The following is a 46,926-nucleotide window of genomic DNA, read 5'->3' on the forward strand; positions in this document are numbered from 1 at the left end:
CTACCTTTGCAGTCCCAATTAACAAATTGGGAAAAGGAGATAAATTATTTAATGGCAAAAAAACAAGAAGCAGAAAAAGAATTAAAAGCTAAGGAAGCTGAACTGGACACAGTTACAGTAACCGGCGAAAAAGAAACTATTGAGTCAGAGGCTGATTCAATATCAATCGAAGAGATCAAATCTCAAATTGCAGTTGCACCCCGCGAAGATTTTGACTGGGATGCTGACGACAAAAAATTTGGTAACTACAGCGACAGCGAGCGTGAAAAAATGGAGAAATTGTATGATGGAACTTTCAGTTCAATCACCAAGGGCGAAATTATCACAGGTACTGTTGTAAATGTTAACAACAAGGATGTAGTATTAAACGTTGGATTTAAATCTGATGGTTTGGTATCTGTTTCTGAATTCCGTGATACACCTGATCTGAAGATCGGTGACACAGTTGATGTATTTGTTGAATCACAAGAAGATGCTAACGGACAGTTGGTACTTTCACGTAAACGCGCAAAAACACAAAAATCATGGGAAAAAATTAATTCTGCACTGGATAATGATGAGATCATCACCGGCTTTGTTAAGAGCAGAACTAAAGGTGGTCTTATTGTAGACATAATGGGCGTTGAAGCCTTTTTACCAGGTTCACAGATCGACATTAAACCTATTAGGGATTATGACGTTTATGTGGGCAAAACAATGGAATTTAAAGTTGTTAAAATAAACCACGAATTTAAAAACGTTGTGGTATCGCACAAAGTGCTTATTGAAGACGATTTGGAAAACCAAAAAACCGAAATTGTTGCCAAACTTGAAAAAGGCCAGATATTGGAAGGCACAGTTAAAAACATTACCGACTTTGGTGTATTTATTGACCTTGGTGGTGTTGACGGCTTATTACACATTACAGATATTTCATGGGGCCGTATTGAGCATCCAAGAGAAGTTTTGGCATTGGATCAAAAAATCAACGTTGTTGTTTTGGATTTTGATGACGAGAAAAAACGTATCGCTCTTGGCTTGAAACAATTAACTCCTCATCCTTGGCAAAGCCTTGACGAAGGACTACAAATTGGTTCTAAAGTTAAAGGCCGCATAGTTACCGTTGCTGATTATGGTGCTTTCTTAGAAATCATCCCGGGTGTTGAAGGTTTGATTCACGTGTCAGAAATGTCATGGTCTCAAAACCTGCGTAACCCTCAGGAATTCCTGAAAGTTGGCGACGAAATTGAAGCACAAGTATTGACATTAGATCGTGATGAGCGTAAAATGTCATTAGGCATCAAACAATTAACCCCTGATCCTTGGCAAAATGCTGCCGAACGTTATGCTGTTAGTACACAACACGTAGCTACAGTTAAAAACATGACCAACTTTGGTGTATTTGTTGAACTTGAAGACGGCATTGACGGATTAATTCACATCTCTGACCTTTCATGGTCTAAAAAAATCAATCATCCTAATGAATTCACTAAAGTTGGTGAAAAATTAAACGTGATTGTTTTAGAGCTTGATGTTGATAACCGCAAATTAAGCCTTGGCCACAAACAACTGGAAGAAAACCCTTGGGATACTTTTGAAACCATCTTCACTATTGATTCAATACATGAAGGTACCGTGTTAAAAGTAACTGATAAAGGTGCTATAGTTGCTTTACCTTACGGTGTTGAAGGCTTTGTGCCAACCAAACACCTGGTTAAAGAAGATGGCAAGAGCCTGAAAGGCGAAGAAGTTGCTGAGTTCAAGATCATTGAATTTAACAAGGAAAACAAACGTATAGTTATTTCACACTCACGTATATGGGAAGAAGCTCGTGCCGATGCTCGTGTACAGGAATTTGAAAACCGTAAAAAAGAAGCAAAATCTGCTAACAACGCGGTTAAGAAAGTGAAAGAATCGGTTGAAAAATCAACTTTAGGTGATTTAAGTGTACTGGCCCAATTGAAAGAACAAATGGAAGGTGCAGAAAGCAAAGCCGCTGTTAAAAAAGCAGCCGCAGCCGCTAAAAAATCTGAAGAAGAAGCTAAATAAGCTTTAACCAAATATTTTGTAAGGCCCTATCGAGTAATCGGTAGGGCTTTTTTGTTAGACTAATACATTATCCTCGGCAATGATTTCCGCTATCGCTCGAAAACAACACGGGTATTTTTTTATTTAGACTAACAACGTTCCTTTTGTATTCATCCTTCAAATATTACCTGATTTAACGCACGAAATAACAGTAAGAAGAATTAACGTTATTGCTTTGCCCCCGGGAAAGAAAAATAAAAGGTAGTACCTTTTCCGGGCGTGCTTTCCAGCCATATACGGCCATTATTTGCCTCAAGAAACTCTTTGATAAGGCTCAAGCCAAGGCCACTTCCTTTTTCGCCTTTGGTACCGTAAGAGACCTGGAGGTTTGATTTTAAAAAAAGTTTTTGTTGATCTGGTACTATACCTGTACCTGTATCTTTAACAGAAAAAATTACTTCACCATTAGCCTTTTGTGCATCCAGATCTATATGTCCGCTTTCGTAAGTGAATTTAATAGCGTTGGATATCAGGTTGCGAATAATAAAATCAAAATGATTCAGGTCGCCGATAATTTCGGTTTTTTCGGGCACATGATCACTTACAATAATATTTTTTAACCCTGCTTGTCTTGAAAGCAAATAAATATTCTTAGAGATTATAGATTTTGCATCCAACATTTCAGGCTGTACTTTAATTCCCTGCAACTGGGCCCTTCCCCACTCAAACAAAGTTTGCAGCAACTCAAATGATGCTTCGGTTTGTTTGCGCAGATCAGAGATCATGCTCTTTAATTCCGCTTCAGTAAAATCCTCTGTTTCCATTAATGCAAAGAGTTGTGCCGCACTTCCCGCCGGGCCCTTTAAATCATGCCCTATTACAGAAAACAGGACATCCTTAACATGATTCGCTGCTTTAAGCTCTTTATTTAACCGCTGTATCTTTATCAAATACAAATAGGCAAGTACTAATAACGCTAAGATAGCTATCAATATCACCAGGCCCATATCCAGCTCTTTCTTTTCTGCTTTTGTAACCTTTTGCAAATGGCCAATCTTTTCCCTTGAACTTTCTAAAGCATAGCTGCTATCTATAGCTGCAATTTCTTTGGTGGTATCAGCACCCAGCAAACTATCCAGTAAGCGATGATTCTCTTCCAGGGCCACCATAGCTTCTTTGTAATCCTTTTCCTGTTGATATACACCGGCCAGAGCCGCATAAATGGTAGCTTCCAAACGGGGTTGCCTAAGGCTATCGGCTATCTTAAGAGCCCGTTTCAGGTCATTTAAACTTTGGGTTGAATTTTCCTTTTTTAATACCCCTGCAATATTTATCAATGCCTGTGCCTGTTCTTCCGGCCGGTTAAATTTTTTCGCTTCTGATAGTGCTTGTTTGTAGTAAGTTAATGCATGAGTTTTTTGTCCATCCTGCTCGTATATCTTCCCTTCTTCATTTAGCATGGTGATCTGTGTATCACGTTCAGAAGATGTGTTGCTATTTCGAATGCCTTCTTCTAAATATTTGAGCGCAGTATGGCTGTCGCCTTTTTTCAAATACAAATGGCCAATACGATCTAACAATATAAAATAAGCTTCCGGTTTTAGTTTCCGCTGTTCATATTGTACCAATATCCGCAGGTAATAAGTAAGTGCCTTTTCTATATCTCCTTTTTCCTCATATACTTTTCCCAGCCCGTTATAAGTTTCCAATATGCCCAAACTATCGTGGCTATCTCTATAAAACTCCATCGATCTGCCAAAGTCTTCTGTAGCAGCGCTTATATTTTTTTGTTGCCCGTCAAGCAATCCTAATTGGTCATAAGCAAGGGTTATACCTTCAGGCTGATGCAGGTTACGGAATATGGATAGTGCTTCATTAATAAACCTCCTGGCCAATTCTTCGTGATGGTGCAAAATATTAATGCGGCCCAATTCAATAAGTAACAGGCCCTGGCTATTGCGGTCGCCCAGGTTCTCGGCCAGTTTCATAGCCTGGTTACAATAATGCACTGCAGAATCCGGCTGATCTGCTGCATAAATTTTACTTATCTCCAGATAGGTATTGATCTTTGCCGGCTCTGATTCTGTACGAAGACGAGAGCGTAGAACCGATATTGATTGCTGCGAAGAGGCCGTAAAGCTTAACAATAAAAACAATAATAGTATATATATAGATTTAGGCATAGCAGGGGTTATGTAAATAGGTATAAGCTCATAGTATAATCTTCTTAACTGCTATATTTTTAAAAAATACAGATAATTAAAAGACCGATAAGTTTAATAATTACATTGCCAATAAATAATACAAGTATTGATCCAAACAAAAATTGCAATAAATTTTCGTAAAAACGGTTACGTACGGGCACAATGCTATTGGTTAATAAGGTAAGAAGAATTATAAATTTATGAAATATTCTCAGAAGAAGTATTACTTTATATTCTTTATAAACTAATATCGAATGACTACTCAACTAATCACTAAAATTATTACCTTTGCCCAAATCCACCCAAACGATGCAAAATCTTACGCTGCTCGACGGTCAAAAATTTCAAATCACCATACAACGTTTATGTCGTCAGTTGATTGAAAATCATAATGATTTTTCGGGATCTGTATTGATAGGCATCCAACCCCGGGGTATATACTTAGCAAAGCGTGTAGCCGAAGAACTTCGCAAAATATTACCGGATAATACCATTGAACAAGGCGACCTTGATATTACCTTTTACAGGGATGATTTCCGCAGGCGCGAATCGCCGCTGGTACCCAATCAAACTAAGATAGATTTTATTATTGAAGGCAAAAAAGTAATTATGATGGACGATGTGTTGTGGACAGGCCGCACCATACGCGCAGCAATGGACGCCATGCTTGCTTTTGGAAGGCCCGAAAAGGTAGAACTATTAACACTGGTTGACAGACGTTACTCGCGCCACATACCGGTAGCTGCCGACTATGTAGGCATAGAGGTTGATTCCATTGCATCGCAAAAGGTGGTAGTTAGCTGGAAAGAAACAGATGGAGAAGATAAAATAGTTTTATTATCGGAAGTTAAATAATGGCAGGACTAAGCACACGACATTTATTAGGAATAAAGGATTTGAACGCGGCTGATCTTCAATTGATCTTTGAAACTGCCGATAACTTTAAAACGGTATTAAACCGGCCAATAAAAAAAGTCCCTTCCCTGCGTGATGTAACCATTGCCAATATATTTTTTGAAAATTCTACCCGCACCCGCTTATCATTTGAGCTTGCCGAAAAACGCTTATCAGCCGATGTGGTAAATTTTGCCGCGTCTTCATCATCAGTAAGTAAAGGCGAGACACTAATAGATACCGTAAACAATATACTGGCCATGAAGGTAGACATGGTGGTAATGCGCCATCCGTATGCAGGCGCGGCAACTTTTTTATCTAAACATGTAAAGGCCCAGATAGTAAATGCCGGCGACGGCGCTCACGAACACCCAACACAAGCTTTGCTCGACGCTTTTTCTATACGCGAAAAACATGGAGATGTTGCCGGAAAAAAAGTTGTTATTGTAGGCGATATTTTGCACTCGCGCGTTGCCCTCTCAAATATTTTATGCCTTAAACAATTAGGTGCCGAAGTTATGGTTTGCGGGCCAACTACGCTTATCCCCAAATATATCAGCGCATTAGGTGTTAAGGTTGAAAATAACCTTATAAAAGCCCTTAACTGGTGCGATGTAGCCAATATGCTGCGTATACAGTTAGAAAGGCAGGACATTAAGTATTTTCCATCCCTGCGTGAATATACCATGCTGTACGGCTTAAATAAACAAATACTCGACTCGTTAGATAAAGAGATAACCGTAATGCACCCCGGCCCCATTAACCGTGGTGTGGAAATTACCAGCGATGTTGCCGACAGCAAGCAATCTATCATATTAGACCAGGTAGAAAATGGCGTTGCAATACGTATGGCAGTGTTATATTTACTGGCCGGACAAACGACATAATTTGAACGGTATGAAACCTATACGCAGTTTAGTATTTATTGTGTTTGGGCTATTTGCATCTTTAAATATGTCTGCCCAAAACCTGCGGCTGCAAAAAACAGATTCGGTATTAACACTGGTTAAAGAACACTTCAAATTAAAAGATGCCGATGGGATATACGCTTTAACGGGCGCAAATTTCAGGAAAGCATTAAGCATGGCTGCATTTAGGGATGTTTGTTCGGAGCAGTTGTTCCCATTGGGCGAAATAAAAAAAGATTCGCTGCTAAGCTTTGTAAATAACAAAACGGCCACTTACAAACTACAATTTGATGCAGTAACTATGCAGCTACTCATGAACCTTGACCAGGACGATAAAATAGAATTGTTCTTGTTTCAACCCTACAAAGATGAATCGGCCACCAAGCTCGAACAGGTTGCTACCTCCAACTCTTTAAAGTCAGCCATAGATAAAAAAATTAATGCAGAGGCCAGAAAGTATATTCAAAAAGTAAATACCGTTGGCTTAAGTATCGGCATTATTAAAGATGGAAAAGTTAGCACCTATAATTATGGGGAAACGACAAGGGGCAATAAACGCCTGCCTACTACAAATACTATATTCGAGATAGGCTCCATTACCAAAACATTCACTTCTACCCTATTAGCTTATTATGTAAATGAGGGAAAGATAAGTTTAACCGACCCCATAACCAAATTTTTGCCAGATTCTGTAGCCCGCAACCCCGAGCTTAAAAACATCACTTTGCTAAATTTAAGCAATCATACATCAGGCCTACCAAGCTTGCCCGATAACTTTTCGGCACAACGGCCCTACAATAAGTTAAATCCCTATAAAAACTATAATAAGCAGTTGCTGTTTGCCTACCTGAAAAAGTGCACGTTAAACAGCAGGCCCGGCGAACAATATGCTTACTCTAATTTAGCGGCAGGATTGCTGGGCACTATTTTAGAACAGGTAGGCGGTAAAAGCTTTGAACAATTGGTTTGGGAAATTATTTGCTCCCCTTTACAAATGAAAAGCACGGTACAGCATTTGACCCCCATGATATCCACACGCTTTACTACGGTTTATGACGATAACGGGCAACAAACCCCTGCCTGGGATTTTGACGCACTGGCTCCTGCCGGGTCATTAAGATCAACGGTTAATGACCTTTTATTATACGCAAAGGCCAATATGACAAAAAGCGACAGTAAACTATCCAAAGCTTTTGAGCTAACACACCAGATCACCTTTAATACGGATACAAAACTGGGCCTGGCCTGGCATATAATTGAAGTGAATGGGGTTAGCTACTATTTTCATAATGGCGGCACATATGGCAGCAGCAGTTTCCTTGCCTATAACATAGAGAAAAATATTGCCGTTATTATCTTATCAAATGCCAGCCCAAGTACCGACGTATTGGGGGTTAGTATTTTAAAACAATTGCAATAAAGACATGGCCCGTTTCCTGCAAAATGTAGAGCAAGGCAATGGCGAGACAATAAAAGAATATATCGCTATTAGTATGCTGGGGCGGGAACCCGTAGCCTCTTTCAACAATTGCGAGTACCCACCCCTGGGTGCGCCCTGGTGAATACTCGCAAAATGATATGGTTATTAATTATCCTTCAACTGCTGGCCGTCTCTTATCTCGTCAGTAGCATTTTTAACTACTTTATCGCCGGCTTTCAAATTACCGTAAACTTCCATTTTATCGCCTGATTGAAAGCCTTTTTTCACATCAACCCACTCGGCATGATGATTGGTAACCCTTACCACAAACACTTTTTCGGTTGATGATACTACCGCGCTTTTCGGTACAATAAGGGTACTATCATGAGATGGCAGCGGTACGTTAACATCGGCATACATGTGTGGCAATAGTTTATTTCCTTTATTATAAACATCCATTTCCACACGTTCAGAACGCAGCTTGTCGTCAAGCGCGCCGGCTAAGCGGGCAATCTTAGCAGTAAATTTTTCGCCGGGCAATTCGCGTACGGTAAATTTAACTTCGCTTTTATTGGTTAAACCACCTACATAAGCTTCGGGTACTGATACTACCAAACGCAGGCGGTTTTGATCTTGCAAAACAAACAATGGATCAGAACTTTTACCACCCGGACCAACATAAGCACCTAAATTTATATTACGTGTTGTTATTACCCCATTAAATGGCGCGCGTATTTGTAAATACGCTAAATTGGATGATACTTCTTTGTATGCTGATTTTACAGCTTCTAAGTTTGAAAAATCCGATTTTCTTTTAGCATCAGCCTGTTCCAAATCGTTTTGTGAAACTGTACCTGGAATTTGGCTGGTACTTAATAAACGATCATAAGTTGCCTTACTGGCAATGTATACCGCTTCCTGTTGCTTTATTCTTGATTGCGCCGCTGTTAACTGCGAATTGATCTCGGGAGCCTCTAAAGTCACCAACAATTGCCCTGTATGCACTTGCGAGCCAATATCAACCATTAGCGTTTTAACATAGCTATTTAATTTGGCATACAAATCAACCTGTTGATAAGGCAATAACTCGCCCGGTACAGCAATGCTCGGGCTTAGTTTTCCTTTTTCAACTGATCCTACATTAACGGAAGGAAAATCAACCGCGTCTTGCTGTTCTTTTTGTTGTTTTGCCTCTTCTGTGCCTTTTTCTTCCGAATGGCAGGCGCCCAGTAATAAGCTTACGCTTACAGCCAATACGGCTATAGCTGTTGTTGGTTTATGTTTCAATATGTTCATGATGGTGCTGGGGTACATAAAATTTACTTTCTTTATCTTCGGGATCCAAGGAAACAGAATCGGTGGTAGTATTACCTTGTACCCATGCAAAAACCAGTGGTAATATTAATAAGGCTGCAAAAGTAGAGGCTAATAATCCACCAATAACGGCACGACCTAATGGTGATGTCTGATCGCCGCCCTCGCCTAAACCTGATGCCATTGGTATCATACCTACAACCATGGCTAAGCTGGTCATTAATACGGGCCTTAAACGTAAAGCAACAGCCTCACGTGCAGATTTTAGGGCATTGCCATTATGCTTGCGCAATTCTTCGGCGTTGGTTATCAATAGTACCGCGTTGGATATGGATACACCTACAGACATGATCATACCCATGTATGATTGCAGGTTTAACGTGGCTCCGGTTATTTTTACCAGGAACAACGAGCCAAACAGTACCGCGGGCACGGTTGATAATACCACGAACGACATTTTAAATGATTGAAAATTAGCTGCAAGCATTAAAAATATCACAATAATCGCAACTAATAATCCATTTTGCAAACTATCAAGTGTATCTGTTAACGTTGTGCTTAAACCGCGTGGCTCTACCGTTAAACCACGAGGTAGTTTACCTAATGATTTGATGGCTTTTTGCACATCGTCCGTCGCGGTGCCTAAATCCTTATTATTTAAATTAGCGGTTACTGATAGCATAGGTATAGCACCAATATTATCATCTTCGCCGAAGGTTGTGCCGGGGGTAATATCGGCTACATCACTTAATACCGGCCTTGCCTGGTTAGCTAATACCGGTATTTCACGGATATTATTTAAGCTGGCCATTTGATATTCGGGCACTTCTACCTGTACGCTATAGCTAAGCCCTACTTTTTCATCCAGCCATACGTTTTTCTCGGTATAACGGGATGACGAGGTTGCAGCAATCAATGAGCGCGAGATATCACTTAAACCTACTCCAAGCTGAGCGGCGCGCTGCCTGTCAATATTAATATTTATGGTAGGATATTTAATAGATTGTCCTATCTGCACATCGCGCAGGTAAGGTATTTGCTTTAACTTATTTAATACTTTAAAAGCGAATGTAATATTCTGTTTTTTATTTTTGCCAGATATAGCTACCTCAATCGGTGTTGGCGATCCCTGGCTCAGAATTTTATCGGTAAGCTCAATAGGCTCAAAAGAAAGCATTACACCCGGCAGCTCTTTTTTCATAGCGGCCCTGAATCTCTCTTTAAGTTCATCAAGGTTTACTTTATAATCTTCTTTTAAATTTACCTGCATAACCGCTTCCTGCGGACCAGCCATAAACAAATAAATAGGGCTGGTTGAAAATTGCCCCGGGTGCTGGCCAACCATGGCAGACGTTACTTCGATGTTATTACGACCAACAAGGTCGCCCAAAATACGCAGTGCTTTAAGGGTTATTGCTTCGGTGCGCTCTAAGCGGGTACCGTCTGCTGCGCGCAAACGAACCTGGAACGTGCCCGAATTTACTTTTGGCAATACATCACGCCCTATAATATTTAATAACAAGAATGCCAATCCACAGGCTGCAACCGCATAAACTATTACAATAATCTTGCGGTTAGGCATCATCCTATCCATCAAACGCAAAAAGCGTATGCGGAATTTATCAAACCGAGTTAGCTTTTTATCTGTTTGCGTGGCATTTTTTATAGCGAGTTCTTTTTGCTCCCATGCACCACCTTCATCATCCAAAGCAAAACCATCTGCATGGCTTTTATCTTCATGCTCATTTTTCATTAGCCAGTTGGCCATAACCGGTACAAAGGTCTGGGCAAGCAGGTAGGAGGTGATCATGGAAAAACCAATTGCCAATGCCAAGGGCAGGAACAATGCACCCGGAATACCCTTCATGGTAAAGGCAGGTGCAAATACCGCAAGAATACAAAACAGTATAAGCAACTTAGGGAACGCAATTTCCTTACAGGCATCCCAAATGGCCAATGCCTTGGGTTTACCCATATCAAAGTGCTGGTGAATATTCTCAATCGTCACCGTCGACTCATCTACCAGGATACCAATTGCCAGCGAAAGCCCGCTTAGCGTCATGATATTTATTGTTTGATGGAAAAGCGACAAGAAGAATATGCCGGCAATAATAGCTATTGGTATAGTTAATATTACAATAAGCGCGCCACGCCTATCGCCCAAAAACATCAAAACCATTAAGCCGGTAAGTACCGCGCCTATAGCCCCCTCTTCGACTAAACTTTTTACGGCATTTATAACATAAACAGATTGATCAAATACGTATGATACTTTAACATCCTCTGGCAATAAGGCCTGGAAACGTGGTATTGCTTTCTTTAGATTTTGTACCACATCCCATGTAGAAGCATCAGCAGATTTGGTAATAGGCAGGTAAACCGATCGCTTACCATTAATTAACGCGTAGCTTGATGTAATATCCGCACCATCTTCAATAGTCGCTACATCGCGCAAAAACACGGTTTGTACACCACTCTTATAGATAGGGATATCACCAAAATCTTTTATATTTTTAATAGTAGTGTTAGCCGGCGACAGGTAATTATAATCGCCTATACGTATGTTACCTGCCGGTGAATTTTGGTTATTATCACGCATGGCGACTACTATTTGATCGGGCGTTAAATTATGTGCTCGTAATAGTTCTGGGTCAACCTTTATTAAAACTGTACGCTGGTTACCTCCAAACGGCGCAGGCGCAACTAAACCTGGTATAGATGTAAATGATGATCGAACATAAATATTGGCCAGATCAAGTAATTCATTATTTGTTCGGGTAGGGCTGGTTAATACCAGTTGCCCTACCGGAAGTGTAGAAGCATCAAACCTTAATATAAAAGGTGGCTGCGAACCAGGCGGGAACGAGGCCTGCGCCCTATTGGTATAAGCCGTCACCTCCGCGGCGGCCTGTGCCATATTGGTACCTTCGTAAAACGTTAGCTTAATAAGTGTTAATCCCGTTATGTTACGGGTTTCGATACTTTTTACGCCCGATACATATAACAGCAAGTTAACATACTGTTTACCAAAGTAAGCTTCCATTTGGTCGGGTGTATAACCGCCATATGGGTGCGAAATATAAATTACAGGCAAATTAAGATCGGGGAAAATATCTATCTTAATACTTCTTATCGCGCTGATACCAAAGAAAAACAATCCCGCTACTATAACAAGTATAGTAATTGGCCTCCTAAGCGCACTTTTTATCATTCCCATTTTTATACCTATATCTTAATTAAAAATTATTCATAAATACACCAAAATCTCCGGTTGCAGCAGCTTTTGATAATACCGCCTGCCAAACAGTGTTTGACACGATGTCTCTGTCAACTTCGGCCCGGTTAAGTACATATAACGCCTGCGTAAAATCAACAATGTTGGCTAAACCGTTTTTATATAAAGCAAACTTTTGATTGTATGCATCTGTAGCGGCTTTTACTTCAACCGGTGCTTCAATGTAGTTTTTCAGGGCATTGTTTATCCGGACTTCGGCAAGCAGTTGCTGGTCGCGCAATTGCTGGCCAACCAGCTCATATTCATTCCGGTATTGATCTGATGTATATTTTTGTGATTGCACCTGGTAATGCACCCTAAACGGATTAGTAATGTTCCAGATTACAGCAGCACCTAACAAATAATTATATCGTGTTGGCTGTACACCGGCGCCGTAACTTGAGCTGTAATCGTTCACGTTGTTAATGCCATAGTCTGATTTAAAACCCGACCCCCTGCCCTGGTAAACGCCAAACAAACTAAAAGTAGGGTAGCTAAATGTGCTTAAATACTTTGCCTGCTCATCGCTTACACCAATACGGTTACGAAAGTAGCGCAACTCGGGATGATCATCTATACTTACCGTTGAGATTGCGTTAGGTTTTGGTGGGGCGTTGCTTACAAATGTACTGTCTAACACAAAATCTTGTGGTGCAATACCTAAATACTGCGCTAACTGGTTGCTTTGATCTTGTGCAATTTGCTGCGCGTTAGTTAATGCAATTTTGGCGTTTGATACTTCGGCATTTGCTAGCGAGGAATCAACACCCGGATTTAAACCATTACGTACACGGGCAATCACAACCTTTTGTAGTTGAATGGATCGATTCAGATTATCTTCTTGCGCCTTACTTAATTGCTGGGCCACCAATAAATTTAAATAGGTACTGGCTACCCGTATTTGGTGCTGAAATTGTTCCTGTACCAAATCGGTTTCATTAAGGGATACTACAGCTCCCTGTACTTTAACCCTTTCTCTGGCTTTACCAAATGCAAAAACGTCCCAGTTGATGTTGCTTACATAAAGCGAACCAAAGGCAGCATTATAATTTTGATTAGGCAAAGTTGGACCAGACGAAGATACGGCCAAACCATGATACCCAAACAATGGCCCTGTTGTACCATTAACAGTACCATAATCTTGTTGCAGAGAAACGTTCAGATCGGGCAGAGCTTCGGTGCGTGTTTCTTTTAAATAAGCTTTTGAGGCGTTTAACTGACTTGCTTTAGCTTTTATAGTGCCATAATTAGCAAGCGCAATTTGTTCGGCCTCTTTAAGGCTCAGTACCTTTTGCTGGCTTTGTGCCTGGTTGACGAAGAAGATACAAAAAATACCTGATAAGGTATATTTAGAAATTGTGTTGAGCATACCGGGGTGTTATCTGCAGCAAATTTAAAAAATAGTTGATTGTGTCAACTATGTTTACGGCTATGTAACAAGATTGTCGCTATAAACTGACGGATTAGTGAGAATCTCACCTCATTTTATGGGAATTTAACATGAAAGGCGATTAAATGAACCAAATTCCATATTGGTATTTGGTATTTTACTACAAAAGTTAATTAATGCTAATGTTTATACTGTCGCCGGGCTTATATATCTCATTAAATTTTATGTTTTGTTTATCAAAATGCTTTTTATAGGCTTCATACCGTTGTTTAATAAAGAACTCTTTTGCGTAGCCGTCATGAACGGGCAATATTTGTTTGGGTTGCAATTTATCGGCAAAACCGGTTATGCGCAGTTCGTTGGCAAAAGGCGCCATGGTTACCATTATTAATAGTTCGATGCCTTTATATTTCAATAGCGCGTCTTCCATTGAATCTACCGGATGCAGCACTTTATCATTTATAACAAAGCCAGTCATTTGTGGTAACGGGTTATCTAATATAGGTTCATGAATAACTGCTATTGCTTCTAATTTAAAAGGCCCTGCGTAATGTATACCGTCATGCCAAACGGTGTGATCAATACCGGCTTTTTGCAAGGCCTCACCAACTTGCGCATTGGTATAGATGGGCGCGCCGCTGAGATCGGTAATTTTTTTAAGATTTTCGGTATCTAAATGGTCGGGATGTATATGGGTAATAATTATGCTGTTTACATCAGCAAACCTATCAGGCGTTACTATACCTTCGGCAAAAGTAAACTTACCCGGATCGAACAATAGTTTGTGCCCGTCTAGTTCAAACACCAAACAGGAGTGCAGATATTTTGAAATTTTCATAACCGTATATGGTTTATAAAATAACTGTAGGTATCAGGAAATGTTTGTGGCCTCACCTAAATCCTCTCCAAAGGAGAGGACTTTGATGAGCAGATCATCAAACAACTTTTCTCCTACAGCAATGCCGTAAGCTCACTCAACTTAGAAATGGTTGCTACCTGATTTTTCTCAACTACCCCAAACCCGTAATCAGCAAAAATAAATGGCACACCGGCTTGGGTTGCAGCATTATAATCGCCCATGGTATCGCCTATATAAACCGGGGCGCTAAGGTTATGGTCGGTTATAATATCTCTTATATTATCGGCCTTAGGCATATTTTTAGTGCCGTAACATTGGTGGCCCATAAAGTAATGCTCCAAACCGCTAATTTTAAAAAACACCTCAATGTACCCGCTTTGGCAATTACTAACTATAAATAGCTTGTATTTTTTTGAAAGATATTGCAGGGCTTCCTCTAACCCGTGATAAAGCTCGCCGCCTTTTTCATATAAAATTTCCAGTTCCTTTTTCGAAGCTATAGCTTTAAAATCCTCGCGCTGTTCGTCGGTAAGATACGGAAGCAGGGTTTCAAAAATAGCCTTGTAAGTCATTCCCGTAATGGAATGTATCATGGGCTGGGTAAAATCTTCTTTAACATAATCTACCTGATCTTTGGCTCCCTGCCAGGCCAGCACAACATTTGCCGAGCTATCCCAAAGTGTACCATCCAGGTCGAAAATAATGCTGTCGTATTTGTTTTTTAGTGTAATATCCATAGAGCGGCAAAAATAGAATTTATTTATTAACGGGCAGTTTTTCTATCATCATGTTTACTTCAAATTTTCCTCAAATTCAATTGCTATATTTATAAAAAAATATATTTTTTGAAGCTGCTGATAATAGAAGACGAGCAAGGTCTTAGGGAAAGTATAGAACGATATTTTACCGTTGAGGGAATTATATGTGAAAGCTGCAGCAGTCTGGCGGCTGCTATCAGTAAAGTTACACTTTATCAATATGACTGTATATTGCTGGATATTGGTTTACCCGATGGCGAAGGTTTTACTTTATTGGAGCATTTAAAAGCAAATGGTAAAAATGAAGGTGTGTTAATAATTTCGGCACGAAACTCGTTAGACAATAAAATAAAAGGGTTAAACCTTGGGGCCGATGATTACCTGACCAAACCGTTCCACCTGGCCGAGTTAAAAGCAAGAATAGATGCCATTTTCAGGCGAAAGGCTTTTAATACTACAAACACATTAAACTACGACCTAATTAGTATAAACTTACTTGCACGTGAGGTTGAAGTGAATTCAATAAACATTATACTTACCCGTAAAGAGTATGATATGCTATTATATTTTATAGCCAATAAAGGAAAAGTTATATCCAAAAACGCCATTGCCGAACATTTATGGGGCGATGAAATTGATTTGGTTGATAGTTTTGATTTTATTTATACCCATATTAAAAACATTCGCAAAAAATTAATGGAAGCCGCGCATAAAGATTACATAAAATCTGTTTACGGAGTAGGTTACAAATTTTTATAACATGAAGTTAGCTTCACAATATAATAAGGCTACGTTGATCATTACTTTTTTAGTATTGTTTATTGCGGGTTTTATTTATTACACTACAATAAATTATATTGTTAACAAACAGCTTGACCGCGACCTGACAGAAGAACTGGATGAGATAACAGATTATATAAATCTTAATCAGCACCTGCCTAAACAGCTTGATTTTAACGGAGATCAAACTACCCTCACTAAAACAGATCAAAAATTAATTGAAAAGAGCTTTTATGATATTCCGTATCATGTGGCCCAAAGAGACGCTGACAGCGAAAACGGGGGCATAAAATATAAGATTAAACCCGGCAGAGCAGTAAAGGCTCTAATTTCAGTAAAGGGCGAAAATTACATATTAACTGTAGCCCAATCTAAAGAAGGCTCAAAGCACTTAACCCAGTTAATTATTATTATTACACTAGGGCTTACTGTATTTTTATTGGGCATACTGGCTATAACCAACAAGTATGTGCTTAATGGTTTATGGAAGCCATTTTATCATATTTTACAGCAATTAAAATCATTTAATATTGCTGATACCAACGGCCTTAATTTAAGTAAAACTAACATAGATGAATTTAAGGAATTAAATGATGCGGTGATAATTATGTCATCAAGGGTTAAAAATGATTATCAAAATCTTAAAACTTTTACCGAAAACGCATCGCACGAAATGCTTACCCCTATAGCGGTGATTACTTCGAAACTGGATACTTTAATACAGGATGAAAAATTAAAGGCCGAGCAGTTTGCCCAGATCACCGATATATATGCAGCAACCAATAAGCTTTCGCGCTTAAACCAATCACTTTTATTGCTGGTTAAAATTGATAATGACCTGATACAGGATAACGCTACATTTAACTTAAAAGATGTAATACTTGAAAAAGAACGCCAGTTCCAGGAGCTTACCCAAAATAAGGGTATTGAATTAATACATCTGCTTGAAGACAAGGAAATTACTGCAAGCAGGTATTTAATTGAGATATTAATTAACAACTTGTTTAACAACTCCATAAAGCACAATCAAACAAATGGTAAAATATATATAAGGCTTACCCACAATAAACTCATATTTCAAAATACCGGCGAAAACGACGCGCTAAATAATACTGAGATATTTGAAAGGTTTAAAAAAGGCAAAAGTTCTGATGGTACCGGTTTGGGATTAACAATAGCTAAAAATATTTGCAGCCAGTATAACTATAACCTCAAGTATACTTTTGAAGCGCCTTTTCACACTTTTAAAATAGCTTTCTAAAATTTATTGTATTGGTGTTACTATAACTACTTCCATTTCTGTCAATTCTTTCTCTCTTGTAGCCTTATTTAAAAATGAAGGTTTTAACCGGCTTATCCAGTATCGCTTAAAGGTTTTAAGTGGCTGTATCTTCCATCTTTTAGCCAACAGGTCTTTTATGCCATCAGCAGTAGCATATAATATAAATGGCTGTGGAGGAATATGTCCATTTCCATCCGCATTAATTGTTGTTATTGGCCCCTCAATATAAAAGTTCATCGCCGATATATAATCATCATTTACCTGTACCACCGGCATTTTTTGAGGATTATGCTGATTAATCCAAACGGCGGCTTCGCTGCCCGACTGGTAATGCAATAACGAAGTATAAAACACCTGATTCAGATATATATTAATCAGGAATGACGCTAACAGCGTTTGTAAAATTATCCTGCTAATAACATTTGTAGTTATAACCTGTGGTAAAAAAAGCAATGCAATAAACAGAATCAGTAAACAAATGCCAATGGCAACTGTAAATGTTTCGGGTTGATAAAAATAGTGCAGCGCCCCTATCACCAACAACAGCAAAATTATAATGATGGTTTGTGTAATACGGATAGCCTTTACACTTTTTGGAAGCCGCACATTATATAAATACTGCGCTGTTAAAATAGCGAAGAACGGATATACAATATTTAAATAATGCGGCAACTGAAACTTTGAGGCAGAGAATAATAAAAACGTTAACAATGATCCGCATAAGCAATACCACTCGGTAGTCTGTACTTGTTTACTACCCCTTTTTATGAACTGAAATACAGCCGCAAATAACAACAACGACCATGGCAAAAACGCCCATAGCGTGGTATGCACAAAAAATGTCGGATCGCCATTACCTTTGATTGGGCCGGTATTAAAAAAACGGCCAAACTGGCTATCCCAAAAAAAGAACCTTATACCTGATACATTATGTTTATCAAATATTAACTTTTCGGGGTGCAGGTCAAATTGCTGGTTAAGGCAATAAAGTTCGGGCAGGATAAAGATCAGTATCAATATAGCGGCAACGAGCCATCTTAAATTAAAAAGCTGTTTCCATTGTTTGGTTAGTATAAATTGCCCGGCAATGGCCCCGCCTATTGGTATTAGGGCAAACATGCCTTTGGTCATGATGGCACAGGCAGTAAACAGGCAGCCAAATAATAAATGCCGGTAATTATTGCCGGTATGCGCTTTATAAAAATGATAAACGGCAGCTATAATAAGCCCGGTTAAATAAGGCTCTGCACGTACATCATTGTCAGACAGCACAATATGCTGCGCGGTAAGCAATATCAGTACGGCCCATAAGCCAATTTGTTTATTATATAATGCCTTACCAAACAAATAGGTATAAACCGCGCCCATCAACAAAAAAAGTATGGCTGGCAGCTTATAGGCCCAGGTTTTAAACCCGAAACATTTAAAGAAAAACGCGATTATCCAAAACGGAAAATGCGGCTTATCCAGCCAATCTTTACCATAAGCAAACAGCTCCACATAATTATTGCGTTGCACCATGGTTTTGGCTATTGAGGCATATAATGTACCATCCGGGCCGGTTATGGGGACAAATAACGCGCTAAAATTTACAGCAACCGCAATGCCTATAAAAAGGTACAGCCATCGGGTATAGAGTGCATCGGTTTGTTTAGCCATTTATAGGAGTAAAGGTAATGAGATTTTGAATATCCACTAATGTCATTTCTAATGATAGAGACAGATGGCATAGTTAAATTTAGTTTTTTATATTAAATTTATCGGGTCAATGTCCTCAACTATTGGCCTAACCAATTAAACACAATGAAGAAATTACTTGTATTAATAGCATTGCTATTTCCTTTTGTAACTTTTGCGCAAACCGGTAAAGTTTTTGACAACCTGAGCTTACCCAGCAAAATATTAAAAAGCGACCGCAAATTTGCCATTTACTTACCGCCCGATTATGAGACATCTAACCGCACTTATCCCGTGTTATATTTATTGCATGGATCGGGCGATGACCAAACCGGATGGGTAACTTTTGGCGAAGTGTTAAATATTACTGATAAAGCCATTGCTGATGGCACAGCCACACCTATGATAATTGTAATGCCTGATGGCAATACCGGTCGTCGTGGTTATTTTAATGATATTAAGGGCGATTGGAACTATGAAGATTTTTTCTTCCAGGAACTGATACCTTTTATAGAAAAGAAATATCGTGCTAAAACAGACAAACGCTCGCGTGCGGTAGCTGGTTTGTCTATGGGTGGTGGCGGCACATTTATGTATGCTTTGCATCATCCTGAATTATTCTCATCTGCATGCCCGTTAAGCGCGGCCGTTGGGCCATTTACTTTGGACGAAGCGCGCATAACGTATAGAAGAAATAATCCTAACCTTGCCGATTCAACCATTGCTAATTATTATAACCGCCATAGTGTATTAGCGCTGGTAAACAACATGCCCGATAGCCAAAAGAAAGCTGTGCGCTGGTATATTGATGATGGCGATGATGATTTTTTATATGAAGGGAATGCGCTGGTACATATCGCTATGCGCAAAAAAGAAATACCGCATGAATTCAGGATACGCGACGGCGGCCACACCTGGACCTACTGGCGCGCGTCATTACCCAAAGTATTGGAGTTTGTGTCTGACGCTTTTCACCAATTTTAAGCCTTATCTTATGCTTATTAGAAAATCAAAGTTTCTAATAAGCATAAGTTGCTCACAAATTTAAATATGTATTGGCCTGTTATCCGTAGCGGCCAAACAAGCCTCACGCATGGCTTCTGTATAGGTTGGGTGCGCGTGGCTAATGCGTGATATATCTTCGGCGCTGGCACGGTACTCCATGGCTACAACAGCTTCAGCTATCATATCCGCGGCCCGCGGGCCAATCATGTGTACGCCTAAAATTTCGTCAGTAGCGGCATCAGCCAATACTTTTACAAAACCATCCATATCACCACTGGCTACCGCCCTGCCACTTGCACGGAACGGAAACGAACCTGTTTTATATTTTACTCCCTTTTCTTTTAACTGCTCCTCGGTTTGGCCCACTGCCGCAACTTCCGGCCAGGTATAAACTACGCCCGGTATCAGGTTGTAATTGATATGTGGTTTTTGTCCTACAATAGATTCGGCTACATAAGTGCCTTCATCTTCGGCTTTGTGAGCAAGCATAGCGCCACGTATCACATCGCCTATGGCATAAACACCTTTAACGCTGGTTTGCATATGCTCATCAACAGTAATTTTACGGCCGCGCTCTTCAACGGTAATACCAATTTTATCTAATCCTAAACTATCGGTATAAGCAACACGCCCAACAGCTACCAGGCAATAATCGCCTTTCAGCTCTTTCTTTTCGCCCTGCGGCGAATCGAACGTAACGGTTACTTCTTTACCTTTTACCGTAGCGCCGGTAACTTTATGGCCCAGGTAAAACTCCATGCCTTGTTTTTGTAATACCTTTTGTAATTCTTTACCCAGGCTTTTATCCATAGTTGGGATAATGCCATCCATAAATTCAATTACAGACACCTTTGCACCTAACCGTGCATAAACAGAGCCCAGCTCTAAACCAATAACACCGCCGCCAATTAATATGAGGTGCTTAGGTATTTCCGGAAGAGACAATGCCTCTGTAGAGGTTATAATACGTTTCTTATCTATCTTAATAAATGGCAGGCTTGATGGTTTTGAACCGGTAGCGATAATAATGTTTGCGCCGGTTATTTCCTGGGTAGTACCATCTTGTTTGGTGATAATGATGGTGTTTTTATCTTTAAAAGAACCCATGCCCTGGTAACCGTCTATTTTATTCTTTTTAAATAAAAAGCTGATACCCGCGGTATTTTTAGTTACTACATCTGCCTTGCGTTTCATCATCTGGGCTATATCAACCTTTAAATTACTTAGGTTGATGCCATGTGTTGCAAAAGCATGGCCGGCGTTGTAAAAATGTTCGGACGAATCCAATAATGCTTTTGAAGGAATACAGCCCACATTTAGGCAGGTGCCTCCATAAGTAGCGTATTTTTCAATACAAGCTGTTTTTAAACCAAGCTGGGCACAACGTATAGCGGCTACATAACCACCCGGACCAGAACCTATAACGATAACATCATATTGCATAGTAGTACTTTTTTGTGGCGCAAAGTTAAGTAAAATAGCAATTAGAGATTAGTTAATTAGTGATTAGTTGACTTAGTTTTTATAAAAAAAACCGCTTATCGCACAGAAATAATAAAAAACATTACATCTTATTATTTAAATGCATCAGTTTAATTAAATTAGCCTTTCAAACTGATCTCTTAAAACAATGAAAAGACTACTCCTCGCAATTTGCCTGGTAACGTGCTTTACCGGTATTTATGCCCAGCGCAGCGCTCAAATGTCTCCCGCTGCTACAGCTGAAGCTGCCTACGTTAAAGACCATTACGTTAAAACAGAACAAATGATACCCATGCGCGATGGCGCAAAACTGTTTTGCACCATTTATTCACCCAAAGACAAAAGTCAGAAATTTCCTATCCTCATGACCCGCACGCCTTATAGCGCGGGCCCTTATGGTGCTACTTATAAAAACTCGTTAGGGCAAGATACTGCCTTAACCCACGAGGGTTTTATTTTTGTTTATGAGGATGTGCGCGGCCGATATATGAGCGAAGGCGATTTTATAAATGTGCGCCCGCAAATAGATGCTGTTGCTAAAAAAGCAGGCGTAAAAACCGACGAAAGTACCGATACTTACGACACTATTGACTGGCTGATAAAAAATCTGCCAAATAATAATGGCCGTGTAGGTATAGAAGGTATTTCCTACCCGGGCTTTTACTCGACCGCTTCTTTACCAAATGCCCACCCGGCTTTAAAAGCAGTATCGCCACAGGCACCGGTTACCGAATGGTTCAAGGGTGACGACTTTCACCATAACGGTGTATTTTTTGAGATGGATGCTTTTGCGTTCCTGACCGCCTTTGGTGTACCGAGGCCAAAACCAGTGCCCCGTTATTTGAACGGGATACCCAATACTTATAAGGACAATTATAAATTTTACCTTGAAATGGGTGCCCTGCCTAATTTTAAAAAGAAATACCTGGGCGACTCGGTTAAGTTTTGGGATGATATGATGAACCACCCTAACTACGATTCGTTTTGGCAACGGATGAGCATATTGCCCCATTTAACCAACATTAAGCCAGCCGTATTAACAGTTGGCGGATTTTTTGATGCAGAGGATGCTTATGGCGCACAAAAGGTTTATAAAGCGATAGAAAAACAAAACCCCGGAGCTAAAAACATGCTGGTATTGGGGCCATGGTACCACGGTGGCTGGGAACGCAGCGAGGGCCGTTACTTTGGCGACCAGGATTTTGAATCGAATGCCAGTTTGTGGTTCCAGGAAAATGTGCAGTTGCCATTTTTTAATTATTACCTAAAAGATAAAGGCAAAATGGATCTGCCTGAAGCTACTATATTTATCAGCGGCGAAAACAAATGGCATAAGTTTGCTACATGGCCGCCAAAAAATACGGTCGAAAAAACTATTTACCTGCAGGCTAACGGCAAACTGTCGTTCACCGCACCAAAAGCTGCAACAAGCTTTGACGAGTATGTAAGCGACCCGGCCACACCGGTACCTTACCAGGATGGCGTGCAGCAGGCTCGTACCCGCGAGTATATGCTGGACGATCAACGCTTTGCATCGCGGAGGCCTGATGTTAAAACTTATCAAACAGATGCTTTGACAGAAGATATCACTTTAACCGGCCCGGTTATGGCAAACCTATTCTCGTCAACCACAGGTACTGATGCGGATTATGTAGTGAAACTGATTGACGTTTTCCCGGATGATTTCCCTAATACCGATCCAACCCCATACACCAAAAACGCGGTTATGGGTGGTTACCAGATGCTTATACGCGGTGAAATATTCAGGGGCCGTTTCCGTAATTCGTTTGAGCACCCGGAAGCATTTGTACCGGGTAAGGTTACTAATATAAAGTATGATTTGCCCGATGTTGGCCATACCTTTAAAAAGGGCCACCGCATTATGATACAGATACAAAACACGTGGTTCCCGCTTGGCGACCGCAACCCGCAAAAATTTGTCGATATTTATAAAGCTAAGGACTCGGACTTTCAAAAAGCTACCATCAGGATCTATCATGATGCAGCTGCGCCGTCAAGCGTAAAGGTTACCGTACTTGAGCCATAATAATTTATATTAAATTGCATTCATCTAAATAAATTAAAATGAAACTAAACAGGCTCTTTATTTTAGCCACCTTATTATTACCACTTGCAACACGGGCCCAACTTATGGTTCCTAAGGAGAAATTTACCCGCGCTGATTCTTTGCGCGGTTATCTTACGCCCTTGCGTACCTGCTATGATATTAATTATTATCACCTGGATGTGAAATTTGACATCGATAAAAAATTCATCAGCGGCAGCAACCAGTTTAAGTTTACTGCTACGCAGGATTTTACCAAATTGCAGTTTGACCTGTTTGCCAACCTTACGGTTGAAAAAGTTGTTTATAAGGGAAAAGAACTGCCCTATACCCGCGAGTTTAATGCGGTTTTTGTAACCTTCCCTCAAACCATAACAAAGGGTAGCAAAGATGAGTTTACGGTTTACTACTCGGGCAACCCAACCATTGCTAAAAATGCGCCCTGGGATGGTGGCGTAGTTTACAAAACGGATTCGCTGGGCAAGTCATGGGTGGCTACAGCCTGCCAGGGTGTAGGTGCAAGTATCTGGTGGCCCAATAAAGACCAGCAGGCTGATGAGGTTGACAGTATCCTGATAAGCATTAGCGTACCTAAGGGATTGAAAGACGTATCAAACGGCCGTTTACGTAAAGTAACCGACCTGAAAGATGGCTATACCCGGTTTGATTGGTTTGTGGCTAACCCTATAAATAACTATGATGTAGCCGCCAACATTGCAGATTATGCGCATTTCTCTGAAGTTTATAATGGCGAAAAAGGCAAGCTGACTACTGATTTTTGGGTACTGCAATATAACCTTGAAAAAGCTAAAAAACAATTTGCGGCAAACGTACCGCGCATGTTAAAAGCATTTGAGTATTGGTTTGGCCCGTATCCGTGGTATGAAGATGGTTATAAACTGGTTGAAACACCACACCTGGGCATGGAGCATCAAAGCGCTGTGGCTTATGGCAACCATTACGTTAATGGCTATTATGCCGCTAACCGGGGTAATCCAAGTGGCATTGATCTTTCGGGTACAGGATTAGGATTAACCTGGGATTACATCATCGTACACGAAAGCGGGCACGAATGGTTCGGTAATAATATAACATCCAAAGATATTGGCGACATGTGGATACATGAAAGCTTTACCGATTATTCTGAATCGTTGTTTATTGAAAACACAGCTGATAAACAGAAGGGCCAGGAATATGTTAATGGCTTACGCAAATCTATACAAAATACAACACCTGTAGTTGGGCCATATAACGTGAACAAGGAAGGCTCCGGCGATATGTATAATAAAGGCTCTGTGATTTTAAATATGATAAGAACTATTATTAATGATGATGAAAAATGGCGCGGTATATTACGTGGCTTAAACAAAACCTTTTATCACCAAACGGTTACTTATGACGATATTACCAGGTACATAAGCGATAAGGCCGGCATAAATTTACTGCCTGTTTTTGATCAGTACCTGCATTATCCTCATCTGCCGATAGTGGAGTTTGCCACTATTAACGGCAAACTAAACGCTAAATATATTGCAGATGCATTTGGATTTAATATGCCGTTAAAAGTTAAGATCAAAGGCGGCGAGTATAAATTTATTAAACCCGGAAAAGGGGTTTTTACCCCGGTAGGTATTGACGGTATTACTAAAGATAATTTAGAGGTTGATACCTTTAATTATTATGTTGGTGTAATTGTTGACTAATTTTGATTTGGGTGTAACGTTTTTCATAAATCTAACGTCCTATACAAAAACTAAACATAACTACCATGAAATTGATCAAAATTTTTATTGCGCTGGTACTGGTTACAGGCGCAGGGCAAACTTTTGCAAACGCTAATGTAAACAGCAACGAAATCCAGGATCGCCACCTTACAGGCTTTCACGCGGTTGACGTTTCCGGCTCATTTAATGTATATATTACCCAGGGGGCAACAGAATCTGTTAAGGTAGAAGCACCCGCTAATATAATACGCCATATTGCTACCGAAGTTAGGGGCGGCACATTAAACATTTTCAGCAAGGACCACTTTAGCTGGGGCAACCTGTTTGGCGGTGGTAACAGAAAGATAGTTATTTATGTTACCATTAAAGACGTTAACAGCATAGCCCTTACCGGTTCTGGCGATGTGTTTTTTAAAGAAGGAGTAAATGCTAACACTTTGCGCCTGGCGTTAACCGGGTCTGGTGATATTAATGGCAAAATTAACGTAAAGACCCTAGTTAGCGATATTACCGGATCTGGTGATATTAAAGTTTGGGGCCGTGCAGACAATTCAAAAATAAGTGTAACAGGCTCTGGCGATTATTCGGGCCGCGATCTTGTTACTGTAAATGCAGTGGCACATGTTGGCGGATCAGGCGATGCTTCTGTAAATGTAAACGGCAACCTTGAGGCCAGCGTTACCGGCTCGGGCGATGTGCATTATAGCGGCAACCCAAAGAGTGTTTCTAAATCAAAAACCGGCAGCGGGAGTATTGAGAAGAATTAGAGCGCGTCGGGATTATATATTAGGAGTATTCGAAAGATTTTAAAAATACCTTTTGTCATCCTGAATGTAGTGAAGGATCTTATTTAATCAATAAGTATAAACATTATGTTCAGAATGACAAATCAATCTTTCGGATACCCGCTATTACTTAATCCGCACTAAACCTCTTCAATACTTTCCTACCCAAATCATAGCTTATTCTAAAAGCTTCCTGATTATCATTCAAGTATCCCGGCGAGAAATGGAAACTGGCTATAAACTGCCCTTTTATGTTTTTGAATTTAAAGGGGGTGTAAATAACATCTATACGGTTATAGGTTGGTTTGGAGTAGTATGAGTCGCCATAATTAATATGGCTGCCTTGTCCGTGGTAAAACTCTTCGTATAACGCAAAACGATGATAGCCAAGGTATGCAGTAAACACAAACCCTGCCGGTGTTTTAAAGCCATCTACGCCACGCTCCCGCTCTAAAGAGAATAACCCCCCGGCTTCAAACGACAGGGAATCAAAAACCGTTTTATGACTAAAATCTAATCCCAGTTTTACCATACCACCGCCGTTATCGCTAATGTGGTCGTTAGGTAATAATACCTCTGCACCAGCATCATGCATCAGCAAAAAATAATGCGATACATAAAATGGCCCATAGGTATTTGGCTTATATTTACCCGAAAATCCAAATAAAAACTGCTCGCGCTGGGTAACCGTTTGTCTGCTTACCCAATCTATCCAGCCGGTTTCTGTAAAGTTTTCGTTTTGGTAGCGGGCCAGTAAGCCTTCTACATTTGGGCGGTAATAAAGCAGGGTATCATTTAATAAAGCACGGGGATAATCAGTTAATAAGCCTTCGCGCGGAAATTCGCCTGCATAAAAATTCCAGTTTTTACCGGTGTATTTATAGTATGCTACCGGGTCTACCTTACCAAAAAACGGAATGGCACCAAACTCATGCAGCGCGTTGGCGCCTACAATAAAGTGATTTAAGCTATCCAAGTTCAATCCAAAATCAATAGACGTACGTGTACCCGAATAGGTACGCGAACGCGGTATAAAGGCTTTATACTCCCGGTTATCTAAAAACCCAAGTCCGTTAAAATTAATGTCCAGATTTTGCTGTGCAATAGCCGCTGTACTTGTTATTGCCGAAATTATAAGGAGTATGTAAACCTTTTTAAACATAGATATCTTTTTTATTCAACTTCCAGATCAATAACCCGGCTATTCTTGCTCCCTTCAAACGGCGTGGTACGTATAGAAAACATCATTTCGTACTTGCCTTTTTGCGGTGCGATTAAATGGAAGGTGAAATGCGTGCTTTCACCGGGTTTTAAACTGATGTTATTAAAACTATCATCGCCCCGCTGCAATGATATTATACCATCATTCCTAAAAAAACAGGCGCCAAACACTACTTCATGCTTAGCACCAATATTGCTAAAATTTATGCCGTAAGGATATGGATTTGTAATGGTTAAATCAATATGCCTTTTTTCGCCTGAATGTAATTTTAATTGATGGTCGGCTGTCTCGATCTTTACCTTTTGATAGGTACGTAAATCATCTACCCACTCAACATACCAGCTCCAGTTTTGTGTTTTTATAGAATCGGTGGTAACAGTATTTGCCGAATCAATTAAATGCAATACACGCTGGTGCTGCATTTTCTCTTCGATGGGCCAAATATCAAACTGGGTTAAGCGATAGTATCTCGAATCGTATGAAAAACCTTTTAGTGTATTGGTGTAGTAATCATACTTAGATGGGTCCTGGAAACCGTTATCCATAATAACATAGGCATTACCTGCTTTTTGGTGTACCACATGCGCCCATTGTTTAAAACCGAAATAACTTTTTATCTGCCCTATCTGTAAAACAAATGGAAGCGAAAATATGATACTTATCCTAAACAATACAATTATGGCCATGTTGATTAACGCGACCCTGTAAAACCATGTCAACTTTATATTTGCCTGTTTGAATTTTATTAATGCCAGCATAACCAGCGGCGCAAAGGCTATTAGTGTCCAGTGCGGTTGGGCCTCGCCCCTAAAGGTGGACAGGAAAAAGAATATAAATGTGCCAATGCCGTTTACCAGTAAACACCTGGTAAAGGCATCCTTAATTTTAATGCTGAAAGCACTGTAAAATACAAACCAGCTAATGATTGGGCCGGCCATTAACAACTGCCCGGGGATATATAACCAGCTGTTGGAGGGATTGTACCTGGCTGCAGATCGCTCGTACAAATGATAATTAATAGATGGATAGCCATGATTTATTTGCCATAAAATATGTGGTATGTATAATACAACAGCCAATACCACAATTAAATAAAACGATGGTCGCTTTAATAACCTAATGTTACTTATAACGGTAAATGTAACCAGCAATACCGCATGGTATTTACTATATAGCATACAGGCCACAATTACTCCTAATATTAGCGCCAGCGACCACTTATCCTCATCAATATATTTTTGGTAGAAGTAGTAAAACAGCACTGCGAAAAAGAACAGCGGCGCATCCGGCGTAGTAGTAAAGCCATAAATATGAAATATGAGCGTGCCCGATACAATCAGTATAAACGCCCATACATCAACTGCGTATTTTTTAAGAATGAGCCATAATATGTAAACAGAAGCGCTGCTGGCTATGATGGTGATGAGGCGCAAACCCAACTCGTTATGCATTATACTATCGCCTGCCCGTATAAACAGGGCCACCATAGGCGGATGATCAAAATAACCCCAGTCTAAAAAGCGCGAATATATCCAGTAGTAAGCTTCGTCGGCATGAAGCTCAAGAGTGTAAGCTTGTATAAGATTTAAAACTGTCCAGCATATTAAAAAATACCATATTGGTTTATCAGACTGAACGGAATTATTTACAGCATTATCGGGCATTATATAACAACAGATTTTTTGTCGTAAAGGTATAAAACCTGTTGCTTAAAAGTTATTTTAAAAATCTAACCGCCATAAAGTATCTCCCAGGTTTTTCATACAGTACCCTTATGGCATTTATAACTATACTTACAAAATTTATCAGGTATAAGATGCCTGCAAAAAATAAAAAATAAAAAATTTCCTTTGCGCCTGCCCCACCCCAATGTGCATTTGCAATTAGGCACAAGTAACCAACTATTAGCAAAATACACCAGGTGATCTGGAAATTAAGTAAGTTTCTGCCCATATCGCCAACATTTTTAACCTTGTTCTTTTTCATCGCCCATAATATTAACGGAACGAATACCCCAAGAAAGGGGAACATCAAAAAGCTTAATGCCGATAAATTGAAGATAACAAGGAATAGTTTATCGCTTTTCTCTTCCCAAACGGTTAATTCTGCAGGGGTAATATTTAATGCTCCGGCCAGGCTTTGCAGCGTAAAGCCTCTTGGTTTTGCTTCGCCATTTTCTATTCGTTGTACGGTGCGTAGGCTTAACCTGGCATTATCGGCTAATTCGTTCTGAGAATAGCCTAACTGGGTACGCAATTCTTTTATTCTTTCAGATAGGTTAAGGTTTCTCATTTGTGATTTATTTGGTCATCAAAAGTAACTTAACTTGTGGTGTTTCTATGCGTCTTGTCCGCGTCATTCTTACGCCTTTTGCGTAATATTGAAAAAATAATATTACACCCATGACCAAATCAATCGAAATAATAAAAATGCCGAGGCTTAGCCTGGTTAAGCTTACCGAAGAGCTTACTATTGAGCAACTAAATAAAATTCCCGCGGGTTTTAATAATAACATAGCCTGGAACCTGGCGCATATGATTGCCGCGCAGCAAGGTTTATGCTATAGGCGCGCCGGAATAGATACCATAATAGATGAAGCTTTTTTCATGACCTACAAGCCCGATACCAAACCCGAAAAGTTTATTGATGCTGCCGAACTGGAAACTATAAAAGAGCTATTGATATCAACTATCGACCAATTAGAGATAGATATTAAAAATAACCTGTTCGTCAACTATACACCCTGGACAACCCGCTATGGTGTGGAGATAAATAACATTAACGAAGCCGTTAATTTTTTGCCGTTTCATGATGGGTTGCATGTGGGGTATATTATGGCGTTGAAGAGGGCTTTGTAAAATATTTAATAACAAAAAAGCCCGGAAAAACCGGGCTTTTTTGTTATTAAAAATAGAATTAATTACACGCCTAACAACAACCTTGCAGGATCTTCCAGCAACTGTTTAACCCTTACCAGGAAGCTTACCGATTCACGGCCATCAACAATGCGGTGATCGTAAGATAAGGCTACGTACATCATAGGGCGGATAACTACCTGGCCGTTTACGGCTACAGGGCGCTCAATAATGTTATGCATACCTAAAATAGCCGATTGCGGCGAGTTAATGATAGGTGTTGACAGCATAGAACCAAACACACCACCGTTGGTGATGGTAAATGTTCCGCCGGTCATTTCTTCTAATGATAATTTATTGTCGCGGGCCTTTCCTGCTAAAGCTACTACCGCTTTTTCAATTTCGGCAAGGCTCATGCCATCCGCGTTGCGGATAACCGGCACCACCAATCCTTTAGGGGCAGACACTGCTATAGAAATATCGGTAAAGTTGCTATATATTACTTCTTCGCCCTCTATACGTGCGCCAACCGAAGGCCATTCTTTTAACGCCTCGGTAACCGCTTTGGTGAAGAACGACATAAAGCCTAAGCCAACACCATGTTTTTCTTTAAATTTATCTTTGTATTTACTGCGTATCTCCATTATTGGCGACATATCCACTTCGTTAAAAGTAGTTAACATTGCTGTTTCGTTTTTAACGGCAACCAGGCGTCTGGCAACTGTTTTACGCAATGGCGACATTTTTTCGCGGCGCTCACTTCTTTCGCCAACCTTTACAGGGGTGGCGGGCGCAGGAGCCGGTGCAGCAGCTACAGCTGGTCTGTTTTGTGGATTTTCTGAAGCCTTATCTATTGATAATGCATCCTCTTTAGTGATACGGCCGTTAACGCCTGTACCTGTTAGAGCAGCCGGATCAACGCCTTTTTCGGCTAATATTTTTGCAGCAGCAGGCGATGGTGTGCCCGACGCGTATGTAGTTCCTTTTTCGGCAACGGCAGCAACCGGCGCGGCCTCTGCTTTTGCGGCAGGTGCAGCTTCAGCCTTAGGTGCAGGTGCCGCGGCGGCTCCTCCTCCATCCTCAATACTGCAAACAATAGCGCCGATGGCTAAAACATCACCCTCTTTTGCTATTGTTTTTAATACGCCCGCTTTTTCGGCAGTAAGCTCAAAAGTAGCTTTATCAGATTCCAGTTCGGCAATGGCTTCATCCATCGCTACGGTATCGCCGTCTTTTTTTAGCCAGCTTGATAAGGTTACCTCTGTAATTGATTCGCCTACCGGCGGAACTTTAATTTCTAAACTCATTTTGGTTAGTTGTAAGTTTTATAGATGAAAGATATGACAACTTTTTAAAAGTTGTCATATCTCTATAAGTTGTAAAGCTATTAATCAGCTCCGGCAACAGCCATTTTTTCGGCTGTTTTCTTAACTGTATCTTTTAATTTTTTGCCTGCAGGCGATTCAAAAGCTTTTGATATTATATATAATTGCTGCGCCGCATGCTGTTTGGCGAAGCCGGTAGCTGTACTGCTGCTTTCGTTACGTGATATAATATCAAATTTCAAAGCTTCTTCTGTACGTGATTTACGATACAGGTACGGCCATGCGCCCATGTTCTCAGGCTCTTCCTGTACCCATATAAAATCGGTCGCCTTGTTGTATTTAGCCCTGATTTTGGCTAACTGTTGTACTGGTGTTGGATACAATTGCTCCAAACGAACTATGGCTATATCTTTACGCTCATCAACCTGTTGTTTCTCTAACAAATCATAATATATCTTGCCAGAGCAGAACAGTACGCGTTTAACTTTTTTAGCATCCGCGTAAGTATCATCTATAACCTCTTTAAAAGTGTCATCAGTGAAATCTGCCAGAGGCGATACACATTTAGGATTACGCAATAAGCTCTTTGGTGTAAATATAATTAATGGCTTGCGGAAATCGCGGGCCAGCTGGCGACGCAATATGTGGAAGAAGTTAGCCGGAGTGGTACAATTTGCTACCTGGATATTATTATCGGCACAAAGCTCCATAAAACGCTCAATACGTGCTGATGAATGCTCAGGACCCTGGCCCTCATAACCATGAGGCAATAACATTACCAGGCCATTCCCCCGTTGCCATTTGGTTTCGGCACTTACTATGTATTGATCAACAATGGTTTGCGCGCCGTTAAAGAAATCGCCAAACTGTGCTTCCCATATAGTTAACGCGTTAGGATTTGCCAGGGCATAGCCATATTCAAAACCTAAAACACCATATTCTGATAATAATGAATTATATATGCTGAATTTTCCGCCGCCTATAGTATCCAGCGGCGTGTATTCGTTTTCCGAATCGGCCAGTGTTAATACCGCGTGGCGGTGCGAGAAAGTACCCCTCTTCACATCCTCGCCGCTTAAACGCACCGGGTGGCCATCTTTTAATAAACTACCATAAGCCATTAACTCGCCCATGGCCCAATCAAAAGTTTGGGTAGTGTTAACCATTTTGCTGCGTTCTTCAAACAGCTTTTCAATTTTCTTGAAAAACTCTTTGCCTTTAGGCAGGTCTGTTATTTTTTTACCAATAGTTAATAGTTCATCTTTAGATATAGCTGTATTTACAGGCACGTTAAAATCCGCATCGGTAGCTAGGTGTAATCCGTTCCAGGCACCTGCAAACATGGGTATAGATTCTGTAAACTTGTCTTCCGCTTTTGACTCGTTCAGCTCTTGCTGCAATAAGCCGCGGAAATCCTTCTCCATTTCCTTTACCTCGGCATCATTAATAACGCCTTCGGCCATTAGCTTGCTCAAATAAACCTCGCGCGGATTTGGATGCGCCTCAATAGCTTTGTACAATACAGGCTGGGTAAACTTAGGCTCATCCGCCTCATTGTGGCCATACCGGCGGTAACATAATATATCTATAAACACGTCGTCATGAAAAACCTGACGATACTCCATAGCCATGTTAATTACATAGGCCAAAGCCTCGACATCATCACCATTAACATGGAAAACCGGCGATAAAACCGTTTTTGCCACATCGGTACAATAAGTACTTGAGCGGGCATCAATAAAGTTGGTGGTAAAACCAATCTGGTTATTAATAACCAGGTGAATGGTGCCGCCTGTGCGGTAGCCATCCAGTTTTTCCATTTGTAAAACTTCATATACAATACCCTGGCCCGCTACAGAAGCATCGCCATGTATCAATATCGGCGCTATTTTGGTATGATCGCCGTTGTACTTAAAATCAATTTTTGAGCGGGTTAAACCTTCAACAACCGGATCGACCGCTTCTAAATGCGATGGATTAGGGCAAAGGCTTAAGTGTACTTTTTTACCATTTTCGGCCTCAACATCTGTAGAGAAACCTAAGTGATATTTAACGTCGCCACCCGCGGTCGAATCTTCATCATAATTTTTACCTTCAAACTCGGAGAATATCTCTTTGTAGGTTTTCTTCATGATATTTGCCAGCACGTTTAAGCGCCCGCGGTGAGCCATACCTATGGTAAATTCTTCAATACCTAAAGTGGCTCCCTTTTGGATAACAGAATCCATTGCAGGTATTAAAGCTTCGGCACCCTCTAACGAGAAGCGCTTTTGCCCAAGGAATTTTGTACCCAGAAAATTTTCGAAAATAACGGCTTCGCTCACTTTGCGCAACATCAGCTTTTTCTCATCCGCAGAAAACGAAGGCTTGTTACGCTGGCTTTCCATCCTGTCCTGAAACCATTTAACCTTTATAGGGTTACGTATGTAATGGTATTCTGTGCCTATTGTACCACAATAGGTTTCTTCAAGCATTTGAAGAATATCGCGCAATTTAGATGGCCCCATTCCAACTTCAACACCTGCATTAAATACAGTGTCAAGATCTGATTTAGCCAGGCCAAAGGTTTCCAGTTCTTTCCCCGGAAAATATTGACGACGATCACGTACCGGATTGGTTTTAGCAAACAGGTGCCCCCTGCCGCGGTAACCATCTATCATGTTGAGTACGTTGATCTCTTTTAAAAAGTGATCAGGTGTTTCGGCACTTACTGTAGGGGCCTGTGCCCCTCTACCAAAATCAAATCCTTCAAAGAATTTTTGCCAACCAAAATCAACCGATTGGGGGTCTTGTTTATAAGCTTCGTATAGAGAATCTATAAAAGCTGCATTGCCATTATTTATATAATTGAGGCTATCCATTGTAAAGCAGTCTTAAAACAATGCAAAAGTAAGCATAACGTATTAGAAACTTTTAATTTAATTGTAAATGATTTACTACGTTTCGCACAAAAAAGTGCCTAAACTGCCATTAATCGACAGTTATCCTTGTTTTAAAAAAGAAAAAGGTTTGACTGGCATAACTAAATACCGTAACAATAAGGGTGGTAATTATTTTTGAAGGAGTAGGATACCAACCAAGATACTCTACAAATAGTTTAAGCAATATGTAGTTGAACCCAATACAAATAAATGTTACAGTAGCATATCTTAGAAGTTGACTCCTTCGCCTTAAACCCGACTGTTGAAAAACAACGTAACGATTTAAATAAAATCCGGTTGGCAGGCTAATACATAAAGCCATAAATAGCGACGCGGTATGCGGGCTTAATGTTATGGTGCCAAGCACAAGATCATGCTTTTTCAAAATCAAGTTATAACTGATACTGAACAGTATAATATCAAGCAATGTGTTTGCACCACCGCAAGCGGCATACCTGAAAGTTTGCAGGGTAAAAATTCCTTTAAAAATGGGATAGAAAAAATCAACAATATTTAAAATGCCTTTTCTTACACGTCCGTGTATTTTCCTCATTTATTAGTGTTGATGGTAAGGATTAATGCAAAATTTTTTTGAGGAAAGTACCCAGGTAACCCAAGCCTTCAAAAAGCACCGCCAGCAGGCCTATGATTATTGTAAATTGTTCGAACGGGTTCATATATCAAATATACAACGGTTTTAACAGTTACCGTATTATTACCGTATGGTATTTTTTAGACGATGGATTGCGGCAATTGTTACAGGACGGCGGTGACTCACCCCGCCGACGCTACGCTGGGCGACCCTCTCCGCCTTTGGTGGAAAGAGGTTAGGAATATACCCATAAAAACAAAACCCTCTTTACCGCTTGCGGAAGAGAGAGGATGATCGAGCGAAGCGATGATCGGGTGAGTGACCGGCGCGCTACTCCACCGCCACTGTCTCGGGCAGCCATATACTTATAAAACCACTCTTGGTTTCCAGTTCGCTGGCCTGTTTGGTTATATTAAAATACCGATTATCGCGCGGGTCATGCCCCAGACCGGCTACAAAGGCCCAGTTGCCCCAATTACTTGCCGGCGAATAGTCTATTAGTTTCTCTTCAAAATAAGCTACGCCTTTTTTCCAGTCTATACCCAAATCGCGCACTAAATAGCCTGCCACCATTTGCCTGCTAAAATTGTTTATAAAACCCGTAGCATTTAACTCATGCATGCTGGCATCAATAAAGGGGATTCCTGTTTCACCTTTTTTCCAGGTTTCAAAAAGCGCATCCTGGCTAGCAGATGGTTGGGTTTCTGTATCATCATTTGCAAAAAACTCTTTTCCATGCTTTTTGAACATAAACCTAAAGTAATCGCGCCATAATAACTCTAACAATAATGCACCTGTGTGGATATGTGTTTCCTGTTCGTGTTTTATAACCGCCCAATATACCTGTCGCATAGATATACAGCCTAATGATATCCAGGGCGAAAGTTTAGAAGAATGATCGGCAGATACATTACGCCCCTTGCCTGTAGTAACTGCGTTACTGCAGGCAAAATATTCCTGCAAACGGGTTAAAGCACCTGTTTCTCCGCCTGTAAACTTTATAGTGGCACGCGGGTCATCAACCGGTTCATCCAAACCTAATTGCTGTAAGGTTGGCAATTCACCGGCATCAGCAATTTCGGGCGTATTAATATTTTCGGGAGTGTCAATACAATGGCGTACATTACTGTCGCGCTCTACCTTCTTTTTAAAGGTGGCAAAGCTATTGGGTATGTCTTTTATCGGGAAAGGCAGATCTTCTTTATGGTATAAAGTATGCCCTATAAAATGTTTAAGATTTAATCTTATTTTCCAGAGGGCGGCTTCTACCTGTTCAGATATATCGGTTTCTTCATAAGCTACCTCGCGATGGTGATATACCTCGTTCACCTGGTATGTTTCTGCCAGCTGGGGTAATATTTCGGCAGGGTTACCAGTGCGGATAATCAATTCGCTGCCAAGGGCCCGTAAGTTTTTGCGCAGATCGGCTACCGATTCTAAAAGGAAACGCGCTCTAAAATTGCCGGTCTTAGTGACCCCATCAGCCGTTTTTTGGAAATAATAAGGATCAAAACAATAAACAGGCAATACTTTATCTGCTTTACGTATAGCCTCTAATAATATTTCGTTATCATGGATACGCAAATCATTCCTAAACCAAACCAGTATTACTTTTTCACTCATATTTGCTACTACAAATTTGCAATTTATTTACTTTAATGTACGTTATATATCCAATATTTGACATGAAGCCAACATTTTTACTGTTGGATGAACAAAGCCCTGCCTGAATTATTCTAATTTAGCCAACTACAAAAACAGATTAATTTGAAAAAATTCGCGGCGATTTTTGACATGGACGGCACTATGGTTGATAATACCCCTTATCACCTAAAATCATGGCAAACGCTATTTAAAAAATACGACATGGGCGACCTTAGCCCTGAAACTTATTATACCCAAATAAGTGGTGTGCCCATTATGGATACCTTAAAAAGGCTTTTTCCAGATGCTGAGGAATCCCGGTTAAGAGGGCTGCTTCAGGAAAAGGAAGGACTTTATAAGCAACTATATGGCCCGTATGCTACGCCCATCAATGGACTGGAAAACTTTCTGATCGAATTAAAAAACGCCGGCATAAAATTGGCCATGGCATCATCGGCAACGATTGATGATATAGATTTTATATTGAGCCACGTACCTGTAAGAAATTATTTTGACGCTATTATTGATGGCAACCGGGTAAGCAAATCAAAACCTAATCCGCAGATATTTTTAAAGGCCGCCGATGATCTGGGCGTTAAACCCGAAGATTGCGTGGTGTTTGAAGATTCATTGGCCGGCATTAAAGCTGCCAACGCCGCCGGTATGAAAGTAATAGGTATAACAACCAGCCATCCGCCGGATAAACTGCAACCGGCCGACCTTATTATTGCTGATTACACGGCACTTGATTTTAAAAAATTGGCTGATCTGTTCAATTAGCTTTTATATATTTAACCGGTATTAAAAATAAAACCATGCAACTAAAAAACACCTTTGTTCATCACGTACATTTTTGGCTTAAAGATAAAGCCGACCTGCAAAAGCTAATTGAAGGTTTAAATATATTGGCGTCCATTAGCCATGTGCGCAACATACATATCGGCATACCTGCCGACACCCACCGTAGCGTTGTAGAGCGATCTTATGATGCTTCGTTATTGATATTGTTTGATAACCAGGCCGAACATGACGCTTATCAAATACATCCCATACATGATGAGTTTGTAGCTAATTATGCGGGTCCGCTTTGTGAAAAAGTGGTGGTTACTGATGCGGTGAATATTTAGTTAAATACTCATTAGCGTGGCTAAAGCCTAAACAGTTTAAGCCGTACAGCGCGGGCAACAGGCAACGCAATAATTAAACAAAAAAGCAATCTCTATTGTGTAGAGATTGCTTTTTTTGTTGGTAAGGATGTGTGTTGGAATATCAGCGGTAAAATCTAATCGCTAATTAACTAATCACCAATTACTCATTTATAGCTTTAACGCCCGGCAATTCTTTGCCTTCCATATACTCCAGCAATGCGCCACCGCCGGTTGATACGTAGCTTACCTCCTTGGTTAAGTTAAATTTTGATACCGCTGCTGCCGAGTCGCCGCCGCCGATAAGGGAGAATGCACCTTTATCTGTTGCTTTTACTACGGCATTGGCAATGGCTTTGGTACCTATCAAAAACTTCTCCATCTCGAAAACTCCCATCGGGCCGTTCCATAAAATAGTTTTTGATTCTTCTACCACCTTGCTAAACAGCTTAACGGTTTCGGGGCCAATATCTAAACCCATCCAACCATCGGGTATTTCGCCGGTTTTTGCGGTACCGGTGTTGGCATTATTGCTAAATGCGTCGGCAGTAACGTTATCTACAGGTAATAACAGGTTAACGCCTTTATCTTTTGCTTTTTGGATAAGGCTAAGCGCCAGGTCCTGCTTATCCAACTCTACCAGTGAGGTACCGATACTGCCACCTTGCGCTTTAGCAAAGGTATAAGCCATACCACCACCTATAATAAGGTTATCTACCTTATCCAGTAGTTTTTCTATTAGCTCAATTTTATCAGATACTTTAGAGCCGCCCATAATAGCGGTAAAAGGTTTTTCGGCACCGTTTAGTATTTTCTCTGCGTTGGCAAGCTCTGCTCCCATAAGGTAACCAAAGTACTTGGCATCCGGGAAAAACTGTGCTATAACAGCAGTTGAGGCGTGTGCGCGGTGCGCGGTGCCAAAGGCATCGTTTACATAAACATCGCCAAGGGCAGCCAATTTTTTGGCAAATTCTGCATCGCCTTTTTCTTCTTCTTTATAAAAGCGCAGGTTCTCTAATAACAGTACCTCGCCTTTTGATAATGCTTTGGCTTTAGCCACTGCATCGGTACCAATACAATCATCGGCAAACTCTACCTGCTGGCCCAACAAGTCAGACAGGTGCGGTATCAAGTGCTTTAATGAATCGTTTTCGTTAGGGCCATTCTTTGGCCTGCCCAGGTGCGACATCAGGATAACTGCGCCGCCATCAGTGAGTATTTTTTTAATGGTTGGCAGGGCGGCAGTCATGCGGTTATCATCAGTAATATTATGATTTTCATCAAGGGGTACATTAAAATCTACCCGTATAAGCGCTTTTTTTCCTGTAAATTTAATCAGATCTATAGTTTTCATAGTATATCCTCGGTTGTAAAGGCCGCCAAATTCAGCATTTTATTCTAAACTATGAAACTCAAAAACGAAAAAGGTGTTTTAATTTAAGGTAAAGGGTGAAAGGATAAAGCTAAAGATGTTATTTAATTAACATCTTTTTTACATTGATAAGGCCAGTCGATCATTTAATTTTAACATACAATACGTGATGCGGGCCGGTGCCGGGTATTTCAAACTCGGGCGATACGATTTCAAATCCTACTCCCTGATAAAATTTTACGGCCTTTTTGCGCCCGTTGCACCATATGTAATTGCCTTTTTGCCCCTGCAGATAAACAATGGCAAAATTTAGTAGCTGGCTGCCTATGCCTTGCCCCTGGTATTTGGCTATTGTAGCCACACCACGCACCTGGTAGCCGTTGCCGGCAAATTGGCCATAGCTTTGCGGATGGAAGGATGCTATACTTGCCAGTTGGCCTTTTATATAATAACCTAAATGAAAATTGTCCGCGGCGTTATCTGTTGGGAAACGGCATTCATCATCTTTTAAATTTTTTCCTTCACGTAATACAGCGTTGCGCACGGGCAATACCTCTTCGGCAGTAATAAATCTGATCATTTAGATAAGCGTATTTTTTCTACCAAATCAGCCAATCGGCTAGAGTAGCCCATTTCATTATCATACCAACCCACTACCTTTATCAATCCTCCAACTATTGATGTAAGCTGCGCATCAAACACACAGCTATGGGTATTGCCTATAATATCTGATGATACAATGGGGTCTTCGGTATATTCAAGTATATTTTTCATATCGCCTTCGGCAGCATTTTTAAAAGCCAGGTTTATTTCTTTTACAGTTGGTTGTATTTTTAAGGTACAGGTAAAATCAGTTAACGAGCCATTAAGCACAGGCACCCGTATGCCTGCACCACCTAATTTACCATCCAGATGCGGAAATATAGAAGTGATGGCTTTTGCAGCACCCGTAGTAGTTGGAATGATGGATGCCGAAGCGGCCCTGGCCCTGCGCAGGTCTTTATGTGAAGTATCATGCAGGCTTTGGTCGCCGGTCATGGAGTGTATGGTGGTTATATAGCCATCAATAATACCCCAGTTATCATCCAATATCTTCACCATAGCGGCAACGTTATTGGTTGTGCATGATGCGTTAGAGAGTATGGGCGAATGCAGATCAACAGCATCTTCATTAACACCTAATACAACGGTGGGCACACTTTTATCAGTTGATGGGGCAGAAATAATTACCTGCTTTGCCCCCGCTGCAAGATGCTTTTCTGCACCTTGCTTAGCAGTAAATTTACCTGTTGATTCTATTACCAGGTCAACATCGAGCTGATACCACGGTAAATACTCGGGATCACGCTCGGCTATAATTTTTATTTTATGATGGTTAACGTACAGGTTTTCATCATCAAAAGTAACCGTACCGATAAAACCATGATGAACAGAATCATACTTAAACAAATGCGCAAGGGTACGCGTATCTGACAGATCATTTATAGCCACAACCTCAATACCTGGTTTGGTTAAAATGCTTCGCAAAAATATGCGGCCTATTCTTCCAAATCCATTTATAGCTATCCTCATTTATATTTTAATTAACAGAGGTACAAAGTTAAACTAAAATTGATAAGATGCCTGTCTGCTATAAATTAGACATTAAGATTAACAAAGCGGGAAATTTATTAAGCGAACAGGTTACGTAAAGCAACGTCTTCCCGATCTTTTGACCGGATTAAGAATGTAATTGCCCAGTTAAACAGCATCGATATCGTAAAGATTATTGCTATTAATGCAAAATTACCTAAATTACTAAATGCCAGCACCAATCCAATTGATATAAGATTAAGTACCGCTAAAATAAGCGTAGTTTGCAAATGAGTATAACCAAGTCTTAATATGCGATGATGTACATGGTTACGATCAGCAGTAAATGGGGATATGCCACTTATAATGCGTATAAAAAACACCCTTAGGGTATCAAAAATTGGCACTATTAATATGGCTACTGTTAAAGCAGGTGCAGCGTAAATTTGCGGGTTGTGATCAACAGCAAACTTATTTAATTCAATTAATTTTATTGCCATTACTACGGATATTAAACCGATAAACAAAGACCCTGTATCGCCCATAAATATTTTGGCAGGTGGGATATTAAATTTCAAAAATCCGGCTATAGATCCTACCAGGATTAATGAAATTACGGCTGATTCATATTGATGAATATATATAAATAATATTGCGAAGACGCTATTTACAATTATACCTGTAATAGCTGCTAAACCATCAATGCCATCAATCAAATTAAAAGCATTAATAATCATTATTATTACTAGCACCGATAATGCACAACTTATAGTAAACGATATTTGGTATATACCAAATACCCCATACATACTGGTTAAGCGTATGTCACCAAATACTACTAATATTAAGGCCACAATAAATTGAACCATGAATTTTGTGCTTGAATTTACACCCGAAAGATCATCTTTTAAACCCATTGCAAACAAAATTATGCTGGCTATAAGTAAATAACTTATCGGAAAAAATTTATTAATTATGCTAAATACCAGGGCAGTAATTGCAAAGCTTACAAATATGGCTACCCCACCTAAACGCGGTATGCCGTGGTCATGCTGTTTTCTAAAATGCCCTATATCATCATATAAATGCCTTACCCGTGCAACATGTAAAATTGAAGGTATAGCTATAATGGATAAAAGGGCGGGAAATCCAATTACAAATAAATAATAAGCAAGGTGATAGTGTAAAAACTCGGGCATATAAATTTTATTATATTAGAAGTATCAGCATAAATATGACCAAATTTATAAAAAAATAATTGCAAATATTTCTTAATAGTTATTATTAAATTTCACAATAGCTATTAATATTTTTTTATATACTTAAATATCTTAAATTTATACGCTATATATTGCTTAATAGTTTCAACAAATAATTTCTTAATAATTAATAATAATTATTTAACCCATTTATAAACTGGGTTATCTTCCTCAATGGTTTTAAAATCAAACATAACAGTGGAAATTTTACCTCATTATTTCTCATCGCTCTAAAATCATTTCGCCACGCTTTTATCCTATTTTGATAGGTCTTATTACTAACCCCACCTATATTCATTTTAACCATCGCTTTATTCAAGTAGCATACATTTAATTTATTTAAATGCATAAACCTTAACATTAATTCATAATCAGCAGCAGTTCCATATTGTGGATCATATAACCCTAAACGTTTAAATAACAAACTTTTACAGTAAAAAGTAGGGTGTGGTGGCATCCATCCTAAGTTAAATGCACCTGGTGTGTAAGTTCCTGAACGCCAGTTACGAATAATTGCGCCATTTTGGTTTATATATTCCAGGTTTCCATATAATACATCGGCATTTTGCCGGTTAAAGGCTTCTGCCACACAGCTTAGTATATCATTACTTGCAAAAAAATCGTCGGCATTTAACATTCCTATTATATCTCCAGTTGCAATTTGTATACCTTTATTCATGGCAGCATAAATGCCCTTATCAGGCTCTGATATGTAAAAATTAATATGGGAGTTATTGGAATTTATTATTTGAGCGGTGTTATCTGTTGAGCCACCATCAATTATTATGTATTCTGTATTACTATAGTTTTGCGTTATTATAGATTCTATGCAACGGCCAAGAGTTTTTCCGGCATTTTTGGTAACTGTAATTAAAGAAATTTTTAAATTCTGCACTTCTAAAAAAATAGGTTAACTTAATATAGACAAAATATGTAGTTTTGGGATCAATGCTAAAAGATATAAGTACTGAGCTGAATTTTGTTATATATACATATATATGCGCCCATTAATACTAATATGCCTTATTTTCGGACTGATTTTTATTTTTTCCTCCTGCTCATACAAACAAGATCATGTACTTCTTGAGCAAAAAATCTCACCTGCAGATACTTTCCGACAAAGTAACGCTGCAAACATAAGTAATTATCGCATCAGGCCGCAGGACATACTGCAAATATCCAACATACAAAACAGTAAAAATATTGTTGATTTAAATGCTGGAATTGTTAGTTCATCGGTAATTACGGCCGGAATACTATCAGGAGAAACCTATACTGTTGAAGATGACGGAACAATTGCATTAACGGGTTTAGGAAGAATACAGGTTGCCGGATTAACTCGTGTAGAGGCACGTAAATACATTGAAGATCTATACCGTAAAGGGCCATTAAAAGATCCATTACTTGAATTAAAAATAATGAATCTTAAGGTAACTATACTTGGTGAAATAAAAACGCAAGGAAATATACTTTTAACAAAAGATAAAACAACACTTATTGAAATTATAGGCCAGGCGGGTGGTCTCACTGAAAAAGCTGATGAAAAAAACATTAAAATAATACACGGCGATCAAAAATACCCAAAGACTGATATAATAGATTTGAGTAATATAAAATCTATAAACGATCCCAGAACCATACTTCAAAACAATGATATCATTATTATAGCACAAAATAAAAGGGCAGTGCGAGCTGATAGATTACAAGATTTTTCTACGATAGCGCAACCTGCATTGCTGATATTTAATACAGCATTAATTTTCCTTACACTTATCCGCCTCTAAATGGAAGAGTTAAACAAGGTAACGCACAAACTATCTAATCAGGAATTTGATTATTATAAAATAGCCAAAATTCTGTTAAGCAGATGGTACTGGATAGCGGCTTCTGTTTTGATATGTTTTTTGGCATCAAATGTTTATTTGTGGTATACACCAAAAGTATTTGCTACATCTGCTGTTATAAAATTCGAGGAAAAAAAATCCGAAATATCAGATATGGTAGGTATGGCAACCAGTACCGACAGAGCCAGCGTTTCTAAAATTCAAAGCGAAACGATAATATTACAAAGTACCCCTCTTTTATTAAATGCTGTTAAACACCTTGATTACCGCATAAGCTTTTATGTAGTGGGCCGGGTACTTAACCGTACCAATGAACTATATCCCGCAAAACCATTAGATGTACAACTTATTAATTTTGACACGCTAAATTTTTTTCACAACCTAATCACTTTTAAACCTATAAATAAAACATCTTTCAATATTAGTTATCAAGGGCAGCAGTCTCTATTGGGAAAAGATATTACCCAGGTATGCTATTACAACGTTCCATTTACTATCGGACCTACATCTTTTAGTATTAAATATCCGGGAGATTTGCCTAAAACCGCGTCTTTTTTATTCAAGCTTAATGCTCCTGAAGATTTTATAGGCAGAATAAGGAACGGATTACATATGCAAGAAACAGCCAAAAACTCAAATATGTTATCATTACAGCAAACTGATTTTAATCCCCGGTTTGCTGCAGATGCATTAAACGCTGTTGTACAGGAATATATGTATTATGATCATAGCCAGCGAACAAAATCAGCATTGCAAATGATCAGGTTTATTGATGATCAGTTAAATTTTCTTGCAACCAAACTAAACGGCTCAGAAAGCTCCATTCAGGAATATAAGCAAAATAATAAAATAATAGATGTAAGTTCTGCTTCAGACCGGGTAATGGGCCACGCTAAAGAGCTTGAATCACAAATTTCAATAATAAAACTCGACCTCCTGGCTATTGATCAGCTTCAACAAGATATAGTTAAGGGTAAAGACAATGTAAATATTAATTTGAACACTGTTGGAGCAAGTACCAATACCCAAATAGGTGAATTTGTTACCAATCTTAATAGTTTATTGTCTTTAAAAACTGGTTTGTTAAAAACTTACAATAACAATTCGCCGCAAATACAGGATATAGACCGGCAAATTTTACAGATCAAAAATACAACTATAAACAGTATCGTTTCATCGCGCAAACTTATTGAAACTAAATTAAAGTATATACAAAACCAACTTGTTCCGGTAAATCAACAAATAGCACAATTACCGGCTGCCGAACGGCAGATGGTAAGTTTAAAACGAGATTTTGAAGTTAATGATAAGGTTTATTCTTTCTTATCCGAAAAAAAATTAGACCAGGAAATATTAACCGCAGGTATACTGCCCGGTGCAACTATTATTGACCTGGCCCAACCTAATTATAATGCGGTATCGCCAGATGATCGTAGCTTTCATCGTACAGCAATTATTTTAGGAATTGCAATAGGTTTAGGGTTTATTATTTTAATAAGAGTATTAAATCCTTATATATATGATAAAGAAGCGGTTGAAAGCATTACCACAATCCCGATTATTGGGGTAATAAGAAAATTCCCTGAAGAAATTGATGAATTTAGCACCCAAATACTGGCCATTAGTAAGCCAAAATCAATATTTGCAGAATCTGTACGCGCGGTTCGTACTAATATAAACTTCCTTGCATCCGAGAAAAAAAGCAAAATTATCTGTGTTACATCGGAGGTAGCGGGCGAAGGAAAATCATTTGTGGCGGTTAACTTATCAAGTACCTTATCACTTATAGATAAAAAGGTTATTTTGGTAGCAGCAGATTTAAGGCGATCAAAACTACATAAAACTTTTTATGTGCCGAATGATATGGGTTTAAGTACTTACCTGGCCAACCGGTGTAGTATTGATGATATTATCAATCATTCTAACCAGGAAGGTTTGGATTTTATAGTTTCAGGACCGGTGCCCCCTAACCCATCAGAATTATTGCATTCTGCAAGAATGACCGAATTAATCAGCGACCTTAAAGAAAGGTATGATATTATCATGATTGATACCGCCCCGATTGGTTTGGTATCAGATGCCATACCATTAATAAGAATGAGTGATATTAATCTTTTTGTAATACGATCAGGAAAATCAAAATTCCACGCGGCAACTATTCCGCAACGTATTGCCCAGGAATATCACCTGGATAATACGGTTATCGTACTCAATGCATTTGCCCAGGACCTGCTGCATTCAGGATATTACTCAACAAAATATGGTGGTGATAGTTATGGCCCCACCTCTTATTATTACTCTGACTATACCGGTCATGAAGGCTCCGGTTATTATATTGATAATGATGAGAATAAATGGTGGTATATACGGAATTGGTTCAAAAAATAGGGCATCAGTTTAATAAATGACTTTAATATCAAATACAGCTGCCTATAAATGGTATCCTGTTTATACGCAACCCCGGGCCGAAAAAAAAGCATTCCAGACTTTAGTAAATAAAGGAATAGAGGCTTATTTACCGCTTCATCGGCAAATGAAACAATGGAGCGACAGAAAAAAATGGGTGGAAGAACCTTTTATTAAATCATACCTGTTTGTTCGTATCACCGAACAAGAAAAAACAGAAGTATTAATGACCAAGGGAATAGCACGGTTTATATACTTTTCAAATACAGTTGCTACAATGCCCGATCGCCAGATTGTAGATCTTAAATTATTGATGGCCAGCCCCTACGAGCTGGAAATTACCGAAGAAAACTTACAACCTGGCGAAAAAATAACAATTAAAGCAGGACCGCTTAAAGGAATGACCGGCCATATGGTCTCCTACCGCTCGCAAAAACAATTGGTACTAAAACTTGAAAACCTTGGTTGCTCAATTTTAGTAAATGTTGCTGCTTCAATAATTGAAAGATTTTAATTTATAATTAATTAATATTATAGCTTTATATTACACAGCGGCATTTTTAGCTTTATTATGCCCATCAGCCTAACAAATTTTGCATTTTTAATTAAATGCAAATAACTAACAATAAATAAGTTACATATACAACCTGTGACTTACGAGGCGGAGCTATGAATACCCTTATTTATGTGCAGAATAGCAGGAATAATTTCGAAAAGGTTAACTACAGATGAAATGTTTGCAAAAGCAAGCATAATGTGTAATGCCTTAAGGCATGGCGGGCCAGACGATAAAGGTATTTTTTGTGCCGAAAATACTGGGCTGGTATTTGGCCATCGCAGATTGTCCATCATTGATTTAAGTACCAACGGGCATCAACCGATGGCTGATATTAATAAAAAAACATGGATAACTTTTAATGGTGAGATTTATAATTATCGCG

General features: G+C 39.6%; 37 protein-coding genes. 17 read left to right on the top strand and 20 right to left on the bottom strand.

Annotated elements, in window-relative coordinates; all coding sequences use genetic code 11:
- Positions 1-51 precede the first annotated feature (51 nt).
- Positions 52-2,028, top strand: coding sequence for a 30S ribosomal protein S1 (rpsA, locus tag JWP71_RS03730; RefSeq protein ID WP_299497369.1), 1,977 nt, complete (start codon positions 52-54; stop codon positions 2,026-2,028).
- A 206-nt stretch (positions 2,029-2,234) separates the two neighbouring features.
- Here rpsA and JWP71_RS03735 read toward each other — a convergent pair whose 3' ends face one another.
- Complete coding sequence (locus JWP71_RS03735) at positions 2,235-4,190, bottom strand: tetratricopeptide repeat-containing sensor histidine kinase (protein WP_299497294.1); 1,956 nt, start codon at positions 4,188-4,190, stop codon at positions 2,235-2,237.
- 330 nt (positions 4,191-4,520) lie between these two features.
- On the opposite strand from JWP71_RS03735, the gene pyrR reads away from it, so the two are divergent.
- The 3 genes from pyrR to JWP71_RS03750 are packed head-to-tail and all read left to right on the top strand — an operon-like array spanning position 4,521 to position 7,433.
- Positions 4,521-5,066: a bifunctional pyr operon transcriptional regulator/uracil phosphoribosyltransferase PyrR gene (pyrR, locus tag JWP71_RS03740; protein WP_299497371.1), complete on the top strand. Its 546-nt coding sequence runs from the start codon at positions 4,521-4,523 to the stop codon at positions 5,064-5,066.
- Positions 5,066-5,992: an aspartate carbamoyltransferase catalytic subunit gene (locus JWP71_RS03745; RefSeq protein WP_299497296.1), complete on the top strand. Its 927-nt coding sequence runs from the start codon at positions 5,066-5,068 to the stop codon at positions 5,990-5,992. Before pyrR ends, JWP71_RS03745 begins: the two co-directional genes overlap by 1 nt.
- A gap of 10 nt (positions 5,993-6,002) precedes the next feature.
- A complete protein-coding gene (locus JWP71_RS03750) occupies positions 6,003-7,433 on the top strand; it encodes a serine hydrolase domain-containing protein (protein ID WP_299497299.1) in 1,431 nt (476 codons plus the stop codon).
- Positions 7,434-7,598: 165 nt separating this feature from the next.
- On the opposite strand, the gene JWP71_RS03755 is transcribed toward JWP71_RS03750, so the two are convergent.
- From JWP71_RS03755 to JWP71_RS03775, 5 genes are all read right to left on the bottom strand, one after another.
- Positions 7,599-8,729, bottom strand: a complete 1,131-nt coding sequence (locus JWP71_RS03755; protein ID WP_299497301.1) for an efflux RND transporter periplasmic adaptor subunit — start codon at positions 8,727-8,729, stop codon at positions 7,599-7,601.
- Complete coding sequence (locus JWP71_RS03760) at positions 8,710-11,964, bottom strand: efflux RND transporter permease subunit (RefSeq protein WP_299497303.1); 3,255 nt, start codon at positions 11,962-11,964, stop codon at positions 8,710-8,712. The genes JWP71_RS03755 and JWP71_RS03760 overlap by 20 nt, the downstream gene beginning before the upstream one ends.
- A 19-nt stretch (positions 11,965-11,983) precedes the next feature.
- Positions 11,984-13,390 (bottom strand): TolC family protein, encoded by a 1,407-nt coding sequence (locus tag JWP71_RS03765; RefSeq protein ID WP_299497305.1) that lies wholly within the window; start codon positions 13,388-13,390, stop codon positions 11,984-11,986.
- A 190-nt stretch (positions 13,391-13,580) separates the two neighbouring features.
- Positions 13,581-14,249, bottom strand: coding sequence for an MBL fold metallo-hydrolase (locus JWP71_RS03770; RefSeq protein WP_299497307.1), 669 nt, complete (start codon positions 14,247-14,249; stop codon positions 13,581-13,583).
- 113 nt (positions 14,250-14,362) lie between these two features.
- Positions 14,363-15,007, bottom strand: a complete 645-nt coding sequence (locus tag JWP71_RS03775) for an HAD family hydrolase (protein WP_299497309.1) — start codon at positions 15,005-15,007, stop codon at positions 14,363-14,365.
- A gap of 108 nt (positions 15,008-15,115) precedes the next feature.
- Between JWP71_RS03775 and JWP71_RS03780 the strand changes: the two genes are divergently transcribed.
- Both JWP71_RS03780 and JWP71_RS03785 read left to right on the top strand, forming a co-directional pair.
- Positions 15,116-15,787, top strand: coding sequence for a response regulator transcription factor (locus JWP71_RS03780; protein WP_299497311.1), 672 nt, complete (start codon positions 15,116-15,118; stop codon positions 15,785-15,787).
- Position 15,788: 1 nt separating this feature from the next.
- The gene (locus tag JWP71_RS03785) at positions 15,789-17,069 is read left to right on the top strand and encodes a HAMP domain-containing sensor histidine kinase (protein ID WP_299497314.1); all 1,281 of its coding nucleotides are present in this window, start codon (positions 15,789-15,791) and stop codon (positions 17,067-17,069) included.
- 3 nt (positions 17,070-17,072) lie between these two features.
- On the opposite strand, the gene JWP71_RS03790 is transcribed toward JWP71_RS03785, so the two are convergent.
- Positions 17,073-18,749 (bottom strand): glycosyltransferase family 39 protein, encoded by a 1,677-nt coding sequence (locus JWP71_RS03790; protein WP_299497317.1) that lies wholly within the window; start codon positions 18,747-18,749, stop codon positions 17,073-17,075.
- 144 nt (positions 18,750-18,893) lie between these two features.
- Between JWP71_RS03790 and JWP71_RS03795 the strand changes: the two genes are divergently transcribed.
- Positions 18,894-19,751 carry an alpha/beta hydrolase-fold protein gene (locus tag JWP71_RS03795; RefSeq protein ID WP_299497319.1) on the top strand — a complete coding sequence of 286 codons (858 nt, stop codon included), beginning with the start codon at positions 18,894-18,896 and terminating at the stop codon, positions 19,749-19,751.
- 60 nt (positions 19,752-19,811) lie between these two features.
- Here the strand turns inward: JWP71_RS03795 and lpdA are convergent, their stop codons facing one another.
- A complete protein-coding gene (lpdA, locus tag JWP71_RS03800; RefSeq protein ID WP_299497321.1) occupies positions 19,812-21,215 on the bottom strand; it encodes a dihydrolipoyl dehydrogenase in 1,404 nt (467 codons plus the stop codon).
- 187 nt (positions 21,216-21,402) lie between these two features.
- On the opposite strand from lpdA, the gene JWP71_RS03805 reads away from it, so the two are divergent.
- From JWP71_RS03805 to JWP71_RS03815, 3 genes are all read left to right on the top strand, one after another.
- The gene (locus JWP71_RS03805; protein WP_299497323.1) at positions 21,403-23,301 is read left to right on the top strand and encodes a CocE/NonD family hydrolase; all 1,899 of its coding nucleotides are present in this window, start codon (positions 21,403-21,405) and stop codon (positions 23,299-23,301) included.
- Positions 23,302-23,339: 38 nt separating this feature from the next.
- Positions 23,340-25,022: a M1 family metallopeptidase gene (locus JWP71_RS03810; RefSeq protein ID WP_299497326.1), complete on the top strand. Its 1,683-nt coding sequence runs from the start codon at positions 23,340-23,342 to the stop codon at positions 25,020-25,022.
- A gap of 65 nt (positions 25,023-25,087) precedes the next feature.
- Positions 25,088-25,810, top strand: a complete 723-nt coding sequence (locus JWP71_RS03815; RefSeq protein ID WP_299497328.1) for a head GIN domain-containing protein — start codon at positions 25,088-25,090, stop codon at positions 25,808-25,810.
- Between the two features lie 148 nt (positions 25,811-25,958).
- Here the strand turns inward: JWP71_RS03815 and JWP71_RS03820 are convergent, their stop codons facing one another.
- From JWP71_RS03820 to JWP71_RS03830, 3 genes are read right to left on the bottom strand one after another with little or no spacing between them, the layout of a single operon-like run.
- Positions 25,959-26,990: a hypothetical protein gene (locus JWP71_RS03820; RefSeq protein ID WP_299497330.1), complete on the bottom strand. Its 1,032-nt coding sequence runs from the start codon at positions 26,988-26,990 to the stop codon at positions 25,959-25,961.
- An 11-nt stretch (positions 26,991-27,001) separates the two neighbouring features.
- A complete protein-coding gene (locus JWP71_RS03825) occupies positions 27,002-28,714 on the bottom strand; it encodes a glycosyltransferase family 39 protein (protein WP_299497332.1) in 1,713 nt (570 codons plus the stop codon).
- A 52-nt stretch (positions 28,715-28,766) separates the two neighbouring features.
- Positions 28,767-29,342: a helix-turn-helix domain-containing protein gene (locus JWP71_RS03830; RefSeq protein WP_299497334.1), complete on the bottom strand. Its 576-nt coding sequence runs from the start codon at positions 29,340-29,342 to the stop codon at positions 28,767-28,769.
- Between the two features lie 110 nt (positions 29,343-29,452).
- Between JWP71_RS03830 and JWP71_RS03835 the strand changes: the two genes are divergently transcribed.
- Positions 29,453-29,908: a DinB family protein gene (locus JWP71_RS03835; RefSeq protein WP_299497336.1), complete on the top strand. Its 456-nt coding sequence runs from the start codon at positions 29,453-29,455 to the stop codon at positions 29,906-29,908.
- 62 nt (positions 29,909-29,970) lie between these two features.
- Here JWP71_RS03835 and odhB read toward each other — a convergent pair whose 3' ends face one another.
- The 4 genes from odhB to JWP71_RS03855 form a co-directional block, all read right to left on the bottom strand.
- On the bottom strand, positions 29,971-31,212 hold the full coding sequence (gene odhB, locus JWP71_RS03840; protein ID WP_299497338.1) for a 2-oxoglutarate dehydrogenase complex dihydrolipoyllysine-residue succinyltransferase: 1,242 nt from the start codon (positions 31,210-31,212) through the stop codon (positions 29,971-29,973).
- Positions 31,213-31,292: 80 nt separating this feature from the next.
- Complete coding sequence (locus JWP71_RS03845; protein WP_299497340.1) at positions 31,293-34,091, bottom strand: 2-oxoglutarate dehydrogenase E1 component; 2,799 nt, start codon at positions 34,089-34,091, stop codon at positions 31,293-31,295.
- A gap of 109 nt (positions 34,092-34,200) precedes the next feature.
- Positions 34,201-34,704, bottom strand: a complete 504-nt coding sequence (locus JWP71_RS03850; protein ID WP_299497343.1) for a GtrA family protein — start codon at positions 34,702-34,704, stop codon at positions 34,201-34,203.
- A 369-nt stretch (positions 34,705-35,073) separates the two neighbouring features.
- A complete protein-coding gene (locus JWP71_RS03855; RefSeq protein WP_299497345.1) occupies positions 35,074-36,366 on the bottom strand; it encodes a DASH family cryptochrome in 1,293 nt (430 codons plus the stop codon).
- Between the two features lie 144 nt (positions 36,367-36,510).
- On the opposite strand from JWP71_RS03855, the gene JWP71_RS03860 reads away from it, so the two are divergent.
- Together JWP71_RS03860 and JWP71_RS03865 are read left to right on the top strand one after the other, a co-directional pair.
- Complete coding sequence (locus tag JWP71_RS03860) at positions 36,511-37,167, top strand: HAD family phosphatase (protein WP_299497347.1); 657 nt, start codon at positions 36,511-36,513, stop codon at positions 37,165-37,167.
- Positions 37,168-37,202: 35 nt separating this feature from the next.
- Positions 37,203-37,514 carry a Dabb family protein gene (locus tag JWP71_RS03865; RefSeq protein WP_299497349.1) on the top strand — a complete coding sequence of 104 codons (312 nt, stop codon included), beginning with the start codon at positions 37,203-37,205 and terminating at the stop codon, positions 37,512-37,514.
- A gap of 181 nt (positions 37,515-37,695) precedes the next feature.
- Here the strand turns inward: JWP71_RS03865 and JWP71_RS03870 are convergent, their stop codons facing one another.
- From JWP71_RS03870 to JWP71_RS03890, 5 genes are all read right to left on the bottom strand, one after another.
- Positions 37,696-38,886, bottom strand: coding sequence for a phosphoglycerate kinase (locus JWP71_RS03870; RefSeq protein ID WP_299497351.1), 1,191 nt, complete (start codon positions 38,884-38,886; stop codon positions 37,696-37,698).
- Positions 38,887-39,046: 160 nt separating this feature from the next.
- Positions 39,047-39,484, bottom strand: coding sequence for a GNAT family N-acetyltransferase (locus JWP71_RS03875; RefSeq protein WP_299497353.1), 438 nt, complete (start codon positions 39,482-39,484; stop codon positions 39,047-39,049).
- Entirely contained in the window at positions 39,481-40,476 is a 996-nt protein-coding gene (gap, locus tag JWP71_RS03880) for a type I glyceraldehyde-3-phosphate dehydrogenase (RefSeq protein ID WP_299497355.1), read from the bottom strand. Before gap ends, JWP71_RS03875 begins: the two co-directional genes overlap by 4 nt.
- 98 nt (positions 40,477-40,574) lie before the next feature.
- Positions 40,575-41,675: an MraY family glycosyltransferase gene (locus tag JWP71_RS03885; protein WP_299497357.1), complete on the bottom strand. Its 1,101-nt coding sequence runs from the start codon at positions 41,673-41,675 to the stop codon at positions 40,575-40,577.
- A gap of 187 nt (positions 41,676-41,862) precedes the next feature.
- Positions 41,863-42,630 carry a glycosyltransferase family 2 protein gene (locus tag JWP71_RS03890; protein WP_299497359.1) on the bottom strand — a complete coding sequence of 256 codons (768 nt, stop codon included), beginning with the start codon at positions 42,628-42,630 and terminating at the stop codon, positions 41,863-41,865.
- Between the two features lie 103 nt (positions 42,631-42,733).
- Between JWP71_RS03890 and JWP71_RS03895 the strand changes: the two genes are divergently transcribed.
- The 4 genes from JWP71_RS03895 to JWP71_RS03910 form a co-directional block, all read left to right on the top strand.
- Positions 42,734-43,519, top strand: coding sequence for a polysaccharide biosynthesis/export family protein (locus JWP71_RS03895; protein WP_299497361.1), 786 nt, complete (start codon positions 42,734-42,736; stop codon positions 43,517-43,519).
- Entirely contained in the window at positions 43,520-45,967 is a 2,448-nt protein-coding gene (locus JWP71_RS03900) for a tyrosine-protein kinase family protein (RefSeq protein ID WP_299497363.1), read from the top strand.
- A gap of 16 nt (positions 45,968-45,983) precedes the next feature.
- Entirely contained in the window at positions 45,984-46,499 is a 516-nt protein-coding gene (locus JWP71_RS03905; RefSeq protein ID WP_299497365.1) for a UpxY family transcription antiterminator, read from the top strand.
- Between the two features lie 219 nt (positions 46,500-46,718).
- A partial coding sequence (locus JWP71_RS03910; protein ID WP_299497367.1) for a hypothetical protein occupies positions 46,719-46,926 on the top strand: 208 nt, incomplete at its 3' end.

Source organism: Mucilaginibacter sp. (genome assembly GCF_028287845.1).
GTDB lineage: Bacteria > Bacteroidota > Bacteroidia > Sphingobacteriales > Sphingobacteriaceae > Mucilaginibacter.

Bases quoted from the DNA above. Each gene is read 5' to 3' on its own strand.
- rpsA (WP_299497369.1), top strand. From the start codon at position 52: ATGGCAAAAAAACAAGAAGCAGAAAAAGAATTAAAAGCTAAGGAAGCT.
- JWP71_RS03735 (WP_299497294.1), bottom strand. From the start codon at position 4,190: ATGCCTAAATCTATATATATACTATTATTGTTTTTATTGTTAAGCTTT.
- pyrR (WP_299497371.1), top strand. From the start codon at position 4,521: ATGCAAAATCTTACGCTGCTCGACGGTCAAAAATTTCAAATCACCATA.
- JWP71_RS03745 (WP_299497296.1), top strand. From the start codon at position 5,066: ATGGCAGGACTAAGCACACGACATTTATTAGGAATAAAGGATTTGAAC.
- JWP71_RS03750 (WP_299497299.1), top strand. From the start codon at position 6,003: ATGAAACCTATACGCAGTTTAGTATTTATTGTGTTTGGGCTATTTGCA.
- JWP71_RS03755 (WP_299497301.1), bottom strand. From the start codon at position 8,729: ATGAACATATTGAAACATAAACCAACAACAGCTATAGCCGTATTGGCT.
- JWP71_RS03760 (WP_299497303.1), bottom strand. From the start codon at position 11,964: ATGGGAATGATAAAAAGTGCGCTTAGGAGGCCAATTACTATACTTGTT.
- JWP71_RS03765 (WP_299497305.1), bottom strand. From the start codon at position 13,390: ATGCTCAACACAATTTCTAAATATACCTTATCAGGTATTTTTTGTATC.
- JWP71_RS03770 (WP_299497307.1), bottom strand. From the start codon at position 14,249: ATGAAAATTTCAAAATATCTGCACTCCTGTTTGGTGTTTGAACTAGAC.
- JWP71_RS03775 (WP_299497309.1), bottom strand. From the start codon at position 15,007: ATGGATATTACACTAAAAAACAAATACGACAGCATTATTTTCGACCTG.
- JWP71_RS03785 (WP_299497314.1), top strand. From the start codon at position 15,789: ATGAAGTTAGCTTCACAATATAATAAGGCTACGTTGATCATTACTTTT.
- JWP71_RS03790 (WP_299497317.1), bottom strand. From the start codon at position 18,749: ATGGCTAAACAAACCGATGCACTCTATACCCGATGGCTGTACCTTTTT.
- JWP71_RS03795 (WP_299497319.1), top strand. From the start codon at position 18,894: ATGAAGAAATTACTTGTATTAATAGCATTGCTATTTCCTTTTGTAACT.
- lpdA (WP_299497321.1), bottom strand. From the start codon at position 21,215: ATGCAATATGATGTTATCGTTATAGGTTCTGGTCCGGGTGGTTATGTA.
- JWP71_RS03805 (WP_299497323.1), top strand. From the start codon at position 21,403: ATGAAAAGACTACTCCTCGCAATTTGCCTGGTAACGTGCTTTACCGGT.
- JWP71_RS03810 (WP_299497326.1), top strand. From the start codon at position 23,340: ATGAAACTAAACAGGCTCTTTATTTTAGCCACCTTATTATTACCACTT.
- JWP71_RS03815 (WP_299497328.1), top strand. From the start codon at position 25,088: ATGAAATTGATCAAAATTTTTATTGCGCTGGTACTGGTTACAGGCGCA.
- JWP71_RS03820 (WP_299497330.1), bottom strand. From the start codon at position 26,990: ATGTTTAAAAAGGTTTACATACTCCTTATAATTTCGGCAATAACAAGT.
- JWP71_RS03825 (WP_299497332.1), bottom strand. From the start codon at position 28,714: ATGCCCGATAATGCTGTAAATAATTCCGTTCAGTCTGATAAACCAATA.
- JWP71_RS03830 (WP_299497334.1), bottom strand. From the start codon at position 29,342: ATGAGAAACCTTAACCTATCTGAAAGAATAAAAGAATTGCGTACCCAG.
- JWP71_RS03835 (WP_299497336.1), top strand. From the start codon at position 29,453: ATGACCAAATCAATCGAAATAATAAAAATGCCGAGGCTTAGCCTGGTT.
- odhB (WP_299497338.1), bottom strand. From the start codon at position 31,212: ATGAGTTTAGAAATTAAAGTTCCGCCGGTAGGCGAATCAATTACAGAG.
- JWP71_RS03845 (WP_299497340.1), bottom strand. From the start codon at position 34,091: ATGGATAGCCTCAATTATATAAATAATGGCAATGCAGCTTTTATAGAT.
- JWP71_RS03850 (WP_299497343.1), bottom strand. From the start codon at position 34,704: ATGAGGAAAATACACGGACGTGTAAGAAAAGGCATTTTAAATATTGTT.
- JWP71_RS03855 (WP_299497345.1), bottom strand. From the start codon at position 36,366: ATGAGTGAAAAAGTAATACTGGTTTGGTTTAGGAATGATTTGCGTATC.
- JWP71_RS03865 (WP_299497349.1), top strand. From the start codon at position 37,203: ATGCAACTAAAAAACACCTTTGTTCATCACGTACATTTTTGGCTTAAA.
- JWP71_RS03870 (WP_299497351.1), bottom strand. From the start codon at position 38,886: ATGAAAACTATAGATCTGATTAAATTTACAGGAAAAAAAGCGCTTATA.
- JWP71_RS03875 (WP_299497353.1), bottom strand. From the start codon at position 39,484: ATGATCAGATTTATTACTGCCGAAGAGGTATTGCCCGTGCGCAACGCT.
- gap (WP_299497355.1), bottom strand. From the start codon at position 40,476: ATGAGGATAGCTATAAATGGATTTGGAAGAATAGGCCGCATATTTTTG.
- JWP71_RS03885 (WP_299497357.1), bottom strand. From the start codon at position 41,675: ATGCCCGAGTTTTTACACTATCACCTTGCTTATTATTTATTTGTAATT.
- JWP71_RS03895 (WP_299497361.1), top strand. From the start codon at position 42,734: ATGCGCCCATTAATACTAATATGCCTTATTTTCGGACTGATTTTTATT.
- JWP71_RS03900 (WP_299497363.1), top strand. From the start codon at position 43,520: ATGGAAGAGTTAAACAAGGTAACGCACAAACTATCTAATCAGGAATTT.
- JWP71_RS03905 (WP_299497365.1), top strand. From the start codon at position 45,984: ATGACTTTAATATCAAATACAGCTGCCTATAAATGGTATCCTGTTTAT.